Raw genomic sequence first — 56,979 nt, forward strand, 5'->3', positions numbered from 1 at the left:
GCGTTTCAGGCATCGTCTCCTCCGTCACACAATCCTGAATGAGTTTGCACTTTATACGCTTTGGATTGCAATATGATGGCCTTTATCAAATTGCTGTTTCGCTGGCACGCCTGATTGCGTTGAGAATACGGCTCCGTATCATGCCGCTGACAGGCCGGATCAGATACCAGTAAGGTGTGAAACGCCGGTGGCTGGCGCGGTCCGGGCAAAAAATACGCGTCTCGGTGACAAGGCGCGTTTTGCCGTCTTGTTCGGTTACGGTGAAGGCCAGTGCAAGCTTTGCAACGCCGGGTAACTTGAAAGCCAGATAATCGTCAGCGCTTTGCATCTTATAGAGGCCGAAATCCGTTTTCCAGAATTGCCCCACGAGTCCGTAAACCAGTGCTTCGCCGGGCCGATGTTCGAGCAGTGTAAATTCATGCAGGCCAAAAGGTGGCGCAACAGCCTTTTCGCGCCCACGCAATTGTGCAAGCGCGCGCATAGGCATTTCACGCAATGCAATCATGCTGCGGAAAAACGCGTCTGTTTCGGGCTTGTAGCTCATGGCTGCCCGCAAGACGACTTCCGGTGAAGCGCTGACATCACAACCATGCACTTCGCTGAAACCATAATCTGGCAGATATTTGTTGATCAGTTGCATGAGCAGGATTTAAACCGCCGTGCCGCCGACCGTCACCTGATCCATGCGAAGGTGCGGCTGACCAACGCCGACCGGAACCCATTGTCCGCCCTTACCGCAATTGCCGGAGCCGGTATCAAGTTTCATGTCATTGCCAATCATCGAAATACGCTGCATCGCATCCGGGCCATTGCCGATCAGCATTGCGCCCTTGATCGGCGCGCCTATCTTGCCGTCTTCGATCATATAGGCTTCCGTGCAGCCGAACACGAACTTGCCGGAGGTGATGTCGACTTGTCCGCCACCAAAAGAGACGGCATAAATCCCCTTCTTCATGGAAGCGATGATCTCTTCCGGTGATTTGTCACCCGACAGCATATAGGTGTTGGTCATGCGCGGCATAGGGGCGTGTGCATAGGATTCACGCCGCCCGTTGCCGGTAGCACTCATCCCCATCAGGCGCGCGTTTTGACGGTCCTGCATATAATTGACGAGCTTACCATCTTCGATCAGCACCGTGCGATTGGTCGGTGTTCCTTCGTCATCAATGGTCAGCGAGCCGCGACGCTCGGAAATCGTGCCATCATCAACGACCGTGACGCCCTTCGATGCAACCTGCTGACCGAGCAGACCTGCAAAGGCAGATGTTTTCTTGCGGTTGAAGTCGCCTTCAAGTCCGTGACCGACCGCTTCATGCAGCATGACGCCCGGCCAGCCGTTGCCAAGCACAATGTCGTAAGTGCCAGCGGGCGCGGGGATGGCTTCCAGATTGACGAGCGCCTGACGCAGTGCTTCATCGGCAACGCCTTGCCAGCTTTCGGTGGTGATGAAATCGCCAAAGCCTTTGCGTCCGCCGAGTGTGTGCGAGCCGGATTCCTGATGGTCACCATTGCCGGCCACAACCGAAACACTCAGGCGCACCATCGGGCGAATATCGCGCACGAAATGGCCATCGGCACGTAGAATTTCCACCTGCTGCCATGATCCGGCGATGGAAACAGAAACCTGCCGCACTTTGGGGTCTTTGGCGCGCAAATAGGCGTCTATCTTTTGCAAAAGCTGAACCTTTGCATCAAAGGTTGGCGAGCCGATCGGGTTTTCGTCGGTATAAAGATGGCGGTTGGTGCCTGCGGGGGCGGCGGCATAGGCGCCGCTGTGGCCCGTTAAAGTGGCTGAAACGGCCTCGGAAGCGCGCTTGAGCGCTGCAAGTGACAAGTCTCCGGCATGGGCATAGCCAATGGCTTCGCCGGAAACTGCGCGCAGACCAAACCCCTGATCCTGATTGAAAGAGCCAGTTTTGAGGCGTCCATTGTCGAAAACAAGTGCTTCCGCCTCCCGATATTCCATGAACAGCTCGCCATCGTCACTGCCCTTCAGGCTTTGCGAAACAAGGCGTTCTATATCGTCGCGGTTGGCATCGAAACTATCGATCAGGCTCTTCATAAAATAAATCCTGCGGCATGTGTTTGCCACAGGATGTAAGCGTTAAATCGGTCGAGAACAACCTTGAGCTTATGGCAAAGCGTCGAAGCCTTCGCCAAATCCCTTTAAATCTACAGGAATGCCCACACCTTCTTCAGGCGTTTGGAAGACGATGAAGGTTGCAGACTTGCCGTTGCGAAACGTCTTGAGCAGCTCATCTTCAAGGATGACCTCTGCATAGCAGCCATCTTCAAAGCAGCGCACAAAATAAGCGCGACCGATATCCTTGCCATCGACATTGAGGCCAAGGCCGTTTGGCAGCAGCACGCCGAGTGGGGCGAGAACGCGCAGGATGCGCGCTTTGTTGTCGGCTGTCTTCAGAACCACAACCGATAGACCAAGTTCTGGGCGTTTAGCCGCAACCACGTTTTGGATAAGCGCGCATTGTTCGGTCTTGGCACCCGCTGGGGTATCGCAGAGAATTGCCCACGCACCATGCTGAGACTTGAGCGTGCCGCTCTGCTGCGGTGTTGCTGGCGATTGCGGCTGTGCTGCCGGTGCCTGCGTTGGCGCTGGAAGCTGCGCGGGCTTTTCCTGCGCTAGGGATGGCGTTGTTGCGACTGCCACAGCAAGAGCAGCACTCGTTGCAAGGGTGGCAAGACGGGGGAAAATCGAGCAGCGGGCGGATGGACGGAAAAACATGAAATCTCCAGATCGAATCACCGTGACGTTACCGTGCGAAGCAGGCCGTGAAAAGCTATTGTCGCCTCCGGGCCATAATCGCAAAGGCAATGCCGGTTTTGCACCCAGATGCGTCCCAAGATGCGTTTGGGCAGTTATATCCATTTTCGATCGGCACGGTAACGGAAACCTCTTGCTAAATCATGGCTTCATTATGGGTTTCTGTGGGTTTTCCCAAGTTTTCGTCGTGCAAAGAACCTCAAGCAAGCGCGCAGGATGCGGGGCTCTGACGCAGGGCTGCGCGCAAAAATGCCGCACAGGAACATATTCGCCTCGCTTGCGGTGTGCGGTAAGGTGTGGTTTGAACGCTGACGGGGGATACGGCCGTCTTAACGTCCGGCGTCCAAGCCTGCAAGGGCGAAAAGGGAGAGAGTTCTGGTGGATAAATTTGTTGCCACAACGAGGGGCGCCGTCGTTGGTGCTATCGCATTGCTGTGGACAAGCGGTGCCGCTCTGGCGGATCAGCCGCGTCCGTGGGAAATGACATTTCAAGCTGCTGCTACGGGTATTGCCGAGCAGATTCATTGGTTCGAGCGTTATACGCTCTGGTTTATCGTACCCATCACACTGCTTGTGCTGGTTTTGCTGTTCTGGTGCGCTTTCAAGTTTCGCGCGAACGCAAATCCTGAACCATCCAAGACCAGCCACAATACGGCAATTGAGGTCATCTGGACGGTGGGTCCGGTGATTGTACTGCTTTTTCTGGCGGTGCCATCATTCCAGCTCCTGACGGCGCAATATTCGCCCGAAGATCCTTCGCTGACCGTCAAGGCGACGGGGTATCAGTGGTACTGGGGCTATGAGTATCAGACCGAGACGCCGGTCAGTTTTGATTCTCTTATCCTAAAGGATGGAGAGCGGGCTGCGGCTGGCAAAGAAAACCGCGCTATCTATCCGCGTCTTCTGACTGTTGACAATGAAGTTGTCGTGCCGGTTGGAACGACAGTCCGTCTTCTGGTCACCGCCGCCGATGTTATCCATTCATGGACAATTCCGGCTTTTGGCGTGAAGATGGATGCTATTCCGGGTCGCATCAATGAGGCTTGGTTCAAGGCTGACAAAGAAGGCCTTTATTACGGCCAGTGTTCGGAACTATGTGGCAAGGATCACGCTTACATGCCGATTGCCGTGCGTGTTGTCTCGGACGAGCAATATAACACATGGCTCACGGCCGCAGCGTCGGACCTTCAGGGTGCGAACAAGGCGCTTCAGGCTGAGCTTGAAGGCGATACAAATGATAAAGTAGCTGCGGCGGGTCTTTAAGACTTCGATACGCAAGACTGTTGAAAAACGGGAGCGAATTCCATGGCTGGCACAGCAGCTCACGAGCATGGAGCCCACGACGACCATAAGCCAAAGGGCTGGGTACGCTGGGTTTACTCGACCAATCATAAAGACATCGGTACTCTTTACCTGATTTTTGCAATCACGGCGGGCATCATTGGCGGCGCATTGTCGATCGCCATGCGCGCCGAGTTGCAGGAGCCGGGTATTCAGATTTTCCATGGCCTTGCGGCGATGGTTTATGGCGTTGAGGGCGATGCTGCTCTGGATGCCGGCAAGCACATGTTCAATGTGTTCACCTCGATGCATGCGCTGATCATGATCTTCTTCATGGTCATGCCTGCATTGATCGGTGGTTATGCCAACTGGATGATCCCGCTGATGATCGGCGCGCCGGATATGGCGTTCCCACGCATGAACAACATTTCCTTCTGGCTGCTGCCACCTGCATTGCTGCTGCTGTTGATCTCGCTGTTTATGCCTGCTTCACCCGGTACATGGGGTGTTGGCGGTGGCTGGACGCTTTATCCGCCGCTTTCAACCAGTGGCCAGCCGGGACCGGCGATCGATTTCGCCATTCTGGCGCTCCATATCGCGGGCGTGTCTTCGATCCTTGGTGCGATCAACTTCATTACCACCATTCTGAATATGCGTGCTCCGGGCATGACGCTGCACAAGATGCCGCTCTTTGCATGGTCTGTCCTCGTGACTGCGTTCCTGCTTCTGTTGTCGCTGCCGGTTCTTGCAGGCGGTATTACGATGCTGCTGACAGACCGCAATTTTGGTACGACCTTCTTCTCACCGGAAGGTGGCGGTGATCCAATTCTCTACCAGCATCTGTTCTGGTTCTTCGGTCACCCGGAAGTTTACATTCTGATCCTGCCGGGATTTGGTATCGTCAGCCACATCATTTCGACCTTCTCGCGCAAGCCGATTTTCGGTTATCTCGGCATGGCCTATGCGATGGTTGCGATTGGTGTGGTCGGCTTTGTAGTCTGGGCGCATCACATGTATACGGTCGGGTTGTCACTCGATACGCAGCGTTACTTCATGTTCGCAACGATGGTGATTGCGGTGCCAACGGGCATCAAGATTTTCTCATGGATCGCGACGATGTGGGGTGGCTCCATCACCTTCCGCGCGCCGATGCTCTGGGCCGTTGGCTTCATCTTCCTGTTTACCATTGGTGGTGTGACGGGTGTGCAGCTTGCCAATGCTGGTCTCGACCGGGCTTTGCATGACACATATTATGTGGTTGCACATTTCCATTACGTGCTGTCGCTGGGTGCTGTGTTCGCAATCTTTGCAGGCTGGTATTACTGGTTCCCGAAGATGAGCGGCTACATGTACGATGAGTTCACTGCGAAGCTGCACTTCTGGGTGACGTTTGTCGGCGTTAATCTGGTGTTTTTCCCGCAGCATTTCCTTGGTCTTGCTGGTATGCCGCGTCGCTATATCGACTATCCGGATGCCTATGCGGGCTGGAACATGGTGTCGTCTTACGGCTCTTACATTTCCGGCTTTGCCGTGCTGATCTTCCTCTACAATGTGTTTGAAGCATTTGCGAAGAAGCGAGAAGCAGGTGCAAACCCATGGGGTCCGGGTGCGACAACGCTCGAATGGCAGCTTTCATCGCCGCCACCATACCATCAGTGGGAACAGTTGCCGCGTATCAAGTAACGTTTAGGACGGGGGCGAATCTGTGAAATGGGTTCGCCCTTTTGTAAAACTATGATATGTGCGAGCGGCATTCAGCTATGTCAGCCCTTGGCTGGCGTTGCGGTTCGGAAAATCCGATAGGGGTGAATGCATTTCCGGGAGGTAGGGTTTGTTGGAATACCGGTGGGCGTTCAGGGCAGGACGCGGCATCGGTCGGTTGAATTCGAGGTTGTAAAGTCAATGTCTCTGGTGGAAAAAAACACGGTTTCCGACGAAGCATTCGCACTCTCTGAGGCGACGGCGCGGGATTATCTTATCCTGCTGAAGCCGCGTGTAATGTCGCTGGTGGTATTTACCGGCCTTGTCGGTCTGGTGCTCGCACCCGGCCATATGAATCCTGTCTTGGCTGCTATCAGCATTCTTTGCATTGCGGTTGGCGCAGGCGCATCGGGCGCGCTCAATATGTGGTATGATGCCGATATTGATGCCGTGATGAAACGCACGCGCAACCGTCCGGTTCCAGCTGGCATCATCCAGCCCAATCAGGTGCTGGCCTTTGGCCTCACGCTATCAGCCTTCTCAGTGGTTACTCTTGGCCTGATGGTCAATTGGCTGGCGGGAGCGCTCCTCGCTTTCACGATTTTCTTTTATGCCGTTGTTTATACCATGTGGCTCAAGCGCTCGACGCCACAGAATATTGTGATCGGCGGTGCCGCTGGGGCCTTCCCGCCAATGATTGGTTGGGCTGCTGCAACGGGTGAAATCACTTGGGACAGTACCGTTCTGTTCTTGATCATCTTTTTGTGGACCCCGCCGCATTTCTGGGCACTGTCGCTCTTCACATCAAATGATTACGAAGCGGCCCGTGTTCCGATGATGCCCAATGTGAAGGGCGAATTGTCGACCCGCAGACAGGCTCTGTTCTATGCTGTTCTGATGGCGCCGGTTGGTGTGCTGCCATGGATCATGGGCTTTGCGGGCATTTTCTATGGCGTTATTTCTGTTCTGCTCGGACTGGCATTCGTCTATTATGCATGGCGCATGTGGGCGGCTGAAACCGAAACGCAGATGTTGCTTGCAGCGCGTAAGCTTTTCCGCTTTTCGCTGATTTATCTGTCCGTGATTTTTGCGGTGCTGTTGTTTGAAGCTTTGGCGGTCAAGCTTCTGACTGGATTTGGGTTCCTGTGAGGAGCGGGCTGAATTGGAGAGTGTTGTGATTGATAAGCCAGCGCAAGAGCCGGTGAAGGAAGAGCTGGAACTGATTGTGCCGACTGAGCCGCAGAAAAAGGCACAGCGTAATCGTTCTATCGGGCTTGCAATCGCACTTCTGCTTTTTGTGGTGCTTGTCTATATCGGTACGGTCGCAAAACTCGGTGCAAACATGTTTATGCGGCCAATGTAATGACGGCCATTCATGGGATGGGATGATTTAACAACGAACTGACCAGACGTTTTCGGGAGGAGAAGATGGAAGATCAGCAGAACATCGACGAGAAGCAAAAAAAGCTCAACCGTTCCAACCGCACGGTTGCAATCGCTTGTGTTGCCTTTTTCGCCTGCATGGTCGGTGCAGCTTACGCTTCCGTTCCATTGTATCGTCTGTTCTGTCAGGTGACAGGCTACGGTGGTACCACCCAGCGCGTCGAACAATATTCCGACACCATACTCGATAAAACCATGAAGGTCCGCTTTGATGCCAATACGTCAAACGGTCTGCCTTGGGATTTCAAGCCGGTCGAGCGTGAAGTCAGCTTGCGCATTGGGGAAACCTTGATGATCAAGTATGAGGCGCAGAATCTTTTTGATCAGACGACTTACGGTCGTGCGAGCTTCAATGTCGCACCAGCCCGGGCAGGCGCTTATTTCAATAAGGTTGAATGCTTCTGCTTTACCGACACGACCTTGCAGCCCGATGAGAGCATGGAAATGCCGGTGGTGTTCTTCATCGATCCGGAGATCATCAATGATCCTGATCTGAAAGATGTGAAAACAATTACGCTTTCCTATACGTTCTTTCCGATCGAGAAGCCTGCGCCCGTGGCAAATGCGAAGGGCGTCATCGGAAACAGCGGTGGAAGCTGATTGAATACGTGCGGCACATAATGCCGCAAAGACAAACAAGCCGCACAGCTTTATGGTGTGCCGGGAAGGGAACTGCCTGATGCTGCCTTAGGCGCAAGGGCTGAAATGCATGAGAGAGGGCCCTGAGGGGTTGCATGGGGAGAGACATGGCGAACGCTCACGAAAAAAATCACGATTACCACATTATAGCGCCAAGCCCATGGCCATTTCTGAGCTCAGTTGGCGCATTTGTGCTGGCAATCGGCGGTATCGCATGGATGCGCTATATCAATGCGGGTGATCTGCCATTTTTTGGCATCAATCTGGCAACGCCATGGATATTTTTCATTGGCCTCGCGATTGTTCTTTACTGCATGTATGCATGGTGGGCTGATGCGATCAGGGAAGGCCATGAGGGGCATCATACCCGCGTTGTGGCCCTGCATCTGCGCTACGGCATGATCATGTTCATCGCCTCGGAAGTCATGTTCTTTGCTGCATGGTTCTGGGCATTTTTCGATGCAAGCCTGTTTCCGAATGAAGTGCATCAGGTCGCGCGCGCCGAATTCACTGGCGGCCAGTGGCCACCAAAGGGAATTGAGGTTCTCGATCCGCTGCATCTTCCGCTCTACAACACGGTTATCCTTCTGCTTTCAGGCACGACACTGACCTGGGCGCATCATGCGCTGCTGCACAAGGATCGCTCGGGCATGATTATCGGTTTGACGCTGACAGTGGCGCTCGGTGTGCTGTTTTCGTTTGTCCAGTATTACGAATATGTTCATGCACCTTTCGAGTTCAAAGACTCGATTTATGGCGCGACCTTCTTCATGGCGACTGGCTTCCACGGCTTCCACGTCATCATCGGAACGATCTTCCTGCTGGTTATTCTGTTCCGCGCGATGAGCGGTGATTTCACGCCGGAGCGGCATTTCGGTTTTGAAGCGGCTGCATGGTATTGGCACTTCGTGGATGTCGTCTGGCTGTTCCTGTTCTTCACCATCTATGTATGGGGTGGCTGGGGTGCACCCATGCACGGCGGATAATCCGTGTGCTGATTGAATTGCAGGCGGCCTTGGAAACATGGCCGCCTTTTCCTTTTTTCCACTTTTTGTGGGGTTAACATGTCGGACCATAATCCTTACCCACCCGTCGATCCCATAAAGAGCGGCATTCTTGGTCACTGTCCGCGCTGTGATGAGGGCAAGCTGTTTAACGGGTTTTTGGCGGTTGCGCCGCGCTGTCAGGCATGTGGCCTTGATTATTCTTTTGCGGATTCGGGCGACGGTCCGGCCGCCTTTGTGATCCTTATCATCGGCGTTATTGTGGTGGGTCTGGCTCTGTGGCTGGACGTGAATTACGCGCCACCGCTCTGGGTGCATTTCATTTTGTGGGTGCCGCTGGCAATTATTCTCAGCCTTGTTGCCATGCGCGCAATCAAGGGTATTCTGATCAATATGCAATATCACAACAAGGCGTCTCAGGGGCGTCTGGATGATGGTCAATGAACCAGATACAAAAGTCGCGCAGGTTTCCGTGGGCTACGCTGATTGCGTCTTTAATCGCATTTTTGATTCTGGTTGCATTGGGAACGTGGCAGGTTGAGCGGCTGCACTGGAAGGAAGCATTGCTCGCGTCCACAGAGCAGCGTGTTCATGAGGCTCCAATCCCTCTGGCTGAAATGGAAAAAATCTATCGCGATGAGGGATCGGTCGAATATCGTCCGGTTACGGTTTCCGGCACTTTCATGCATCAGGGTGAGCGTCATTTTCTGGCGACCTATGACGGCCAGTCTGGCTTTAATGTCTATACGCCGCTGATGCTTGAGGATGGCCGTTTTGTGCTGGTCAATCGTGGTTTTGTGCCATACGACAGGAAAGATCCTGAAACGCGGCTCGACGGTCAATTGGATGGACCTGTGACGATCACCGGCCTTGCCCGTGATCCGCTCACGTCGAAGCCGGGCTATTTCGTTCCAGACAATGACATTGCAAAGAACATCTTTTATTGGAAGGACTGGGCGGCGATGGCCGAAAGCGCGGATATTCCTTCGCTTGATGATGCCGTGCCGTTCTTTATTGATGCGGATAAGACGCCGAATTTTGGTGGTTTGCCAATCGGCGGCATTACCATCATCGACTTTCCCAACAATCACCTGCAATATGCGTTGACCTGGTATGGGCTTGCATTGGCACTGCTGGGGGTTGTCGGAACGTGGTTCTGGCGATATCGGAAGGGTGTCAGGTCTTGACAAAGACCGTGTTACAGCCCAACTCCGGCCTATGTGATTATCAAGCGAGCATGCTTCATGACCGATAAACGTCCCTCTCTGGAAATTCGCCTCTGCGGCCCGCGCGGCTTTTGCGCAGGTGTTGACCGGGCAATCCAGATCGTCGTGCTGGCCTTGAAGAAATATGGCGCGCCAGTTTATGTGCGCCATGAGATCGTACATAACCGCTATGTTGTTGAAGGCTTGCAATCGCGCGGCGCGATCTTTGTCGAGGAATTAGACGAGATACCGGCAGAGCATCGCGATCAGCCGGTGGTTTTTTCCGCTCATGGTGTGCCGAAATCTGTGCCTGCGGATGCTGAAGCCAAGAACTTGTTTTATCTTGATGCGACCTGTCCCTTGGTTTCCAAGGTTCATAAACAGGCCATGCGTCATCAGCGTCTTGGCCGTCATGTGATCTTGATCGGTCATTCCGGGCATCCTGAAGTCATCGGTACGATGGGGCAATTGCCGGAAGGCACTGTCACGCTGATTGAGACAGTGGAAGACGCACGCACAATCGAGTTTGCCGATTCTGATAATCTGGGTTTTGTAACCCAGACAACGCTTTCGGTGGACGATACGGCGGGCATTATCGTTGAGTTGCAGCGGCGGTTTCCAAATCTGACAGCGCCAGCCGCGGAATCGATCTGCTATGCCACCACCAACCGTCAGGATGCGGTGCGTGCGGCAGCACCTGGCTGCGATCTGTTTCTGATCGTGGGCGCCCCCAACTCGTCCAATTCCAAGCGCCTTGTTGAGGTGGCGGAAAAGGCCGGTGCAGGCATGTCGATGCTGGTGCAGCGCGCATCGGATATTCAATGGGATCAGATTGGTGATATTTCGGTGGTGGGACTTTCTGCCGGTGCATCCGCACCTGAAATTATCGTCGATGAAATTATGGATGCTTTCAAGGACCGCTTCACCGTCAAAATTGAACTCGCCGAGACCACGATTGAAACCGAAAATTTCCTCGTCAATCGTGAAATACGCGACGTGGAACTGACTGTGCGGGATATGGCCTTCGTCAACGGCGAAAACCGCGTCGTCGGAATACCAAAGTTCATGCAAGGGAAATAAGCGGCATGGCCGTCTATACAGATATAAACGAAATCGAGCTTGGCGCTTTTCTAGAACAATATGATATCGGTGCACTGACATCCTATAAGGGCATTGCGGAAGGGGTGGAGAACACCAATTATCTTCTGCATACCACGACAGGCTCTTTCATTCTCACACTTTACGAAAAGCGCGTGAACCGTGATGAGCTTCCGTTTTTCCTGAATTTGATGGAGCATCTTTCAAGGCGCGGTCTGGAATGCCCGCAGCCTGTTGTCCGCCGTGATGGTGTGACGATTGGTGAGCTTGCAGGGCGTCCGGCAGCCATCGTCACCTTCCTTGAAGGCATGTGGATGCGTAAACCCACGGCTGCACATTGCGAAGAGGTTGGTCGCGGACTGGCTGAAATGCATCTGGCGGGGGAAGATTTTCCCATGCGCCGACGCAACGGCCTGACGCTGCAGGACTGGCCTCCGTTGTGGGATCTGTCAAAAGCCCGTGCTGACAGCGTGGAAGAGGGGCTGGTGGCCGAAGCTGAAGGTGATCTCGATTATCTGGAAAAGAACTGGCCACAAGGGCTTCCGCAAGGCGTTATCCATGCAGATCTGTTCCCGGATAATGTATTCTTTCTTGGCGACAGGCTTTCGGGCTTCATCGATTTCTATTTCGCCTGTACCGATATTCTCGCTTACGATGTGGCCGTTTGTCTGAATGCCTGGTGCTTTGAGAAGGATTTCTCCTTCAATCTCACCAAGGGCGCTGCTTTGCTGCGCGGCTATAACGCAGTTCGTCCACTTTCGACGGCTGAAATCGATGCGCTGCCGGTGTTGGCACGCGGTGCTGCCGTGCGTTTCATGCTGACCCGTCTTTATGACTGGTTGAATGTGCCCGATGGCAGCTTCGTGATGAAAAAAGATCCGATGGAATACGTGCGCCGGATGCGCTTCCATCGCCAGGTTACATCAGCAACGGAATATGGTCTTGAACTGTCGGGAGCTGCCGCGTGAAGCATATTGAAGCTTTCACCGATGGCGCGTGTTCCGGCAATCCCGGTCCCGGGGGCTGGGGTGCGATTGTACGTTGGAATGACCATGTGAAAGAATTAAAGGGTGGCGAGGCTGATACCACTAACAATCGCATGGAGCTTATGGCCGCAATTTCAGCGCTATCCGCACTGAAAGAACCCTGTGAAGTCGATCTTTATACCGATAGCGTTTATGTTCGTGATGGTATTTCCGGCTGGATTGAGGGCTGGAAGCGCAATGGCTGGAAGACAGCCGCCAAGAAGCCGGTCAAGAATGCTGAGCTTTGGCAGGCGCTGGATGAAGCGCGCAAACCGCACAAAGTGACGTGGCATTGGGTCAAAGGCCATGCCGGACACCCGGAGAATGAACGTGCCGATGAGCTTGCCCGTGCAGGCATGGAGCCGTTCAAATATAACGGCCATAAGTCTCTTCAGGTCAAATAAGAACGTCGTGGTTCCGGACGTGAAAAAGCCGCGCTGAATTTCAGCGCGGCTTTTTGGTTTTGTGCAGATTACTTACCCTGCTGCATTTCGGATGGGTCTTTGAGACGACCAGTCAGCGAGAAGGCGAGCAGCGAAGACGCGAGCATCACCGCACCGACGATAAACATCGGCATTTCGTAAAGACCGGTCCAATCCTTGACGAGTCCCGTGATGTAAGGTGCTGCAAAGCCTGCAATATTGCCGATGGTGTTGATCAATGCGATACCTGCTGCTGCTGCCGGACCGCTCAGGAAGCGCGATGGAATGGCCCAGAAGTTTGGCAATGCGGAGAAGATCGCACAGGCTGTGATGGTGATCATCAGGATCGTGGTTGCAGGCGAGGGCATGAAAAGGGCGGCTGGAATAGCAAAAGCGCCAACCAGTGCCGGAATGCCGATATGCCATGGACGCACACCGCGCTTTGCTGCATCGCGGCTCCAGAAATAGAGAGCGATGGCGGCTGGCAGATAAGGAATTGCAGTGATCAAGCCCTTATCGAACACGTCAAACTTCGTGTTGAACTCCTGCTCGAACCCGTTGATGATCGATGGCAGGAAGAAAGCCAGTGCATAAAGACCATACACAAGGCCGAAATACACAATCGACAGAAGCCATACGCGCTTGTCGAACAGTGCCAGACCACTCATACGGCCATGGGCGCTTTCCTTGACTTTTTCTTCCTGAGCCAGTGCGCCATTCAGCCAGTCGCGTTCTTCCTTGTTCAGCCACTTGGCGTCATTTGGCGTATCCGGCAGGTAGAAAAAGGTGACAATACCAATGATGATTGCCGGAACCGCAACACCGAAGAACATGATGCGCCAGCCTTCAAGGCCGAAAGCGCCATGCATATCGATCAGCATTGCAGCGATTGGCGCACCGATAACAATTGTCAGTGGCTGCGCGATGTAGAACAGCGCAAGAATCTTGTTGCGGTGACGCGAAGGTACCCACATCGACAGGAACAGAATGGCGCCCGGGAAGAAGCCAGCTTCCGCAACACCCAGCAGGAAGCGCAGGATGTAAAGCTCTGTAGAGCTTGAAACCCATGTGAACAGAAGCGCCACAATGCCCCATGTCACCATGATGCGGGCAAGCCATTTGCGCGCGCCAAATTTGTGCAACGCAAGATTGCTTGGAACTTCAAGGATGATATAGCCAACAAAGAAGATACCGGCGGCGAAGCCGAACTGTGCTGCTGTCAGCGCAAGATCGGTTGTCATCCCGTTTGGACCAGCAAACGAAATTGCGGTCCGATCCAGGAAGTTGATGAAGAACATCAGCGCGATGAACGGGACCAGCCGGATCGAAATTTTCGATATGGCCGACTTTTCAGCGGGCGTCATTTCGTGAGATTTTTGCTGCATGGCAGTTCCTCCCTGCTTGCATATTTAACGTAAGCGTAAGAAACAGTATGAAGGCAAATCAAATGAATTGCCTATTCATGCGGCACTTGCGCTTTTAAATAGGCGGATTGCTAATGAATGCGACATGCCGCCGCAAGCGATTTATTTGCGCCAAACTGTGATATTACCTCACAGGTATACTCATAATCGAATGGAGTCTTACATGCGTCCATTGCCATCTTTGAATGCGCTTAAAGCCTTTGAAGCTGTTGCACGCCATCGTTCGATGACGCGTGCTGCCGAAGAGCTCTGCGTGACGCATGGTGCAGTCAGCCGTCAGATCCGTGCACTCGAAGATACGCTTGGTGTTCTTCTTGTCACGCGCACGGCGCGCGTAAGCGATCCGACACCTGAGGGTGTACGGTTAGCGGAAGCGCTCGCCAGCGCATTTTCAATCATTGAAGCGAGCATTGAGCGGGTAAAACCGGGGCCTCTGACGCTTTCCTGTTCATCGTCGATTATGATGGAGTGGATCATTCCGCGCATAGGCCGCTTTCATGAGCGCTATCCGCATATCGAACTGCAATTTAACATGAATTATGATCGCATCGATTTCATGCGTGACAAGATTGGTATTGCGATCCGTTCAAGCATCATCGAGCCGCCGGCGGATGCTGTAATTCGCGATATGGGACGCGAGGAGATCGGTTTGGTTTGCGCGCCGTCTTATCTGCAGCATTGCCCGTTAAGCGGCCCAACTGATCTGGTGAATGCGACAGTGCTTGCAACACAGACACGTCTTGAGGCATTCGAGGACTGGCAGAAGGCAGCAAACGTAGATTTCCAGATGCCGGAGTTTAAATCGACATTCCATCATTTCTACCTGCTGATACAGGCCGTCTTGTGTGGATTGGGTGTGGCGGTGGTGCCGCGCATGCTGGTGGCGGAACACATTGCATCGGGCCGTCTTGTTGCGCCATTTGGATTTTGTCCGGGGCCGCGCCGCATGCTGCTATGGATCGCGCCACACAGGGCAGGGCAGCCGGATACGCTGGCGCTTGAAAAATGGCTGACCCGCGAAATGCGCGCCCTGCCTGAAAAGCAGGGCGCGTGATTGGCTTATCTTAAAGCTGTTCGATCAGCGTCGCCGCACTTGAAGTTACAGCCTGTCCAGCCTGTTCTTCAATGTTTAGCGTCTTGACGACGCCGTCTTCAACGATAGCCGAATAACGCTTCGAGCGAATGCCAAGACCGCCCGCAGTTGCATCCAGTTCGAGGCCAATGGCCTTTGTAAACAGGGCTGAGCCGTCAGCAAGATACAGGATCTTGCCTTCGCCGCCGGTGCTCTGTGCCCAAGCGCCCATTACGAATGGATCATTGACGGAAACAACAACGATCTGATCTACGCCCTTGGCAAGGATCACGTCACGGTTTTCAAGATAGCCCGGCAGGTGGTTGAGGCTGCAAGTGGGTGTGAATGCACCGGGCACTGCAAAAAGAACGACCTTTTTGCCTGCAAAGACTTCGTCCGTCGTCACTTCCTTCACACCATCCGCAGTCTTTACCTTGAAGGTAGCTGCTGGCAGCTTGTCACCAACTTTGATCGTCATTGTTTTCTCCTGAAAGTGAGCGTTTGCCGTTGGTGCTCACCTGTGTGAATGGCTGTTTTTCAATTTTCCGTATGCAAGGCATCGGAACGCCACTTAAGCCGATAAAGGCGCGTTGGACAATTTCAAATTGCTGATGGTTGAAGTTAGTCGAGCCGCACCTGTCCTGAGACTGCTTTGCCGTTCTGCACCAGTGTATAATCGATCATGGCACCTTCGCTGGCTTTTCCCTGCAATGTTGCAATGAAACGCTTTTGGTCAGAGGCCTCATCGGGTGTTGTTTCAGACAAGTTGAACTGCTCGCTGCCGACAAAAAGCTCTGCGGGTGCTTGGCTATCCGGCACTGAAATATCGAAAATGGCTTTGTTCTCTTCGCGCCTTGCGGCGGCGACACCAAATTCTGGCGTGGCAGGGGATGGCAATCGGTCAAAGGCCGTTTCAACAATCGTGCTCGCAGCGATGGCTTGCGGTGATTGTTCTGCCGCTTTTGTGGAAAGCGGGAAGTCAAACTCTGCCTGCACAGGAATGCAGATGTTATGGCAGACGCCAAGAAAGACATTTCCCTTGAGCTGCTTTTCACCGGGTTTTACGGTGAATGTCAGCGGTAAAGATACAGGATTCTTATAGCCGATACCGCCTTCATCACCAGCGCCAAAGCTCACAGGTGCAGGGAATTCGATGCGCGCGCGCGCGTCGCCGTCAACATTGAGCTGCGGCGGCACACCGGCATCGCCCGGATTGCGCCAATAGGTTTTCCAGCCCGGATTAAGATCAATCTGCAAAGCCCCGCGCAGCCCATCTGCTGTGTTGGTTTCGTCGAGGATAACCCGAACCCTGCCGCCCGGCGTTTCCGTCCATGCGGACGTAGCACTGTGCGCTGGTGCGCCTGCGGCCAGAACCACGGCGATGATCAGAAAACGACATAATTTCATATGGTGAGATTGATAGAAAATCGTGTCGTTATCAAGGCTTAAGATGTTGTTCGCAAGAATTGATGTCCGAAATTCAGATTTTGAATATCAGGTTTTTGAAAACAGACAATATGATGAGAACGCCCAGGGCCATATGCAACAGGAGGGCAATATTGGAGATGGCTCGAAATTTATTGTAATCAGCAAATTTTGCATTGATCTCAGCATCCGGCACCGGATTACGCCAAAGATAGAGCGCAAAGCCATAATTGCCGCGTGTCATTGTGACGATATAATAGAGGTCAGATACGTCGCCAATAATCTGCGTCATCGCTGGACTTTGTCTGATGAAGTCGATCAGTGGAGAGAGTTTTATTTGTGCATAAATGGCATAAAGAACGAAGACTATTACCGAGCTTATTATGATGTATGCCAGCATGCCAGAATTTTTCTTAATTTCCAGATTGGGCAAATCCGGTTGAAATCGACCCAAGAGGGCTTTTGATAAACTTTGTACGAAATTCGTTGTCATTTCGTATAGTCTTGCTACCTTCTCAGCTATGAACATTCTCAGGAAGCCAAATCAGGAGCAGGGTTTCTTGAATGGGCAATTCCTGCTCGCCATGCCCGGAATGAGCGACGAGCGCTTTGCGCGCTCGGTTGTTTATATCTGTGCGCATTCGGAAGAGGGGGCTATGGGATTGATTATCAATCAGCTTCAGCCCGTTGGTTTTCCTGATCTTCTTCGACAGATTGGTGTGATTGACGATGATGATCTGATCGTGCTGCCCGAACGCGCGCAAAATATGATCGTCCGCAATGGTGGCCCTGTGGATCAAACACGCGGCTTCGTTTTGCACACCGATGATTTTATGGTGGATTCGACAATGCCGGTCGCCGAAGATGTGTGTCTTACAGCAACCGTTGACATTTTGCGTGCCATTTATGGCGGCAAAGGTCCCGCACAGGCTTTGATGACGCTTGGCTATTCGGGTTGGGCACCGGGGCAACTTGATGCAGAATTTGCGGGGAATGGCTGGCTGGCATGCCCTGCGCCAATGGACATGCTTTTTGACAGCGATATTACCGGCAAATACGACCGGCTGATGACCCATATGGGCATCGACATGACACGGCTCGTTTCCGAAGCCGGTCACGCCTGAACATTCTCCGTACAGCTTACGCCGCTGTTGCTTCCTGCTGATCTTTGATCATGCGCGTTGCATCTTCGCGGCTTGATGGTTCTCCGAACATGAAGCTTTGCACATATTCACACCCCATCTGGCGCAGTTGCAACGCGTCACTCTCGCTGTCGACGCCTTCAGTTACGACTGCAAGTCCGAGATCATGCGCCATGCTGACGATAGAGCGCAGCAGCGTGGTCTTTTGCGGCTGATCACCTTTGACGAATGAACGGTCGATCTTGATGATGTCGAACGGGAAGCGGGTGAGATAGGCAAGCGATGAATAGCCGGTGCCAAAATCATCAAGCGAAAGACCGACGCCCATCGTCTTGAGGCGTGCAAGCACATGGGCCGACTGTTCCGGGTTTTCCATCAGCACGGATTCGGTCAGTTCCAGCTTGAGACTGCCCGGTGTGAGGTGAATGCGCGAGAGGACCGAACGCATATCATTGATCAGGTCCTGCCGGATAAGCTGGGTGCTCGACAGGTTCACGGAGACGAACAGATCGAGTTTTGGAAACTGTTCCTGCCAGGCAAACAGATCTTCCGCAGCGCGTTCAATTGCAAACAGGCCAAGCTGCACGATAAGGCCTGAATTTTCGGCAATCGGAATGAATTCCGATGGAGAGATGGAACCGCGGCGCGGGTGTTCCCAGCGCATCAGCGCTTCAAAACCTGCAATTGTACCTTCGTCCAGACGCACGATTGGCTGGTACACGATATTGATTTCATCGCGTTCAAGCGCACGGCGCAAATCGGATTCCAGTTGCAGCTTGTCGCTGCCGATTGCACGGAATGCCGGGCGGAATGGCTCAATACGGTCGCCGCCAAAACGCTTGGCCTGATGCATCGCCAGTTCGGCGTCTTTCACAAAATCTTCTGCGGAAGCAGCCGTTTTGGTCCATGTGATCAGGCCGACTGAGGCTGTGAGCACGATTTCGCGTTTTGCATAGGCAATGGGTGAGCGCACGGCCTGACGCAATGCTTCTGCAAAGGCAGCAATATGGCCCGGATCGCTTTCAGAGGCCAAAAGCAGACCAAACTGATCGGAAGAAAGACGTGAAAGTGTGTCCTGTGGCTTCATAATGCGCGACAGGCGGCGCGAGATCGTAAGCAGAATCGTGTCGCCGGCCGACATGCCGAGGCTGTCATTGACCTGCTTGAAACGGTCTATGTCGATGATGAAGACGGTCGGGTGCAGGTTGCTTTCGCCGCGTGCCATGTTCATCACATTGCTGAGACGATCAAGGAAGAGTTCGCGATTGGGCAGTCCCGTCAGATTGTCATGCACGGCATCATGCAAAAGGCGTTCTTCGGCCTTTTTCTGTTCAGTTACATTGATGAGCGTACCGACACAGCGAACGATTTCGCCGTCTGAGCCGATGACGGGGCGTGCGCGCAGCGCATACCAGTGATAGTGGCCGTCATTGGCGCGCAGTCGGAAAATCTGGCCGATGCGGCCGCGCCGGTTTTCAAGAATGGCATCAAGCGTGGAACGGAACCGATCACGATCATCAGCGTGCATGGCTGGCAACCAGTTGCGCACTGGGCCTTGCAGAGAGCTGGCCGTGTTTCCGAGATAGTTGGCAATATCGGGCGTGGTGACAACGCGGTCGCGCGGCACGTCCCAGTCCCAGACGATGTCGCCCGCACCGATGACGGCCAGTGCCTGACGCTCCATATCAGAGAGCAGCCCCTGATGAAGCGCACCACCGGAAAAGGCGTGTTGCATGACGGTAAAGCCAATAAGCAGCACAATCAGCACCAGACCGCCACCAAGCGCGGGCTGAATAATATCATTGTCGAGCTGGCCGGATACCGTCATCCACGCGCCAAGCAGCCATATCAGTATGAGCAGCCATGCCGGAATGAGCATCACCGCTCGATCATAGCCTTTGACCGCAAGATAACCGATGATACAGATGCCCGAGGCCACAGTGAGCGCCAAAGATATGCGTGCAATGCCAGAAGCCACCGGCGGATCGAAGACCGCAACCCCTGCCAGCGCGATCAGGCCAAGCACCCATGTCACAGCGCCATAGCTGAAATGGTCGTGCCATCGGTTAAGATTGAGATAGGTAAACAGGAAGATCACCAAAGAGGCGGCAAGGGCGACTTCCGTACCCGCTCGCCAGACCTGCTCGTTTCCGGGCGAGATCTCCATCAGCTTGTTCCAGAAGCCGAAATCCACGCAGATATAGGCAAGTACAGCCCATGCAAGGGCAGCTGTTGCAGGAAACAGCGATGTTCCTTTGACAACAAACAGGATTGTGAGAAACAGAGCCAGAAGACCGGAAATTCCAAGCAGAATGCCGCGGTAAAGCGTGTAGGAATTAACCGCATCCTTGTAAGCTTCCGGCTCCCACAGATAGAGCTGGGGCAGATTATGGGACGACAATTCGGCAACAAAGGTTACAACAGTGCCGGGATTGAGTGTGATGCGGAAAACATCAGCATCGGCACTGGGTTGCCGGTCAAGCGCAAAGCCTTCGCTGGGCGTAATCGACGCAATACGTGGCGAACCAAGATCCGGCCAGATGACACCCGAACCAACCAGTCGGAAATGCGGCGCAACAATCAGCCGGTCGATCTGTTCATCGGTTGGATTGGCAATCGAAAATGCCGCCCAGTCGCCTGACGCATTGGAATTGGGGTCGGCCTGCACCTCGATGCGGCGAACAATGCCATCAGCACCCGGTGCGGTTGAAACCTGCACGCTCTCACCCTGATTGCGCAGCAGTTCCACAGCGCGCGAAAGGTCAAGGGCGGTATCTTCCTTGGAAATCTTGATCGGTTCAACCGCAAAAGCATGAACCGCAGAACAGGTTACAATGACGATCAGCGCTGCAAAACGTGTGAGAGCTGAAAAAAACCTGTCTGTAAAACCATTCACGAGCGTTCAACCTTGCCATTGATCATGCGTAAATCGCTTTCTATCAGAGCAAATAACAGGTGATCCTGCCAGAAGCCGTTTATCTTGAGATAGGAGCGCAACAGTCCTTCTCTCTGAAATCCGGCTTTTTCGAGAAGCCGTATCGAACGAACATTATGGGGAATACAGGCAGCTTCAATCCGGTGCAACCTTAGTTCCCCGAATGCGAAGGGGATAACCAAAGATAGCGCTTCGGCCATATAGCCTTTACCCGCTGATGAAACGCCGCTCCAATACCCGATCATGCCGCTTTGCCCAACGCCGCGCCGGATATTGCCAAGGGTTATACCGCCAAGCAGCTGGTTGTCTTTGTTATGAAAAATAAAAAATGGAAAGCCGGTGCCATCTGACATTTCTTCCTGGACTCGCCGCAACCGATAGCGAAATGCACCTTTCGTGAGATCATCATCAGCCCAGGTCGGCTCCCATGGCGTGAGAAAAGCACGGCTCTGCTCACGCACACTGGCCCAACTGGCAAAATCGCTCATCAACGGCTCGCGCAGATAAATCCGCGGCCCACGAAGAATTGACGGATTGCTGCGCCGGAATGGCAGGCCGATCATGCGGGTTCCTGTGTTTATAAAGCAGCTGGTGAACAGGGCAAAAGGGCTTTCCGTAGAATGAGTTCACAAAACCCTGCTGCCTTATCGCTTAAACTGCAATCTTTCGCGTATGTGCGCTGGTCGAAAGCGCATCGGTGAGTCCTTCAAAGCTCATCAGACGCCCAACCGGACCAACGCCTGCAATCGTCGGCTTGTTATCAAGGAACAGGCGTCCTGCAAGATCGCTCAGCCGCTCAGGCGTGATGAGCGACAAACGATCCATCAGCTCGCTGTTTGGCACGGGACGGCCATAGAGCAAAAACTGACGAGCGATCTGACCGGCACGGCTCGCCGCACTTTCCTGCGACATCAAAAGGCTTGCGCTGTATTGCGCGCGTGCGCGGTTCACTTCTTCAATGCTTATGGAATCGGCTGCTTTGTGCAGCTCATCAATGATAACCGGAAGCAGTTCAACCAGTTCATCACGGCCCGTCGCGGCATGAATGCCGAACAGGCCTGTGTCGGAGAAGCCCCAATGAAAAGCATAAACAGAATAGCACAGGCCACGCTTTTCGCGCACTTCCTGAAACAGACGTGAGGACATTCCACCGCCAAGGATCATGGAAAGGAGCTGGGAGGCATAAAAATCGCGCACATGATAGGCGCGGCCTTCAAAGCCGATCAAAACCTGCGCATCCATCAATTCGCGATTTTCGCGGAAATCGCCGCCAACATAAGTCGCAAGGTCAAGCGTTGGCGCAGTGTTATGCGCACGAAAACCTCCAAGGCGCTTTTCAACTTCTTTTACAAACGCATCATGGTCGACGCCGCCTGCAGCCGTTACCACCATGCGGTCTGCGCTGTATTGCTCATCGATATATTGGCGCAAGTTGTCGGATGTGAATGACATGACCGTCTCCGGTTCGCCCAAAATAGCGCGCCCGATCGGCTGGTGGCGATAAGCGGTTTCAGAAAAGCGGTCGAAGACGATGTCATCAGGTGTATCATGTGCCGCGCCGATCTCCTGCAGGATCACCTGCTTCTCGCGCTCAAGTTCCGCCTCATCAAATTTGGAAGCGGTCAGAATATCAGCGAGAATATCGATGGCCAAAGGCATGTCTTTGCGAAGAACACGCGCGTAATAGGATGTGGTCTCCACGCTTGTCGCGGCATTGATTTCGCCGCCGACATTTTCAATGTCTGAGGCGATCTGCCAGGCAGAACGCTTTTCTGTGCCTTTGAAGGCCATATGCTCAAGCAAATGGGCGATGCCATGCCGATCCGGAGCTTCGTTTCTTGCGCCCGCCTTAACCCACATACCCAGTGCAACACTTTCGATATGCGGCATGTTATCCGTTACAATGGTCAGACCATTGGAAAGACGCGTTACTTCAACACCCATTAGCAAAATGCTCCCTAATTCCCGTTCTTATTCTCTTCAAAGAGCCTTCACACTTATGCTCGAGAATGACGGCGAACATATTCTTCCACGATTTTCAAGTCGTTGTGAAGAACTGTGAAGCTTTCTTTTCGATCCATAAGGTCTGAAAGCCACCCAGGCAGTGCTGGCGTAATACCGCTTGCAGCCTTTACAGCATCGGGGAATTTGGCCGGATGCGCGGTGGCCAATACCACCATTGGTGCAGTGCCGGACACTTTTTCGCGAGCGACCTTAACGGCAATCGCCGAATGCGGATCAAGCAGATAGCCATCGTCGTTGAGAACGGACTTGATGATTTTTGCGGTTTCCTCGACGGTTGAACGCCCTGCAGAAAATGCGCTGCGAATTGCGGCAAGTGGCTTTTCAGAGATCGTGAAGCCACCTGATTGCTTCAGACTTTCCATCAGGCCGCGAACAGCACTTGCATCACGATCATGTGCTTCGAACAGCAAACGCTCAAAATTAGACGAAATTTGGATGTCCATTGATGGCGATGTCGTCTGTTCGACGCCACGCATTTCATATGCGCCGTTTTCCAGCGTACGCGCAAGAATGTCATTATCATTGGTGGCAATGATGAGCTGATCAATGGGCAAACCCATTTTCTTTGCAACAAAGCCTGCGAAAATATCGCCGAAATTGCCGGTTGGCACGGTAAACGAAACAGCACGATCCGGCGCGCCAAGACTCAGTGCTGCGGTGAAGTAATAGACAATCTGGGGCATGATGCGTGCCCAGTTGATTGAATTCACCCCGGAAAGCGAAATGGCATCGCGAAATTGCAAATCATTGAACATGCCCTTGACCAAATTTTGGCAGTCATCGAAGTTGCCTTCGATGGAAAGGGCATGAACATTGGAAAACCCGGAACTCGTCATCTGGCGCTGCTGCACCGGCGATACGCGGCCATTGGGGAAGAGAATGAATATATCGGTGTTGTCACGGCCGCCAAATGCTTCGATGGCGGCACCGCCGGTATCGCCGGAAGTCGCTCCCACGATTGTCGCACGTTCGCCGCGCTGTGCCAGAACATAATCCATCATACGAGCCAGCAGCTGCATGGCGACGTCTTTGAAAGCCAGCGTCGGGCCGTGAAACAGTTCAAGAATGAATTCGTTCGCCCCTGTCTGAACCAGCGGGCAGACTGCGTCATGACGGAAAGAACCATAGGCCTCGCGCACCATGTGTTCAAAATCGGCCTGCGGAATTTCACCATTGATGAAGGGAGTGAGCACGGCCAGCGCGATATCCACATAGGATTTTCCACGCAGATCACGAATTTGATCGGGCGTGAATTGCGGATAGTTCTGCGGAAGATAGAGACCACCATCACGGGCAAGTCCGGCGAGCAAAGCATCGCTGAACCCCAGAACAGGTGCTTCGCCGCGTGTGCTGATATATTTCATCTTAAGGGCCTTCATTTCGGATCGAGGCGGATTTTAACCGTTGAATGCAATAGAGCCTCCCTAAAAAAGCCGCAAGAATTAAAGTATCCTTTGAAGGGTGGGGTTGCTCTTGACGATAAAAAACGGGAAAACACCCTCACACTGTGCATTGCATAGTGGTATAGAACAGGTCGATCAGTGCAGGGAAGCCCGGTTTATGCAGAAACCAATACAGAATCGTTCATCGTTGTTACCAGTCTTTGCAACGATTTTGCTCGCAGCACTTGCAGGCTGCACAACGAGCGGCACGCAGAAAACAGCCGACGGATCGCTTACCGAAGCTGGTCAGCCGCGCATCAAGGAATCGGAGCTGCGCGCTTTTTGCCCCACCGTTTCGCTGCGTGAAGGCACGGCCTATTTCAATACCTATGAAAAGGGTGGCGACAAGGATGCAAGCCGCGTCATCTATCAGGCAGCTTTGACTGACACCACGCGCGCCTGCCAATATGCTGACGGAACCATCAATCTTGATGTTGCCGCTGCCGGCAAGGTCGTCCCCGGCCCGAAATACAAGAGCGGCAATATCACTATGCCGATTCGTGTTGCCGTGGTTGAGGGTGGCAAGGTTATCTATTCCAAGCTGCACAAGCAGACTGTGAATGTTTCGAGTGGCGGTGCGACGCAATTCGTCTTCAACGACAAGGCGATTTCGATCCCAACGGCAAGCGCACAAAGCGTGCAGATTTTTGTCGGCTTCGATGAAGGTCCTTACAATACGAAGTAAGCCGGATTGGAATTTAATAGATTGAATTTTGACAAACGGCTTATGATTTTACCATAAGCCGTTTGTATTATAGAAGCAGCTTTTAGACGTTGTTCTATTCTTAAGCATGTTTCACTTTTCTTTTTGTAGTTTCGGCGTTTAGTCGATTTATTAATTTTGATGAACGGTAATACAATCATTCTGTATTGCTTCCGGCGTCAGGTAATATGCGCTGGAACTATGAAAGTGCATTACAGAACGATGGTAATATTTTACGGCTTGTTCATTTTTTAAGTTTGGTAAGGCGGTTTTAATGAGGTTTCCGCGCAGTTCATTTCTTTCGCCGGTCCCATTCGTTATCTGCATCATGTTGCTGCTTGGTGCTTTTGCGGGCAAGTGGGCAGGTGAGAGGTTCAGCCTGCTTGATGAAGAAGGCGACATGAACACCTATATGACGGTGCTTATGACGCAGGCGAACCGCATTGTCGGTTCTGCCCGTGATGTGTTGGATAAAATGAACCGTTCAACCAACCCGATATGTGGCGCTGATGATAAGCAGTATATGCGCGAGCTTCTTTTCTCCGGTTATCATATCAAGGATATTGGTCGGCTTGAAAATGAAAAACTGCAATGTTCGACACTCCTCAATGAACTCAAGGATTCACGTCCGAGAAGCAAGGAGGATGTTCTTCTCAAGGATCACACATACATTTATCGTGACGAGCAGCTGATTACACCGGGTAGCCACGGACCCATTATAGGCCGAGATAAAGCAAATGTGGTGCTAAGCGCTGTTGCCTTTGATGCGCTCCATATTCCTCAATATCATTTTGCTGTTTTCATGGTGAACGAGGACCGGACACAATTCGCCCGGTTATTTAGCAATCCAATTGATTTTCCGGGAGATGTCGTAAGCGGTCTCTTTCCCGTCAGTGGGGGACGGGTTTTCGAGATAACGGATGGTATCCTGCAGCAGAAATCCTGCGACGAAACGACGGGCATCTGTATTTTTATTGCAACGTCTCCAGGCTGGAGCGGCAATTCTGGTGGGCTGTTGAAGCTGGTCTTTATCAGCCTTGGAATGCTTGTGGGAGGCGGGCTGGCAATTGGCTGGAGCAATTACCGCAACCGTGATCGTTCGTTGATGTCACTTTTGAGAAAAGCGCTTGCAGCAAAACAGTTAACCCTTGTTTATCAGCCGGTCGTGAATATTAGCAGCCGCAAAATCGTTGGTTTTGAAGCGCTGATCCGCTGGGAAATAACCAAGGATGATTTTGTTCCTCCTGACCTATTCATCGCTAAAGCAGAAGCTCATGGTATTGCGGATAAAGTCACACTTTACGTTCTTGACCGCGTTATCCTTGAAATGGGAGGATTGCTTAAAAAGCAACGCGCGCTGCATATTAATATCAATATTACGGCCAGCGATCTGCAGAGCGTTGAATTTATGAAGGCCATTGATGAGCGCTTGACCACAGCCGACATCAGGCCGGAACAGATCGGGCTGGAGCTAACAGAGCGCACACCGGTCGATTTTGCAAAGGCCAGCGAGGGTATCAAATTGCTGCGCGAAAGAGGCCATAAGGTCTATATTGACGATTTTGGAACGGGCTATTCCAGCCTTGCATATCTGGATGAGTTGAAGGTCGACGCCATCAAGATCGACAAGGCTTTTACGCGCACGGTCGGCAATGAGGTTGATACGGTTTCTATCGTTCCGCAGATCATTTCGATGGCGCATCAGCATGGTTTGGGCATCGTGGTCGAAGGTGTCGAAACGGAGTCTCAGGCCGAATATTTCCGCGGCATTTGCTCTGAACTTTTTGGACAAGGCTGGTTCTTTGGAAAACCTGTCGACGCAGCTGCGGTGCAGGTGCTTGTCGGGAATGTTTCCTCTGTAAAGAAACGTGGCCGACCCAAGTCTGCATCCGGTTCGTAATTTTGGCGGATCCCACAGGAGACCGTTGCCTTAGAGCGCGCCTTTTTGATTTGAGCCAATCAGATCAGCGCTTTTGTCAATGTGCCATTACGAAACAAAAATTAACTATAGAAGTAATATTCTGGGCTTTTGTTAAATTCGACTGCTTCTGTGAAATGAATCGCAAGATGTTTGGTGTAAAACAGTAACGAATAAGACAGCTCTGCCTTAGAATGGGCAGCGGCCGCTTCTTATGAAAAACTGTAACGAAACATTAGGGGCAGGGCGGCAATGAACGTTCTGAGCTTAGACCCATGAAACCGAAATATGAACGTGTTCTTGAGCCGACAGATACTTGGGCAATTTTCGACGCTGCGACCGACGAGCCTGCCTCTATTGGTGACAGGCTGATGATTGGTCTAAGTGAAAGCGAGTCGAAGGAATTGCTTGCCGCGCTCAATGCCGCAGCGAAAAACAAAAGCAAGCGTAGCGCTGCTTAATCAACTTTGCGCGCCCAACATGGCGCGCAACGAAATTTTCCGGGATGTGTCTGAATAAGATCAGGCGTCAGTCCAGATCGACAAAGCATCGATCACGCTTGCTAAATCCTTGTGGCGATGGATGACGGTTTCGGCGCCTGCATCTGTCAATTTGTCAGCGTGCCCCGGATAGGTATGCGCACCGCCGGTGAAGCCGATGACGCGCATTCCCGCCGCGCGTGCTGCATGAATGCCGTGCGCTGAATCTTCAATTACAATTATATCAGCCGGATCGGCACCAAAATGCTTGGCGGCATGAAGGAAGACATCGGGTGCAGGCTTTGGCTTTTTCGAGCCAATTTCCCGCGCCGAGAAAATATTTGGCGCAAAAAGATCGTAAAGCTCGACCCGCTTGAGCATAAGCTCAAGGCGTTTACTGGTCGAATTTGAGCAGATGCATTTTGGCAGATCAAGCGCAGAAACAACCTCGACAATGTCATCAATCGCCTGAACTTCGTTTTTCAGACGCTCATCCAGCAGCTTTTCTGCCTTGTCGAGAAGGGAAGCGGAAATGGGAATGCCTGCCTCGCGCTCAACCGTCAGAAGAATGTCCTGCCAGGTGAGGCCAGCGAAGCGTTCGCCAACTTCTGTAGCCTCAATCGGGTAGCCTGCTTCTGTCAGAAGTGCTGCGTCGACTTCCGCTGCGATGATTTCGGAATCCACCAATACACCGTCACAATCAAAAATAATCAGGGCCGGAGCTGCCATGTCAAAAGCCTTTACTTGGGAGATGATGGGGTAAGATCACCCACAAAACATTGTCGATGAGCTACATCTTTATGCTCACTAGGTCAAACTTCCGCGTATCGGCTGCCGGAATTTTAGGGAACGATGTCGGTGTGAAGCCGTTTCTTTCTTCAGTGAAGGAGAAATTGATGCGAAAATCCGTTGTGCTGTTCATTCTCGCAATTGCAGTTGTGTTGGCGTTCGTTCTTGCAACACCATATTATTACAGCGCTACACCGGAAAATCGCGGAGTGGAGCCCGTCACCGATACTTCTCAGTAACTTAAACCTCGCCTGAAATTTCCCGTCTGCGCCGGTCGAGTTCTTCGCTATAGCGGCGCAGCGTATGTGCTTCGCTCAAAAGCCCGAGAACTTTACGCTCCTGCGCATTGTTAATAACTGCGAGCGCTTCGGCCTCCGCCCTGTCAAAGCGCACCACAGCTTCTCTCGCGTTCATCTGCGGCAGCAGGAATTCATCCTGATAGCGAAGCAGATCAATGATGCCCTTCTGGGTGTCTGTGCTGTCAAAACTTTCCGAATAAGCCTCAGGCACAGGTATCATTCCGACATAACGGCCTTCGCCATCCACTGCAATGACGCGCTGCGTTGAGCCAAGCGGGAAGTCGTTGCGGAAGGTTTCAATATCTGTGTCGATGGAAACGGTACGAACATCATGGCGCATCATGCGAAGGACTGTGAGGTTGCGCACCCAGCCAATATCATGCGCAGAGCGGATTGCTTCGCCGCGCAGGTGAAAACGCCACGTTGCAAACGAGTAACCGAAAGTCTTTCTGACCATGAGCGATGAAGAAACGACAGCCCCCAGGACAAGCATCGCTATTGGAAAATCCCCGGTAAGTTCCAACGCCAGAAATGTCATCGTCAATGGACCGCCGATGATTGCGACCGCCATTGAGCTCATGCCGATGACCGCATAAACTTCCGGTTCAAGGGTAAGTGGCAGGACGTAGCCCGTCAGCGCAGCAAAAAGCTTACCGGTCAATGCGCCGAGAAAGAGCGAGGCGAAAAACAGACCACCGCGAAAGCCTGAGCCAATGGAGACGGCGGATGCCAGAGATTTGGCGAAAATCAGAAGCAGCAGCACCGGAATTGTCAGATTTGCATTGAGATCGAGATGCAATGCACCGTGACCTGAAGCCAGAACCTGAGGGGCGACGAAAGCGATCATGCCGATAATCGCGCCACCAAATGCCGGAGCCAGCACCGTGGGAACAACGCTTTTGCGGGCAACCCGTTCGACTGTCGTCACGCCGCGCATGATCAAAATGGCAATACCTGCCGCAATTAAACCCAGCACAAGGGCTGGCACATAATCTCGTGCAGCAATGCCATCAAGCTGACCGACGTGAATAACCAGGGGTGCTCCGCCGATGGCTTGCGTGACCAGCATGCCGACAATTGCTGCGACCACCACAGGCGCCAGTGTGGCGATGGAATAAACACCGATAATCAGCTCGAAAGCGTAAAATGCGCCTGTAAGTGGCGCGTTGAAAGCACTTGCAATGGCTGCCGCGGCTCCGCAACCCACAAGGGTGCGCAGGTCGGCCCGGCGCAGCTTGAGCGCGCGGCCAATGCGCGATGCAAATCCGCTTGAAAGCTGCGTATAGGCTGCTTCAAGCCCAACTGAAGCACCAAAGCCGTTGGAAACAAGGTTTTGCCCGACAAGAATAAAACTGTCTGTCAGCGACAAACGCCCGCCATGCAACGCATTGGCTTCGATAGGGTCGACAATCGGCTTTTTTCGCCAGCGTGCCAGCACCCAGATCAGGACGCCCATCAAAATACCGCCTGCAAGCGGGGCGAAGTAGGCTGTCCACTCAAGCTGCGAGGCGGAGCTTAGTCGTTCGCCGTCAGCAAGCCCGAAGAGCGCCTGATGCATCCTCTGGGAAATGCCCGCAATGGCTGCAACTGCCAGCGCGGAGATGATACCAACCAGCGCGCCTGCGATCACAAGCCCTATTTCGCTGCCGCGCACAACTGCGCGCATGCGAAAGGGTACGAAAAGAATACGTAAATATCGGTTGTGACGCAGTTCATTAATATTCATGAAGACACATGGAACAGTTACGCAAATCAGTTTTAATCCCAGGCGCAATTATAGGGGGAAACGAATAATCAAGCCTTATTGAATGAGCCATTTTTCCTGACTGCACTGCAATTGGTTGAAGGCTTTAATATGGCTGGAACAAAACTGTCAAAGACAGATGGTTGTGCGAAGCCCAGCAAATGCGGGCCTTTGCAGAGAAGTTAAGAAAAGATTTACAATTTCAATCACTTGGCGTTAACCCCATATTTACCCTGTTCAGTAACCATAGGGACAAGTTTTTCGCGTTCACAAGTAATTGAGTATCCCATGTCCCTAGTACGTCTTGCACATGAGTTGCCTGTAGAGGCCCCACGTACCGCTTGGCTCGACTCTATCATTAAGGGTGATTGCGTTTCCGCTCTGGAGCGCCTTCCGGATCACTCGGTGGACGTCATTTTCGCCGATCCTCCCTACAATCTTCAGCTTGGCGGTGATCTTCATCGCCCGGATCAGTCGATGGTCAGTGCCGTTGACGATCATTGGGACCAGTTTGAAAGCTTTCAGGCTTATGATGCTTTCACGCGTGCATGGTTGATGGCTTGCCGCCGCGTGCTAAAGCCAAATGGCACAATCTGGGTTATCGGCTCCTATCACAATATTTTCCGCGTTGGCACGCAGCTTCAGGATATTGGTTTCTGGCTGCTCAATGATGTCATCTGGCGCAAGACCAATCCGATGCCGAACTTCCGTGGCCGCCGCTTTCAGAACGCGCATGAAACGCTGATCTGGGCATCGCGAGATTCGAAAGGGAAGGGCTACACCTTCAATTATGACGCCATGAAAGCGGCGAATGACGATGTTCAGATGCGCTCTGACTGGCTGTTCCCGATTTGCACAGGCTCGGAGCGTCTGAAAGACGAAAACGGCGATAAGGTGCATCCGACGCAAAAACCGGAAGCACTGCTTGCACGCATTCTGATGTCTTCGAGCAAGCCGGGCGATGTGATCCTTGACCCGTTCTTTGGCTCGGGCACTACCGGTGCTGTTGCCAAGCGCCTTGGTCGCCATTTCGTCGGTATTGAGCGCGAGCAGGACTATATCGATGCTGCAACGGCACGGATTAATGCGGTTGAGCCACTGGGCAAGGCTGAGCTGAAAGTGATGACTGGTAAGCGTGCTGAACCACGCGTCGCTTTTACGTCGATCATGGAAGCAGGTCTTTTGCGTCCGGGCACCGTGCTTTCCGATGCACGCCGCCGTCACGCTGCGATCATCCGGGCGGACGGAACACTCACCGCCAATGGCGAAGCTGGCTCCATTCACCGCATCGGTGCCAAAGTGCAGGGTTTTGATGCCTGTAATGGCTGGACTTTCTGGCATTATGAAGAAGCAGGCGTGCTGAAACCTATTGATGATCTGCGCAAAATTATCCGCGATCAGATGGCGGCAGCAGGTGCATAACTGAGATCAGAGTTTACTATCGGACGACCTCCAACAAAGTCTGATAAAAAGACACCCGAAGCAATTTGCTTCGGGTGTCTTTTTGTTATCAGAAGGAGAGACCATAGCCTCTGAGATCATCGGCAAGCTTGGGTGCGCTGGTAAAATGTACGGCCTGCCATCCGGCGGCTTTGGCGCCTTCAACATTGGCCGGACTATCATCGATGAAAAGCGTTGCCACCGGATCAAGATTAAAGCTTGTAACGTGGTGTTCGTAAATTTCGCGGTTTGGTTTCAATGTGCGGATGTCGCCTGAAACTGTGATGCCACGGCTTTCGTTGAGAAACGGAAAGCGACCCTGTGCTTCGCGCAGCGTGTCGGAAGCGAAGTTCGTCAGCATTGTCACATCATGGCCCTGGGCAATCAGCCCGCGCAGGATCGCAACACTGTCGTCATAAGAGTGCGGAACCATAAGGTTCCAGTTCCGACGAAACATCCGTATATTGTCGGTATGCTCAGGATGTTCTTCAATGAGAAGTGCTTCGGCGTCTTGCCAGCTTCGACCACGATCCTGTTCAATATTCCATTCACCGGTGCAGATATTGTCCAGAAACCAGCGACGCTCCGTTGGATCAGGAATCGCTTCGAGATAAGCGAGTTCCGGATCATAATGCAGCAGCACTTTGCCAATATCGAAAACAACGTGTTTAACCTGAGTGGTCAACGGTTTTTCCTCCCCCGTTTAAATGCCGTCGGAATTGCAGCACTGATCGCTTTTTTCATGACGGTTGGCAGTGCTTCGTCTTCAAGGTCTGAAGGAGCAGACCACCAGCCGTCCGTATCATTGCGTTTGGGTATATCGCTGACCGCATAGACGGAAAGGCGCAGCTCAAAATGTGTGAAAACATGGGTAATGCTGCCCGAGGACACCCAATCAGCTTCAAATGGTGCGGCATTGATCGTGACAGCGCCATCAATGCGTGCGGTCCAATCACTGCCGGGGACTTCGGTCATCCCGGCAAGCAGGCCTTGGCCCTTGCGTTTGCGCAGCAAAATGGAGCCATCTCCCGCAATGGCAATGAATGCAGCTCCGACACGGATTGGTTTTTGAGCTTTTGGTGCTTTGACCGGAAATGTTTCAGGGTCGTGGGCCGCCAAGGCCTTGCAACCATCATTAACCGGGCAAATTGCGCAAGCTGGGCGACGTGGGGTGCAGATTGTTGCGCCCAAATCCATCACGGCCTGCGCGAAATCCCCGGGCCTGTCGTCTGGTGTCAGTTCTCCCATCAATACACGAATTTGGGTTTTTGCCGCGGGCAACGGCGTGTCGATGGCAAAGAGTCGAGAGACAACGCGCTCAACATTGCCATCAACCACGGCTGCCTGCTCTCCAAAGGCGATAGCCGCAATTGCTGCTGATGTGTATTCGCCTATACCTGGAAGTTCTTTCAATCCGGCTGCGGTCGACGGAAAATTCCCATTATATTTTGTTGCGATAATATCTGCGCATTTTTTGAGATTGCGTGCGCGCGAATAGTAACCCAGGCCCGCCCATGCGCGAAGAATATCGTCTTCGCTGGCATTGGCCATTGCCATAATATCCGGCCAACGCTCCACAAATTTCGTGAAATAAGATTTCACTGCTTCAACGGTTGTTTGTTGCAGCATGATTTCGGACAGCCAGACACGGTAAGGATCTGCTGTCACGCCCCGTGCGTTCTGCACTGGTGTTACGCGCCATGGCAGAATACGGTGATGGCGATCATACCAGTTGAGAATTGCCTTGGTACGGTCAGATTTGAGTGTTTTTAGCATAAATCCTGTTTGATCGTGTCTTAAAGTTAGCTCTGTGATTTATGATTAACGTTGAATTTGGGGAATTGATATAAAATTGAAGTGCATAGGATGCGGTGCTTTATAATCAACACGCCAATAGTGGTACAGGGCAGATGAATGTCAAAGAAAGATAACGCGTGAGCAGTTCAGTCCCGGTCTACGTCATTAATCTCGCGCGCTCTTCACAGCGCTGGGATGACGTGAAGCAAAGTGCCGATCAGTTTGGAATTGAACTGCGCCGGGTAGAGGCCGTAGAAGGCAAGCAGTTGAAAGCTGATGAACTCGGTAATTTTGATGAGGCTGGTTTCCGCCGCCGCCACGGAAAAATTGCTCTGCCGGCAGAAATCGGTTGTTATTTTAGCCATATCAAGGCTTTGGAAACAATTGCCGCAGCCCCGGAAGCCTACGCCGTCATTGCCGAAGACGATGTTCTTTTCACGCCGGATTTTTTACCGTTCATCTCCAGCGTATCAAAATTGCAAGGCTGGGATGTGATTAAACTCGTCAATCATCGCACAGCTGCCTATCGCCGTTTCAATCAGGTTGAAGGTGGTAATTCGATTGGGCGCTGCTTGCACGGCCCGTTGGGCAGTTCTGCCGCTTATCTTGTAACGCGAAAGGGAGCAATCAAATTGCTGGAAGCGATTAAACCAATGTCGCTGCCATATGATGTTGCCCTGGAGCGCGGCTGGGCAGGAGATTATGAGTTCTTTTTAACGGAGCAGCCTTTGGTTGCGCTTCGTCAAGTGGGGCTGTCAACGATTGCGGACGGCCGGAATACTTACGCCAAAGCGCGCTTGCCGGCCTATAAAAGGCTGAGCACACTCCTCTTTAGAACAACTGACTATATCAGGCGAATCGCCTACGCTTTGCGCATTAAGCGATTGGGAGTAGTGGATAGTTGAAGTTTTTTAAGAAGTCATTTCTGGTGAGGCGAAGAGTGGATGGCTGGGTTTTAGCGCTCGCGTCTGCGGCAATGCCGGTCCGTCTGGGCCTTGGGCCAATTCTCCTTTTTGTTTTTTCATGTCTGGGCATTTATCTGGCTGCCGCCCGCCATAATACGACGCGGTTATTTGCGAAAAAATTCTATATTTTCATTCTTCTATACGCGGCTTGGTCGCTCGGACTTATTCTTTATAGGGGGGAGCCTTTTTCTGGCAATCGGCAGATTGGATACACGCTGCTTATAACCGTTTTTGCCTTTGCAGGCGCGGGCATGGTGCTGGTCAGAAACCCTTTGCGATCCTACGTGCTTGGTTCACGCGCCGGTATTATTCTGGCGGTGTTGGCGGTTATTTACCTTGTTCTGACCAAAGGCGGACGGATTGGCGTTGGAGGCAATGAAGCCGTATTTGCTTTTGTTGCAGGTGTTGCGGCGATTTCTGCCGCCATTCCGATTTCGCGGGCGCCACGCTATCTGCCAAATGGACCGCATTGGCTGGTACTTGGGCTTGCGGCGGTCCTCACATCGGAAACGCGCGCTGTCATTGTTGTTCTGCCGATATGCGCATTGGTCGAAATCGTGCTTTTCTTAAGAAAATACAGTCTCAGGCAGCAAGGTGCGGTCTATGTTGCACTGGCTGCGGCACTCGCAGCACTTATTGTTGTCGGGCCGGTTGGAGACACGCTTTCCAAGCGTTTTGCCGGAATGGTTGAATATTACGACAGCGGTGACAGCTCAAAATGGGAAGACAAACTCTCCGCCGATATTCGTGAAGTCATGTGGAAAAGTGCAGCCACAATAATCGGGCAACATCCGATAGCAGGCGTCGGCTCTTATTCCAAAATGGATATTGTCAGGCAGCAGGCTGGCGAACAAGCTCCCCTGCTTGCCGGCTTCCGTCATGTGCATAACACCGTGCTTGATGAGCTGCTGAATGACGGCATTGTTGGCTTGTTTTTCATGTTTGCGGCCTTTATCGCGATTTTTGTCTATCTCTGGAAAACCGCGGACAGCTGGGCGATGCGGCGCGCACTCATTTATTTCAGTTTCGTGTGCGCGAGTTATGGGATGTTGCATAATCCATTGTTGCATGAGGTCACGATCTCATCGGTCATGTTCTTCATTGCAGCTCTGAATGCGGCTGCGTCTCGCCGTGTCATGGCACTCCGCCGGGCAGGCCTCACAGATTATATTTGCGGGAAATGAAAACCATGAAAGCGATTGTGACGGGGGCGGCTGGGTTCATCGGCTATCACACCGCAGCGCGGCTTCTTAATGAAGGCTGGGAAGTTATTGGTATCGATAATCTCAATGATTATTATCAGGTCGATCTCAAGGAAACCCGTCTTACCAAGCTGCGTGCGCTTAGTGGCTTCCGCTTTGCGCAAGCTGATATTTCCGATGCAGAAGCTTTCAATGCTGCTATCGGAGCTGATCGTGATGTCGATGCGATCGTGCATCTCGCAGCGCAGGCTGGTGTGCGTTATTCCATTGAAAACCCTGCTGCTTATGTTTCCGCCAATGTCATGGGACAGGTGACAGTATTTGAAGCCGCCCTCAAGCTCGATAAGCGTCCGCCGATTGTTTATGCCAGTTCGTCCTCGGTCTATGGCGCGAATGAAAAAATCCCATTTTCAGAAAGTGATGCTGTCGATCACCCGGTTTCGGTCTATGCAGCAACCAAGCGTTCGGGTGAGCTTCTGGCCTTTTCCTATAAGCATGTACATGGACTTGCCTCGACGGGCTTACGCTTTTTTACGGTTTATGGTCCATTCGGACGCCCCGACATGGCGCCATGGCTGTTTACATCGGCGATCCTTAAAGGCGAACCGATCCGTGTTTTTAACAACGGCGAAATGCAGCGCGACTTCACTTTCGTCGATGATATCGTCAGTGGTGTGTTGGGCGCTGTAAAGCGGATCATCAAGCAACCTGAACAAACCGCACCGGTCTATAATCTTGGCAATAACCGGCCTGTTATGCTTAGCAATTTCATTGCGGCGATTGAAAAAGCATGCGGCAGAGAAGCGATCCGCAAGCTTGAACCAATGCCTGCAGCCGACGTTCCGCGCACCTATGCAGATATTACGCTTGCGGCGCGGGATCTTGGTTTCAACCCGCAAACCACGCTCGAGGAAGGCATTCCTCTGTTTGTCGATTGGTTTCGCGGCTATAATGGATTGCGATGAGAGAACCGAAATCAAAACGGGGCTTTCGCCCATTGGCTGATATGACGTCTGGTCTGATGGACCCGATGTTGCAGAAGCGTGCGGGGATTAATCTTTCACTGCTGCAATCCTGGGAAGATATTGTTGGGCCTGCAATCGGTGCTTCCTCCCGGCCTTTGCGAATTATCTGGCCGCGCCGTCTGCATGATGACGATCCGTTTAGTCCTGCAACGCTGGTTATTGCTTGCGAAGGCTTTTCTGCGTTGCAGATCCAGCATGAGACAGGCGAAATCATCAGCCGCGTAAATGGTTTCCTTGGCTTCTCAGCCATTGGCCGCATCAAGATCGAGCAGAAGCCGCCTGCGCTTGATTTCAGGCGCAAGCCAAGGCGGCTGGTGCCTCTGGCACCTTCGGAAGAGCGCCGTATCGACAAGGCAACAGACGGGATTGAAGACGATGCCCTGCGCGCAGCATTGGCGCGTCTAGGCAAGAATATCCTCGCCGAAAAGCGCGCTACAAAGAAATGAGCGCCCTGCCATAAAATTGATGCATGGCTGGCGCTGAATTTCATTTGATTGCAACGGGGCTGGTGATTAATCGTTGGCCACCTTAAATTGTTCTCGAATATTAACATTGAAACAGGAATGGATGATTCGTATGCCTGCAACGCTTAATCGCAGACATGTTATTTCCCTTGCGGGGGCCGCTGCCGCGGGTATTGCTTTTGCTGGCAATGCGAGCGCGCAGTCACGCAGCGCTGATGCAAGTGTTGATGCTGCCAAGGTCGCTGAAGCCGGCAAGTTGAAGGACATGGTCTATGGCAAGGCCGATGCGCCTGTTACGATTGTTGAATATGCCTCGCTGACCTGCTCACATTGCGCAGATTTTGCTATCAACACCTTTCCCAAGATCAAAGAAAAATACATTGATACGGGCAAAGTGCGTTTGATTTTCCGCGAATTCCCGTTCGATCCGCGCGCAACAGCTGCTTTTATGCTTGCTCGCTGCGCGCCTGAAGATCGTTATTTCCCGATGATCGAAGTCTTCTTCAAGCAGCAGCAACAATGGGCTGGTGCGGCTGATGGCGAAGCTGCACTGCTTCAGATCGCGAAACTTGCAGGTTTTACACAGGAGTCGTTCAAGGCTTGCTTGACGAACCAGCAACTTCTCGATGATGTGAGAGCAACCATGGAACGCGGATCGCAGGAATTTGGTGTGAATGCCACCCCAACTTTCTTCATCAACGGACAAAAATACGCTGGAGCCCTTTCGGTTGACGAGATGTCGGCAATCATTGACAAGCTGCTCTAAGCCGCCTTTCGGCATGAAAAGCGGACGCTTCATTGCGTCCGCTTTTTGCGTTTTTAAGCGGGGAGGATGCTGATGCGCTTCTCCAAGCTGCGTCTTGTCGGATTTAAATCCTTTGTCGAGCCGATGGAATTCGTCATTGAAGGCGGACTGACGGGCGTTGTCGGGCCCAATGGCTGCGGCAAATCCAATCTTGTTGAAGCGCTGCGCTGGGTGATGGGTGAAAACTCGTACAAGAATATGCGCGCTTCGGGCATGGACGACGTAATTTTTTCAGGCTCTGGCACGCGACCTGCGCGTAACACGGCGGAAGTCACCCTTTTCCTCGATAATTCCGACCGCACAGCGCCCGCAGCCTATAATGATCAGGATGAATTGCAGGTTTCACGCCGTATCGAGCGGGAGGCTGGTTCTCTTTATCGTATTAATGGCAAAGAAGCCCGCGCCAAGGATGTGCAGCTGCTCTTCGCTGATCAATCGACCGGCGCACGTTCGCCCTCTATGGTCGGCCAGGGCCGTATCGGTGAACTTATCCAAGCCAAGCCACAGGCGCGTCGCGCATTGCTGGAAGAGGCGGCGGGCATTTCCGGCCTCCATACCCGCCGTCACGAGGCTGAGTTGCGCCTTCGTGCAGCCGAAACCAATCTTGAGCGTCTCGAAGATGTGGTTGGTGAACTTGGCAGCCAGATTGAAAGCCTGAAACGTCAGGCGCGTCAGGCCAATCGCTTCAAAGCTTTGTCTGCTGATATTCGCCGCGCAGAGGCATCGTTGCTTCATTTGCGTTGGTCGCACGCCAAAACGCAGGAAGGTGAAGCACAAAGCGCGCTTGCACAGGCAACTTCGATTGTTGGCGATATGGCGCAGGCACAGATGAACGCTGCGCGTGATCAGGCCGTTGGCGCGCATAAATTGCCCGAACTGCGTGAGGCGGAAGCCAAAGCCGCGGCTGCTGTGCAGCGACTTTCCATTGCCCGTACACAGCTCGACGAAGAAGATGCTCGTATTCGCGCCCGCCGTGCCGAGCTTATGAAGCGGCTTGAACAGTTGACCGCCGATATTGCGCGCGAAGAACAATTGGTGCGCGAGAATGCTGATATACTGGCGCGTCTTGACGAAGAAGAGCAGGAGCTGATCGCCTCCAACGAGGCATCTGGTGAGCGTGATGAAGAATTGCGCGCGATCTTTGAAGAAGCAGAAATCCGCCTGCAGGACAGCGAAAACGCCTTGGCGCGGGTAACCTCGGAACGCGCGGAAGCTGCTGCCGAACGTAGCCAAATCGAGCGCGCGTTGCAGGAAACACAAAGCCGCCGTGACCGCCTGATCAGCCAGATTGATAATATTGAGCGTGATATTGCAGCGGTCGTCGAGCAGATCGGTGGATTGTTTGATCCTGCTGAAAAACGTCTTGCCGTTGAGACCGCCGTTGAAGCACTGGCGGCTTCAGAGGAGGCGGTGATTGCCGCTGAAGAACGTGTTGGCAGTGCGCGCGAACAGGAGATGACGAGCCGTCAGCCTTTGCATGAGGCGCGCACCGAGTTGAGCCGGATAGAGACCGAAGCGCAGACACTGGCGCGTATTCTCAATGCCGGTGAGACTGGCCAGTTTCCGCCCGTTGTTGAAGAATTGCAGGTTGAGAAAGGCTATGAAATAGCCCTTGGTGCGGCATTGGGTGAAGACCTTGATGCAGCAAGCGATAATGCTGCACCCGTCTATTGGGCCTATAATCCGGCACAGGAAGCCGATCCGTCTTTACCTTCCGGTTCAACGCCGCTTGATCAGATCGTAAAAGGGCCGCAGCAATTGCGCCGAAGACTGGCACAGGTTGGGGTCGTTTCCGAGAATGATGGACCGCGTTTGCAGGCATCGTTGCGCCCCGGTCAGCGGCTTGTCAGCAAGGCTGGTGCTCTTTGGCGCTGGGATGGCTATACGGCGAGCGCCGATGCGCCGACACCTGCCGCGCAACGGCTTGCACAAAAGAACCGTCTCGCTGAACTTGAGCAGGAAGCAATTCGCGCCGCCAGTCGCTTGTCTGATGCGGAGCAAGTGTTGCAGCGTTTTGAAACGGCCGTTCGTGAAGCCGTGGAGCATGAACGTGTTGCGCGCGATGCATGGCGCGCAAACCAGCGCAAGCTTGATGATGCACGCGAAGCGCTTTCTGCGGTTGAGCGGGCTGCGGGGCAACTGGCAACCAAGCGTGCCGGTTTGGAAGATACCAAAGCCCGTCTTGAGGAAAGCCTTGAGGAAGCACAGGTTCTGGTGGTTGAGGCCGAAGATCGGCTGAATGAAATGCCGGATATTGGCGTCATCAGCGAACGGCATTCTGTTTTTGCAGCACAGGTGCAGTCGGATCGTGCGAGGCTTGCGGAAGCCCGCGCTGCTTATGAAGGTCAGCGCCGTGAGGCGGATAATCGTTTGCGGCGTCTCTCCATGATCGGGCTTGAGCGCCGCAACTGGGCCGCGCGCGCGCAGAGTGCGCAGAGCCAAATTTCGGCCTTAAATGATCGCCGTGCGGAAACTACGGACGAAGCGGAAGTCTTGGCTGAAGCGCCGGAAGAGATCGAAAGCCGCCGTCGTGCCTTGCTTAATGAGCTTTCGGAAGCTGATGAGCGCCGCAAGCAGGCTGCGGATATTCTCATTGAAGCTGAGGCCGCCCAGGCAGAACTTGATAAGGCTGCGACCCTTGCCATCCAGCAGCTTGCAACCAGTCGCGAACAGCGTGCGCGTGCGGAAGAGCGACTGACGGCAGCCGAGGAACGCCGCAGGGATGCAGAAGCGCGTATTGCGGAGGCGCTCAACTGTGCGCCGCATGAGGCCATCAAACAGACCGGCCTCAAGCCAGAAGATCGCATGCCCGACCCCGATCAGATCGAACGCCAGCTTGAGCGACTGCGTATCGAACGCGAACGCCTTGGTGCTGTGAACTTGCGCGCGGAAGAGGAGAGCCAAGAACTCTCCGGGCGTCTTGATGCGATTGTTTCAGAACGTGAAGATGTGATCGAAGCGATCAAAAAACTGCGCCAGGCGATTCAGAGCCTCAACCGAGAAGGGCGTGAGCGGCTTCTGGCGGCTTTTGATGTTGTGAATGCGCAGTTCCAGCGCCTGTTCACCCATCTTTTTGGCGGCGGCACTGCGGAATTACAGCTCATTGAAAGTGATGATCCGCTGGATGCGGGGCTGGAAATTCTTGCACGTCCTCCCGGAAAGAAGCCACAAACGATGACGTTGCTTTCAGGTGGTGAACAGGCATTGACGGCCATGGCATTGATCTTTGCTGTCTTCCTGACCAATCCGGCTCCGATCTGCGTGCTGGACGAAGTGGACGCGCCGCTCGACGACCATAATGTCGAGCGCTACTGCAACTTGATGGACGAAATGGCGTCATCGACCGAAACACGGTTTGTCATCATTACGCATAATCCGATCACCATGGCGCGTATGAATCGCCTCTTCGGCGTGACAATGGGCGAGCAGGGCGTGAGCCAGCTTGTTTCGGTTGATCTGCAAACCGCAGAGCAATTGCGCGAAGCAAGCTGATATTACGTCATTTTAAGATCAGCGAGCCTTGTAGGTTACGCTGATTTTTGCACCTGTCAGCGCGTGTTGCGCAAGTGTGTCCGGTTCCAGATCGTTGAGACTGATCGGCAAAGGCTTGTCGAAATCCACATCCATCGTGAAGAAGCCGGTTGGATGGGGCATGTCCCCAACAAAGCGCAGCAGCGCTTTTCGGGAATCCGCATTGATTTGACTGTCGGGCAACATTTCAATGCCTTTGCTTGCCACATCGCGCAGACGCGCAATATCGGCTTCCGGGTCGCTTTCACCCGTTTCGGAGGGCAATGCAGCGTAATTGGCAAGAACAGGCAGAGCGATGCTCTCCCATAGTCCTTGATTATCAAGGCGCAAGCGCAGATGAGAGAGCGTTGCGGTTGGATTAACGGTGAGCGAAGCAACCGACGAATCAACCGGCAGATTGATTTGCGCAGAAACTGAAGCCTTGCCAATCTTTAAACTGCTGATTTCCGCATTCTGAATGTGCAGATAACCACTCTGTGGGTTGAAGCGGTAAGACGCCGTAAAGTCCATCGGCCACTGCTGAATTGAGGTGATGTAATCGGAAACCTTGTTGCCGCTTTGCAGTGTCATGCGCACACCGTCCACTGCGATGCGTCCCCATTGTGGTGCGGCTTTGCTCAAGTCAGGTGCTTCTGACAGATAATCCTGCAAGCGATCAGCTTCGAGGATTGCCCTGTCGATCGTCCAGCCCATAATGCGCATCGTGTGATAAACGCTGTTCGATACAATGCAGCCATCGGGGATATCTCTGACGGCATAATCCTTGCCAGGTGTGAGAAGGCTCATACCATTGAGGAATTCTTCACACCGGTTAAGCGGTGCATTCTTGGGTGCAGGCGCCGCTTTTTGCGCAAATGCTGATGTGGATGCAAGGGAGAGCAGAACGGCAGGGAGAATGAAGCGCATATCACCGAATTCTAATTTGAACGAAATAAGATGCGCTGCATCATTTCCATATGGGCGCCGCTGTCAACCAGCGACCATGATGTTGTTATGTCTCGCTCCAAACAGCAAGTTCATTACCCGCAGGGTCGGTGAAATGAAAACGACGACCGCCCGGAAATGCAAAAATCGGCTTCACAACTGTGCCACCAGCTTCTGTCACAGCCTTCAAAGTTTCTTCGAGTTGCGCTGAATAAAGGACAGGCAGGGGTTTGGGGGTTGCTTCCGGGTCGGCATCAAAACCACCATCCAATCCCTCCGCAAAAGCAGAATAGGTCGGGCCATAATCAACAAAGGACCAACCAAAAGCACGCGCATAAAAACTCTTTGCACTATCCAGTGATCCCTTGGCCGCAGGCATTTCAAGATAATCAAGTTTACCGGTGATACGCATAGTCAACTCCAAATGTTCTATTTTTGTTCTTATTTCTGATCTAATCCGCCATCAGAGTCAAGCTGATGAGCTGGCTTTATCGTTGTCTAATCGATTCTATTACGATGCTTTGTCTTTTTTGATTGGCAGACAACGACTTGATCGCATAAGCACGAAGGTAATTTCTGCAGTTCTGTGGAAAAACACAGACATTGCGGACCGTTACCTGCGCAAGGGAGGCCAGCATGGCAAAGTGGGTGTACGCATTCGGTGATGGCAAGGCAGAGGGTGCTGCGAGTGATCGCAACCTTCTCGGCGGCAAGGGGGCGAACTTGGCTGAAATGAGCAGCCTTGGTTTGCCTGTGCCGCCCGGCTTTACGATTACAACCGAAGTCTGCACCTCCTATTATGACAATGAGCGCTCCTATCCTGAGGAACTTGATCAGCAGGTGCAAAACGCGCTTGATCAGGTGGCTGCCTTGACCGGGCGCGTGTTCGGTGGCTCAGAAAAACCTTTGCTTGTATCGGTGCGTTCGGGTGCGCGAGCATCCATGCCGGGCATGATGGATACGGTTCTCAACCTCGGTCTCAATGATGAGACGGTGCAGGCGATTGCACGCGAAGCTGATGATGAGCGTTTCGCCTATGACAGCTATCGCCGTTTTATCCAGATGTATTCGGATGTCGTGCTTGGTGTTGATCACGGTTTCTTCGAAGAAATTCTTGAAGACAAAAAGGCAGATCTCGGTGTTGAAGTCGATACAGCTTTGAGCGCTGCCGACTGGAAAGACGTGATTGCACTTTATAAGGCGAAAGTTGAGGAAGAACTCGGCGCGCCTTTTCCGCAAGACCCGCGTGAACAGCTTTGGGGCGCGATCAGTGCCGTTTTCTCAAGTTGGATGAATGCACGCGCCATCACCTATCGTCGCCTGCATAGCATCCCGGCCCAATGGGGTACGGCGGTGAATGTTCAGGCCATGGTGTTTGGCAATATGGGTGAAACCTCTGCAACGGGCGTTGCCTTCACACGTAACCCTTCGACCGGCGAAAAGAAGCTCTATGGCGAGTTTCTGGTCAATGCGCAGGGCGAAGATGTTGTTGCAGGCATTCGCACGCCGCAGAACATCACTGAAGAAGCGCGCATTGCTGCCGGTTCCGACAAGCCTTCGCTTGAAAAAGTTATGCCGGAAGCCTTTGGCGAATTTTTGAAAGTCGCAGATCGGCTTGAACAGCATTATCGCGATATGCAGGATTTGGAATTCACCATCGAGCGCGGCAAGCTCTGGATGTTGCAAACCCGCTCCGGCAAGCGCACGGCAAAAGCAGCACTCAAAATGGCTGTTGAAATGGTCGCAGAAGAGCTGATTACCGAAGAAGAAGCTGTGTTGCGTATTGATCCGGCGGCACTTGATCAGCTTTTGCATCCGACCATTGACCCGCGTGCCGAGCGCATCGTCATAGGCCAGGGCTTGCCCGCTTCTCCCGGGGCTGCCACGGGCGAAATTGTGTTCTCGCCCGAAGATGCGGAGCAGGCAAAAGTTGAAGGCCGCAATGTCATTCTGGTGCGTGTTGAGACAAGCCCGGAAGACATTCACGGAATGCACGCTGCTGAAGGTATTCTCACCACACGCGGTGGCATGACCAGCCACGCGGCTGTGGTCGCGCGCGGCATGGGCAAGCCATGTGTCTCGGGCGCGGGTTCGTTGCGAGTTGATTATCGCAACGGCACGATGCTTGCTGCCGGGCAAATCTTTAAAAAAGGTGACATCATCACCGTCGATGGTGGTAGTGGTCAGGTGCTGAAAGGCGCTGTTGCCATGTTGCAGCCCGAACTGTCTGGTGATTTTGGCAAGCTCATGGAATGGGCCGACAAGACTCGCCGCATGAAGGTGCGCGCCAATGCGGAAACGCCTGCCGATGCCCGCACAGCACGCTCGTTTGGCGCCGAAGGCATCGGGCTTTGCCGCACCGAACACATGTTCTTTGAGGGCGAACGCATTATCGCGATGCGCGAAATGATTCTTGCTGACAAAGAGGATGGCCGCCGCACTGCTTTGGCCAAACTTCTGCCAATGCAGCGCTCGGATTTTGTTGAACTGTTTGAGATCATGAAGGGGTTGCCTGTCACAATCCGCTTGCTCGATCCGCCATTGCATGAGTTTCTTCCGCGCACCGATGAGGAAGTTGCGGAAGTGGCAAGCGCCATGGGTGTTGACGCGGATAAACTGCGTGAACGTGCGGATAGTCTTCACGAGTTCAATCCGATGCTTGGCCATCGCGGTTGCCGTCTGGCTATCTCCTATCCGGAAATCGCTGAAATGCAGGCGCGTGCAATCTTTGAAGCCGCCGTTGAAGCGGGCAAGAAAACCGGCGAGCCGGTGGTGCCGGAGATCATGGTGCCGCTGGTCGGTCTCAAGGCAGAGCTCGATTTCGTCAAGGCCCGCATCGATGCGGTGGCAAAAGAAGTGATTGGCGAGTCCGGCGTGCAGATCGACTATATGGTCGGCACGATGATCGAATTGCCGCGCGCAGCCCTTCGGGCAGCTGAAATTGCCGAAACCGCAGAGTTCTTTTCTTTTGGCACCAACGATCTCACGCAGACCACTTTTGGCATTTCACGTGATGATGCAGCGCCGTTCCTTTCGACCTATCAGAGCCGAGGCGTGATCGAACAGGACCCGTTTGTTTCATTGGATTTCGATGGTGTGGGCGAGCTGATTCAGATTGCAGCCGAGCGTGGTCGCAAAACACGCGACAAACTCAAGCTGGGGATTTGTGGCGAACATGGCGGCGATCCGGCATCAATCAGTTTCTGCGAGCAAACAGGTCTTGATTACGTGTCCTGTTCGCCATTCCGCGTGCCGATTGCACGGCTTGCAGCCGCCCAAGCCGCAATTCGCAATAAATAGTTACCACACTTCGGCTATGATTCTGGCATTTAAGCGGGCAGCTTATTGCCAGAATTCTATGTGCCGGGGTGGCTATGTTTCGTTTTTTGTTAGCGGCGGGGGCCGCGCTCGTTTTTTCTTGCTCTGTGGCCAGCGCTTCTGATGCATCGCCAAAGACGGATAAACATGAGAAAATCAGCATCGTTGAGCCGCAATTGCATATCGCAAAAGGCGGTTCGGCTGCGCCGCAGGTTGCACTGACCCTTGATGCTTGCATGGGGAAGACGGATCACCGTATTCTTGATGTGCTGGTGCGGAACCGCATTCCGGCAACAATTTTTGTAACCGCGCGCTGGTTTAAACAAAATGCGGAAGCTTTTGCGGTGATGAAAGCCCATCCTGATCTTTTCGATATTGAGAACCACGGCAACATGCATGTGCCAGCCATCACCAATGTGCCGACCATGTACAATATTAAAACGGCAGGCTCACTGGATGCCGTTCGCTCTGAAATTGACGGTGGTGCCGATGCGATCGTGCAATCAGGTGCATCGAAACCGCTCTGGTATCGCGATGCAACGGCCCGTTATTCGACAGATGCGATTAAATTTGCACAAAGCAGGGGCTATAAAATCGGTGGTTACTCGCTCAATGGCGATCAGGGCGCATCGCTGCTTGCGCCCGTCGTTGCCCGGCGCATTTCAGCCGCACGCGATGGTGATGTGATTATTTCACATATCAATCAGCCCACGCGTTCGGCAGGCGAAGGCGTTGCCAAAGGCATTCTTGCACTTCAAGCCAAAGGCATGAAGTTTGTAAAGCTAAGAGATGTCGAGACAACCATGACACTCAATCCGGTGCCCGCACATCATCTTCATGTGGACGCAGTTCCGCAACCGGACAATTGATAGACAAGGTTCATTCGCCGTTGATTGGACCTTGAGGCGTCAGGCTTTTCATGACCTCTGCATAATTGCGGCCAAGACTGACGAAAAGAGCATTTTCGCCGGTGGGCGGCGCAACGGAAAGCGTTGTCCCATCATTTCCCAAAGTCACAAAAACAACCTGATCCTGTGGCTGGCCGGCAATCGCGATGGCACCGATGCGCTGAGCCGTACTCGTATCGAGCGCAGGCATGTTGAAAAGCACTTCGCCACCCACCCGCTCTGCGGCTTTGGCAAGAGCTGTGTCAAATCCTTCAATCAAAACGTCGATGGCTCCGAGCGCAAATTCCAGCTCGACGGCCTCCAGGGTCATGACTTCCTGCTCGGAGGCAGCAATGCTGGATGTGGCTGATGAATGGCCATTATGAAGGTTTCGATCCATGTCGTCCTTTCCGACGAATCCGATAAACGCCCCATATACGCGATCATGCCCTCCATTAGGAGTTGCTACAATGATTTTTATATTGATTTAGCTATATTTTTTAAGCGCATTTTTTATAACTGGACGAATTGCCAGTGTGACGCCCGCCTTTTTCTTTTGCGCCAAGGCAGTCTCTGTTATGCATGAGACCGCGGTTTTCAAATCATTCTGGGGCGTTGCATGAGGAAACTTCGTTATCAACGCAGGCAGTCACGTTCCGCAATATGGGCATTGCGGTTCGGTATATTTGCCTTTGTGCTCTCCGTGCTTGGCCTCTTACTGCACAGGTTTGGCAAGCTTGAAACACCACACTTCGTTCTCATTGCTGCTCTTGGTGCAGTGATTGCAATATTGGCTTTGCTATGCGCAGCCAAAGGACTGCGCAATCTCTGGGTCAATGGAGATAAAGGCGGCGCGCGCTCCTTTTGGGCGGGGTTTCTGGCGTTTTCAGTTCTTTTGCCGGTCTGCTTTGTGGGTAATCTTTGGTATGGCTCGGCACGCATTTTTGATGTGACAACCGATTTTGAGATGCCGCCACAATTTCCATCAACGATGCCGCAGCGTTTGGCCGGGATGAACCCGCTCTCAGAGGCCGTTCAGGGGGACATGCTGGGACAGATGGCGGCTTATCCCGATGTGATCGGACGCCGCTATGAAGCTGCGCCTGATCGTGTGGCGCAAGCTGTTGTCAATACGCTCAAAGCTTTTAGCTGGACGCAAATTGACCGTGATATTCCCTTGTCACAACAAAACGCGATCCGTTTTGCTGTGATTGCGCATAGTCCAATTCTTGGCCTGAAAAGCGATGTGGTGATCCGGCTGCTTGACAAAGGCGAAACCACCTATGTTGATATGCGGTCTTTATCACATTATGGCGATCGCGACATGGGGCTGAACGCAGCTTTCATTACGCAGTTTTTGAGCGCACTTGAGGGAGAGGTCAACAAAGCGCCTGCTGATGCTGAATAATTACTTTGGCTGATAAATACCGTTAAGCGAGGGATTGCCGTCGGTGGTGATTTCATTGCGCCCCACAAGGTCTTCAAGGTGCGCGAGCACCGACAAGGCGGCCGCACCATGCAGACGCGGATCGGTATCGCGATAAATGGCCTTGACCATATCGGGAATGGTGCGGTCGCCTTGCACGATCCGCTCCAGTATTGCGCGCTCCCGCATTTTGCGATGTGTGCGAAGACCACGCACAAAAGCTGCGGGTTTGGTAACAGCGCCACCATGCCCGGGCAGATAGATACGATCATCACGCTCCAGCAGCTTTTCAAGTGACGCCATATAGTCGCTCATGGAGCCATCCGGCGGTGCTACAATCGAGGTCGCCCACGCCATGACATGATCGGCAGAAAACAGAACATCCGAGTCCTTAAGGGCAAAGGCCATGTGATTGGCGGCATGGCCGGGCGTGTGTATGCCACGCAAAACCCAGCCGTCGCCATCGACTTTTTCGCCATCCGCCAAGGCCAGATCAGGAGCAAAATCAGTATCCGCACTGGCTTCGAGCAGATTCACTTCGCCGTTGTGATAAGGTCGGGCCGGGCGATGCGGACCTTCAGCAACGATAAGCGCGCCGGTCTGCTCTTTTAAGCGCTTTGCGAGCGGCGAGTGGTCGCGATGTGTGTGGCTCACAAAAATATGGCTCACCGGACGGTTACCAATTGCTGCCAGAAGGGCCTGAAAATGCGCCTCATCTTTCGGGCCCGGATCGATGATGGCAAGGGTATCCGTTCCGATGAGGTAGCTGTTGGTGCCATGAAATGTGAAAGCGCTCGGATTATTTGCGGTCAGGCGTAAAATATCTTTACTCAAGGCAATCGGAGTTCCATATTCAGGAGAGAAACGACCGTCGAAATCCAGCGCCATTGAATGGTCCAATGCTTCTTTGGTTTTATTGCCTGAATTGATTAGAATTTATAATGTCAGGTTTCAAATGGATTATCTGGTTTTGCAAACCGGAACGCCCAGTCTAAGGAGTGAGATAAAAATGCAGAACAGATCTCGGGCCAAAGCCGCCACCGCATCACTCGCCGCCAGCTATCTGCCCACAGGGCAATTGGCACGGGCTTTCTATTTTGTCTCGCTTGCCCTGATCGGCACCGCTGTGCTGACCATATCGGCAAATATCAAGGTCGATCTTCTTTATGTGAATGTGACGATGCAGACCTTTGCGCTTTTTGCGCTTTCGGCGGTCTATGGATCGCGTCTTGCTGTCGCAACGGTAGCGCTTTATCTGCTTGAAGGCGCACTCGGTATGCCGGTTTTCACCGGAACGCCTGAAAAGGGTATTGGCCTTGCCTATATGGTCGGCCCGACTGGCGGCTATCTTCTTTCCTATCTTGTTGCTGCATGGATGATCGGTCGCGCTGCCGACAAGGGATTGGCCCGTAATCCTTTGGCGCTGGGTGGTGTGATGCTGCTTGCCGAACTCGTTGTGCTTGTCATGGGTGCCGGTTGGATGGCTTATCTCTTTGGTCTTGAAAAAGGCATTGCCTTTGGCTTCGGCGTTTTCATTGTCGGTGATCTGATCAAGCTCGCACTTGCGGCCTGTGGCGTTCCAGCTGTGAGCGCCTTGTTCAAGCGCTGACAGATCCAGACCGCTGTAAATTTGAAAGGCCGGGTGACAATCCCGGCCTTTTTCATCTGTCTGTTGAAACTGCTTCGCGATTGACAATGCTTTGGATGCGACGCTTTGCTATGCAAGATGCGTTCAGTGACTGGGGGAGGGCTGAGTGAAGTTTGAAGTGCTTGAGGTTGAGCGGCTGACAAAGGCCGCTTTCGCGCCTTTTGGGGATGTGATTGAAGTGGAGGGGGCCGAGCGCCGTCTTATCAACAATGGCACAACGGAGCGCTTTCACGATCTGGCCCGCGTTGAGGCGGCGGGCACCAATGCGCGTGTTCTGATCAATATATTTCGCGGTCAGTTTTTTAAGCTACCCATCGATATTGTCATGCTGGAGCGGCATCCATTTGGTTCGCAGGCTTTTGTTCCGCTCAATAGCAGGCCGTTTCTCGTGGTTGTCGCCGAAGATAACGATGGCAAGCCTGACCGACCACGCGCATTTCTGGTGCGGGGTGATCAGGGTGTCAATTACTGGCGCAATGTCTGGCATCATCCGTTGGTGTCTCTCGAAGAGACATCGGATTTTCTTATTGTTGACCGCGCGGGCAGTGAAGATAATCTGGAGGAATATTTCCTGTCGGATGTTACCTACCGCATAGAGACAATTCCGGCTCCTGAAAAGCAAATCTGAGGTGAACCATGGGCAAGCTATCCACACATGTTCTAGATACGGCCCATGGCAGCCCGGCGGCGGCAATGCGTTTAGAGCTTTACAGGCTTGGTGCTTTGGGAAGCACTGAGCTGATTAAGCGCACGGTCACCAATCTGGATGGTCGTACGGATGAGCCATTACTCAGTGGCAGTGAGATGCAGGAAGGCACTTACGAATTGCAGTTTCACGTCGCTGAATATTTCGAGGGGCGTGGCGCCGATGTTGCCAATCCTCCTTTTCTTGATCTGATCCCGATCCGCTTCGCAATCGCAGATGAAGACGGCAATTATCACGTGCCTCTGCTGGTGAGCCCCTGGTCTTATTCCACATATCGTGGGAGCTGACTTATCCCCATCATCAGGCAAGCGATTAAACTCCTCGCATTGTTACCGCGAGGAGTTTTTCATGGATCAGACACCCAATCTCAAACTTCCCTATATTGCGCCCAGTCAGGCACAGAAACACGTGACCCTTAATGAGGCGCTGCGATTGCTGGATGCAGTTGTACATCTGAGCGTGAAATCACGCACGCAAACCGATGCGCCTGCAACACCTTTATCCGGTGAACGATATATCGTTGCAGCACCTGCTGCAGGGCTGTGGGCAGGCAAGGCCGGTATGATCGCCGTCTTCGTTGATGGCAGCTGGTCTTTTATTGCTGTGGCAAAAGGCTGGCTGGCTTATGTTGAAGATGAAAGCAACCTGCTGGTGTTTAACGGCACGCAGTGGGAAGGCGCAAGTTCCATCCCGGAACGTCTTTCTCTGTCCATGCTGGGCATTCAAGCGACGGCTGATGCGACCAACCGTTTTGCACTCTCTTCAGAGGCAAGTCTGTTTAACAATGCCGGCGCAGGGCATCAGGTAAAAGTCAATAAAAACACCTCCGCTGACACCGCAAGCCTGTTGTTTCAGTCAGGCTGGACTGGGCATGCCGAGATGGGCCTGAGTGGTGACGATAATTTCAGCATCAAGGTTGGCAATGATGCCGGCAATTGGCGCGTCGCGGTGAAGGTTGACCGGGAAACCGGCAATGTTGCAGTGGGGGCAATGTTGCCGACAACCCGCCTGCATGTTGATGGGCCCGTTCGCCCGGCGTCCTATCCGGTGTTCGGATTGCCATCTGCCTCTCAACACGGTGCCGGAGCCATTGTTTTTGTGAACAACGCGAGCGGCGGTGCGCAAATGGCTTATTCAGATGGAACAGTCTGGCGCAGTATTCGTACCGGCAATATGATCATATAAGTTTCTGCTTCATGGGCGGCGCGGTGGTTTTACCGCCCCTTTTTCCTCTTCGATATTGTATTGGTCATTCTGTGCAATCAAATGCTTTTGAAATATGGAAATATCACTGTATTCACTTATCAGCGAGTTGGTTTTTCGGGCCTCTTTGGGTGAGATGCTGTAAAGGCTCTTAAATGCTTTGGTAAACTGGCTTGTATTCTGAAAACCACAACGATAGGCGATTTCTTTAAACGAAAGCTGCTTGCCCTGTATTTCAATCAATAGTTGATAAGCAAGATCAAGCCGTTTGTCTCGAATGACTTTTGCCACGCCGCCATCTGCCTCGAAAGCTCGATAAAGATGTGAGCGCGAGACGTGAAAATGCTGCTGGATAGACCTTGGCTTTAGGGCAGAATTGGTAAGGTTATCATCAATATATGCCAGAATCCGATGTCGCATGGTCAGTTTCATGGCTACGCTGTTTGTTAATTCTTGTTGCGTGCCGTTAATGCAGGAAGCCAAAAGTGTTAGCATTGCCTCTCTGGCAGCCGTTGCTTCGGTTGCATTGAGCTGTGAACTGATATCGACCATATCCTTCACATAGTTAAACAGTAAAATCGTTGTTGGGGATTGCGCTTTAAGGACGGAACCATCCAACTTTCTCCATCCGGTGCGCTTTTCCAGCTCATGTTTTGGGATGAGAACTGTGATCCGCCCATCTGTTTCAGTGCTGCTTGATACCACCTGCGATAAATTGAGAAGAATAATATCACCCGGATGAGCGAAAACCTCTATGCCGTTAAAATTTCCGTGCAGCGTTCCCGCCAGAATGATGTGAAGAATATAATGGTCAAGTCCATTATTCGTGATCAGTCTTTCGGCGCATTGATCGCTTTGCTTGTTAAAATTTGTGCTGCCCAACAGCAGCGATTCCATCGTTTTTTCGCGTAAAACTCCGCGAAAGCCTTTCAAATGAGGGCCGGTGTTTTTAGGCGCCTCATAATTGGCTTTAAATGCATCAACCCCAAACTTATCTCGGCCTTGGGAATACTCCATGTTCATCGATAAAAAGAGTTCAATATCCATCTCAATCCCATCTAAACTTAATTAGAAAATGTGGATAAGCAAAAATTTAAGATTTCGAAGCAAGTATATGGATGCTGATTTGAGTATATATAAAAAAATAAAAGATTCGCTAGTGTGAATAAAATATTTTATATGAAGTATTCATTTATTCTAAATAATAATATTTTAATTAACTTATATTTACGCGCTTAAAATTAAGGTTTATTGATCGTTTTAAATAAAAAATGATCGCATCAAATCAAGCGCCTGCATTTCTGGCTGGGTTTTGTTCTGATGCGATCAAGAAAAGCGACGGAAATATAGAATTCGTCACGTCAGATTCAATAAGGGCTTTCGACCTTGCCCATTTCCACATAGACGGTCTTGATCTGGCTATAATGGGTCAATGCTGCAATGCCGTTTTCACGGCCAAAACCCGATTGTTTATAGCCGCCAAAAGGCACTTCGACCGGCGTAAGATTATAGGCATTGATCCAGCAGGTGCCTGCTTTGATCTGGCCAATCACGCGATGACCGCGGGCGTTGTCAGCGGTGAAAACACCTGCCGCCAGGCCAAATTCGCTATTATTGGCACGCGCGATCACCTCTTCTTCGTCAGAGAATTCCAGAACACTCATGACTGGACCAAAAATTTCCTCACGCGCAATGGTCATCATGTCGGTAACACCCGTGAAGACCGTTGGCTCAATAAAATAGCCTTTATCAAAGCCCTGAATTTTTGGAATGCCGCCGCCACAGGCGAGCGTGGCACCTTCGGCTTTGCCCTTTTCAATGTAGGACAGAACCTTGTCGCGTTGCGTGCCATTGACGAGCGGACCCATCTGGGTTGCTTCATTCAGAGGGTCGCCAATGCGGATTTTGCGGGTGCGCTCAACAAGACGTTCGATAAAGACGTCCTGAATGTTTTTATGTACGAAAACACGTGTGCCGTTGGAGCAGACCTGTCCTGTCGAATAGAAATTACCCAGCATCGCGCCGCCAATGGCACTCTCAATATCGGCGTCATCAAAAACGATGATCGGCGATTTCCCGCCAAGCTCCATCGTGACATGTTTGAGCTGTTCGCCAGCCTGCGACATGATTTTTTTGCCGGTCGGAACCGAACCAGTCAGCGAAACCTTTGCTGTCAGACGGTGATTGACAAGTGCGGCACCGACATCGCCAAAACCTTGCACCACATTGAACAGGCCGTCGGGGAGGCCAGCCTCCTTATAGGCTTCCGCCAGCGCGAGGGCAGAAAGAGGGGTGTTTTCCGATGGCTTGAAGATGAAGGCATTGCCCATGGCGAGTGCTGGCGCGGATTTCCATGCGGCGATCTGGATTGGATAATTCCATGCGCCGATCCCAACGCAGATACCGAGCGCTTCGCGACGTGTATAGGCAAACGAGCCACCAAGCTCCACGAATTCACCATTGAACCCGGAAATGACACCGCCAAAAAACTCCAGCGCATCGGCGGCTGACGCAGCGTCCGCTACCAGTGTTTCCTGTAGCGCTTTGCCGGTATCAAGTGTCTCAAGCTTGGAGAGTTTTTTGTTTTTTTCGCGCAGAATTTCAGCCGTGCGGCGCAAAATGCGGCCTCGCTCTACGGGCTTGAGTGCCGCCCATTCGCCCTGCGCTTTCAATGCTGCTGCATAGGCGCTCTCGATGACGTCCGGTGTTGCTGAATAAAGCTTTGCAATTTCTTCGCCCGTTGCCGGATATATGACTGAAAGCGGCTTGCCAGCTTTATCGTCCACGAATGCACCGCCGATGAAATGCGAGGCTTTGGGTTGAACTTTCATACTATTCTCCTCGAAGTTCATTAGCGATCAGATACTTCCCAGCGTGGGTTAATCCATGGCTCTTGGTTGGACCTTGCCAAAGGCGTGCGACCCAGAATGTGATCTGCCGCTTTTTCGCCGGTCATGATCGACGGGCCGTTGAGATTGCCGTTGGTTATACGCGGGAAAATGGACGAATCCGCGACCCGTAATCCCTCAACGCCAATAACCCGGCATTCAGGATCAACCACGGCCATTGGATCGTCAACTGATCCCATTTTGCAGGTTCCGCAAGGGTGAAATGCACTTTCCACATGCTCGCGAATGAAATTGTCGATCTCATCATCCGATTGAACATGCGCGCCGGGTTGGATTTCTGCACCACGATAGGATGCAAACGCATCCTGCCCAAAAATCTCTCGGGTTAACCGCACGCAATGACGGAAATCGGCCCAGTCATCCTCGTGCGACATATAATTGAACTGAATGCGTGGCTTTTCGCGTGGATTGGCAGAGCGAAGCGTCACACTACCACGCGATTTTGAGCGCATTGGTCCGACATGTGCCTGAAAGCCATGGGATTCTGCTGCTGCCTTGCCGTCATAGCGGATAGCGACCGGCAGGAAGTGATATTGAATATCCGGATATTCGACACCCGCTTTCGAACGCACAAAGGCGGCAGATTCAAAGTGGTTTGTCGCGCCGTCACCAGTTTTGAAGAACAACCATTGTGCGCCGATCATGGCTTTGGAAAACAGGTTGAGTTTCGAGTAGAGCGTGATCGGCTGCGTGCATTCCTGCTGGATATAGACTTCCAGATGATCCTGCAGGTTTTGGCCAACACCGGGCCGGTCAGCCAGCACTTCAATGCCGTGTTCTTTAAGCTGCGCAGCTGGGCCAATGCCCGAAAGCATCAGCAGCTTAGGCGAATTAATAGACGATGCGGCGATGATGACTTCGCGCCGCGCGCGGATGGTCGAGAAGCTTCGGCCTGCTTCGATCTCAACACCCACGGCGCGCTTGCCTTCCATCACGATTTTGCGCGCCAGTCCTTTGACGAGCTTTACATTAGGGCGTTTGAGCGCAGGTTTGAGATAGGCATTTGCAGCAGACCAGCGACGTCCATTATGAATCGTCTGCTCCATCGGACCGAAGCCTTCTTGCTTCTCGCCATTATAGTCGTCTGTGACTTCAAAGCCTGCCTGTTTTCCTGCATCAACAAAGGCCTTAAACAGCGGGTTGTCGCGACGTCCACGCTGAATATGCAACGGGCCATGGGTGCCGCGCCAGCCTTCTTGCCCACCGTGGGAGTTTTCCATCCGTTTGAAGTAAGGCAGTACGTCCGCAAAGGACCAGCCGCGTGCGCCGCTTTCCGACCAATGATCATAATCGCGTGCATGGCCGCGCACATAGACCATACCGTTGATGGATGATGAGCCGCCTACCACCTTACCACGTGGTGTCACCAGATGACGCCCACCGATATGTGGCTCAGCTTCAGTTGAAAAGCCCCAGTCATAGGTTTCCATATTCATGGGGAAGGAGAGGGCGGCAGGCATTTGGATCAGCGGACCAATGTCCGGGCCACCGAACTCGATGACGATGACCGAATGCTGGCCGTCTTCCGACAGGCGATAGGCAAGGGCCGAGCCAGCGGAACCTGAGCCGATGATAACGAAATCCGCTTCCATTTTTATTTCTCCGCCGCAAGCTGAACAGCGATGTAATCTTCGACAAGCGCAATCGCTGAATCTGCATTGGGCGCATCGGCGCCGAGGGCGTGGCGGATATAAAGCCCATCGATCAGTGCACCGGCACCTTCCGCAATACGGTTTGCACGCTCGCGGCTGGTGAGTTGCTCCAGCGCGAAGACAAAATTGGAATGCAGACGACGCGCATAGATGCGCAAAAGCCGTCTTGTGTCTTCGGACTGCTGCGCATGGACGTAGAAAGTCAGCCAGGCTGCAATGGTCTCCTGCGCAAACTGTGACGCCGAAAAATTGACGGCAATGATTGCTGCTAAACGCTGATGCGGGGTTTCCGCAAGTTTCACAGCCGCATTCAGATCGCTACCCAGCTCACGCAGCAAATGGCGCATGGTAGCGAGAATAAGCTTGTCCTTTCCGCCAAAATAATGATGCGCGAGCGCAGGCGAAACGCCAGCTTCATGCGCAATCTGCGCAACCGTCACGTCCAGCGAACCACGCTGGCCGATTGTACGAATGGCAGCGTCGATCAGTTCGCGCCGCCGTAAAGGCTCCATCCCGATTTTGGGCATAATCGTCATCCGGGTTGAGGGTGAGTTTGAATGCATTTTATATTTGATTGACTGATCAATCAATAAAAACTCTTGATGCAGGGAAATGCGAATTAATTTCGCCGCGTATGAGGCCAAATCTGTGGGCTTGCGGGAAATAGCGGCTCTGGATACATTCAGACGATGAGCAGAGCTTTCACCAAAGAACAGGATGACGCGCCGACGGATCTCGGCGAACGTCCCATTAGTCCGCATCGCAATCTCGTCACGGCCAATGGCCTGAAGATGATTGAAGACGAGCTTGCGCGTCTTCATCGCGAACTGGCAGAGGCGAATATTGCAGGAGAGCGTTCGGCAATTGCCCGTCTTTCGCGTGATCTCCGCTACTGGACGTCACGTCGCGAAACAGCAGAACTATCCGTGCCCGAGCCGGATAGCGATGTTGTGCGCTTTGGCATGACGGTGGAGCTGGAAAACCTCGATGATGGTGGCACGCGGGTATGGACCATTGTTGGCGAAGACGAGGCCGACCCCGCCAGCGGCAAAATTTCCCACGTTTCGCCTGTGGCCATCA

Annotated in this window: 56 protein-coding genes (2 of these 56 running past the window's edge); 32 read left to right on the top strand and 24 right to left on the bottom strand. The window is 52.8% G+C overall.

What is annotated here, in order from left to right; translation table 11 throughout:
- The 4 genes from ABE527_RS03660 to ABE527_RS03675 all read right to left on the bottom strand — a co-directional run.
- Positions 1–13 carry the beginning of a hypothetical protein gene (locus ABE527_RS03660; protein ID WP_499693496.1) on the bottom strand. Its footprint begins 134 nt before the window's first position, so only the first 13 of its 147 coding nucleotides appear in the window; the start codon lies at positions 11–13; its stop codon lies off the left edge, out of view.
- Positions 14–85: 72 nt separating this feature from the next.
- Complete coding sequence (locus tag ABE527_RS03665) at positions 86–640, bottom strand: hypothetical protein (RefSeq protein WP_499696160.1); 555 nt, start codon at positions 638–640, stop codon at positions 86–88.
- 9 nt (positions 641–649) lie between these two features.
- Positions 650–2,062 (bottom strand): metalloprotease TldD, encoded by a 1,413-nt coding sequence (gene tldD / locus ABE527_RS03670; RefSeq protein WP_499696161.1) that lies wholly within the window; start codon positions 2,060–2,062, stop codon positions 650–652.
- Positions 2,063–2,131: 69 nt separating this feature from the next.
- Positions 2,132–2,743 carry an invasion associated locus B family protein gene (locus tag ABE527_RS03675; protein ID WP_499696162.1) on the bottom strand — a complete coding sequence of 204 codons (612 nt, stop codon included), beginning with the start codon at positions 2,741–2,743 and terminating at the stop codon, positions 2,132–2,134.
- A gap of 417 nt (positions 2,744–3,160) precedes the next feature.
- Between ABE527_RS03675 and coxB the strand changes: the two genes are divergently transcribed.
- The 11 genes from coxB (at position 3,161) to rnhA (ending at position 12,582) form a co-directional block, all read left to right on the top strand.
- Positions 3,161–4,045 (top strand): cytochrome c oxidase subunit II, encoded by an 885-nt coding sequence (gene coxB, locus ABE527_RS03680; RefSeq protein ID WP_265983106.1) that lies wholly within the window; start codon positions 3,161–3,163, stop codon positions 4,043–4,045.
- 42 nt (positions 4,046–4,087) lie between these two features.
- On the top strand, positions 4,088–5,746 hold the full coding sequence (gene ctaD / locus ABE527_RS03685; protein ID WP_265983107.1) for a cytochrome c oxidase subunit I: 1,659 nt from the start codon (positions 4,088–4,090) through the stop codon (positions 5,744–5,746).
- 219 nt (positions 5,747–5,965) lie between these two features.
- The gene (locus ABE527_RS03690) at positions 5,966–6,913 is read left to right on the top strand and encodes a heme o synthase (RefSeq protein WP_499696163.1); all 948 of its coding nucleotides are present in this window, start codon (positions 5,966–5,968) and stop codon (positions 6,911–6,913) included.
- Positions 6,914–6,941: 28 nt separating this feature from the next.
- The gene (locus ABE527_RS03695; RefSeq protein ID WP_265983851.1) at positions 6,942–7,127 is read left to right on the top strand and encodes a cytochrome c oxidase system small membrane protein; all 186 of its coding nucleotides are present in this window, start codon (positions 6,942–6,944) and stop codon (positions 7,125–7,127) included.
- A gap of 65 nt (positions 7,128–7,192) precedes the next feature.
- Positions 7,193–7,807: a cytochrome c oxidase assembly protein gene (locus ABE527_RS03700; RefSeq protein ID WP_265983109.1), complete on the top strand. Its 615-nt coding sequence runs from the start codon at positions 7,193–7,195 to the stop codon at positions 7,805–7,807.
- 146 nt (positions 7,808–7,953) lie between these two features.
- Entirely contained in the window at positions 7,954–8,832 is an 879-nt protein-coding gene (locus ABE527_RS03705; RefSeq protein ID WP_265983110.1) for a cytochrome c oxidase subunit 3, read from the top strand.
- Between the two features lie 78 nt (positions 8,833–8,910).
- Positions 8,911–9,294, top strand: a complete 384-nt coding sequence (locus ABE527_RS03710; protein ID WP_499696164.1) for a DUF983 domain-containing protein — start codon at positions 8,911–8,913, stop codon at positions 9,292–9,294.
- Positions 9,291–10,037, top strand: a complete 747-nt coding sequence (locus tag ABE527_RS03715; protein ID WP_396996470.1) for an SURF1 family protein — start codon at positions 9,291–9,293, stop codon at positions 10,035–10,037. Before ABE527_RS03710 ends, ABE527_RS03715 begins: the two co-directional genes overlap by 4 nt.
- Positions 10,038–10,094: 57 nt before the next feature.
- Complete coding sequence (ispH, locus tag ABE527_RS03720; RefSeq protein ID WP_499696165.1) at positions 10,095–11,135, top strand: 4-hydroxy-3-methylbut-2-enyl diphosphate reductase; 1,041 nt, start codon at positions 10,095–10,097, stop codon at positions 11,133–11,135.
- A gap of 5 nt (positions 11,136–11,140) precedes the next feature.
- Positions 11,141–12,121, top strand: coding sequence for a homoserine kinase (locus tag ABE527_RS03725; protein ID WP_499696166.1), 981 nt, complete (start codon positions 11,141–11,143; stop codon positions 12,119–12,121).
- Positions 12,118–12,582: a ribonuclease HI gene (gene rnhA / locus ABE527_RS03730; RefSeq protein WP_396996464.1), complete on the top strand. Its 465-nt coding sequence runs from the start codon at positions 12,118–12,120 to the stop codon at positions 12,580–12,582. Before ABE527_RS03725 ends, rnhA begins: the two co-directional genes overlap by 4 nt.
- A gap of 68 nt (positions 12,583–12,650) precedes the next feature.
- Here the strand turns inward: rnhA and ABE527_RS03735 are convergent, their stop codons facing one another.
- On the bottom strand, positions 12,651–13,985 hold the full coding sequence (locus ABE527_RS03735) for an MFS transporter (RefSeq protein ID WP_265983116.1): 1,335 nt from the start codon (positions 13,983–13,985) through the stop codon (positions 12,651–12,653).
- A gap of 202 nt (positions 13,986–14,187) precedes the next feature.
- On the opposite strand from ABE527_RS03735, the gene ABE527_RS03740 reads away from it, so the two are divergent.
- On the top strand, positions 14,188–15,078 hold the full coding sequence (locus ABE527_RS03740; protein ID WP_265983117.1) for a LysR substrate-binding domain-containing protein: 891 nt from the start codon (positions 14,188–14,190) through the stop codon (positions 15,076–15,078).
- Between the two features lie 10 nt (positions 15,079–15,088).
- On the opposite strand, the gene ABE527_RS03745 is transcribed toward ABE527_RS03740, so the two are convergent.
- From ABE527_RS03745 to ABE527_RS03755, 3 genes are all read right to left on the bottom strand, one after another.
- Entirely contained in the window at positions 15,089–15,574 is a 486-nt protein-coding gene (locus ABE527_RS03745; protein ID WP_265983118.1) for a peroxiredoxin, read from the bottom strand.
- A gap of 143 nt (positions 15,575–15,717) precedes the next feature.
- Complete coding sequence (locus ABE527_RS03750) at positions 15,718–16,503, bottom strand: protein-disulfide reductase DsbD domain-containing protein (protein WP_499696167.1); 786 nt, start codon at positions 16,501–16,503, stop codon at positions 15,718–15,720.
- Positions 16,504–16,576: 73 nt separating this feature from the next.
- The gene (locus tag ABE527_RS03755) at positions 16,577–17,014 is read right to left on the bottom strand and encodes a hypothetical protein (RefSeq protein ID WP_499696168.1); all 438 of its coding nucleotides are present in this window, start codon (positions 17,012–17,014) and stop codon (positions 16,577–16,579) included.
- Between the two features lie 28 nt (positions 17,015–17,042).
- Between ABE527_RS03755 and ABE527_RS03760 the strand changes: the two genes are divergently transcribed.
- Positions 17,043–17,645 (top strand): YqgE/AlgH family protein, encoded by a 603-nt coding sequence (locus tag ABE527_RS03760; RefSeq protein WP_265983121.1) that lies wholly within the window; start codon positions 17,043–17,045, stop codon positions 17,643–17,645.
- Positions 17,646–17,661: 16 nt separating this feature from the next.
- Here the strand turns inward: ABE527_RS03760 and ABE527_RS03765 are convergent, their stop codons facing one another.
- The 4 genes from ABE527_RS03765 to thrC form a co-directional block, all read right to left on the bottom strand.
- Positions 17,662–20,559 carry an EAL domain-containing protein gene (locus tag ABE527_RS03765; protein ID WP_265983122.1) on the bottom strand — a complete coding sequence of 966 codons (2,898 nt, stop codon included), beginning with the start codon at positions 20,557–20,559 and terminating at the stop codon, positions 17,662–17,664.
- The gene (locus tag ABE527_RS03770; protein WP_265983123.1) at positions 20,556–21,161 is read right to left on the bottom strand and encodes a GNAT family N-acetyltransferase; all 606 of its coding nucleotides are present in this window, start codon (positions 21,159–21,161) and stop codon (positions 20,556–20,558) included. Before ABE527_RS03770 ends, ABE527_RS03765 begins: the two co-directional genes overlap by 4 nt.
- A gap of 88 nt (positions 21,162–21,249) precedes the next feature.
- Entirely contained in the window at positions 21,250–22,542 is a 1,293-nt protein-coding gene (locus ABE527_RS03775) for a M16 family metallopeptidase (protein ID WP_499696169.1), read from the bottom strand.
- A 53-nt stretch (positions 22,543–22,595) separates the two neighbouring features.
- Positions 22,596–23,987 (bottom strand): threonine synthase, encoded by a 1,392-nt coding sequence (gene thrC, locus ABE527_RS03780; RefSeq protein ID WP_499696170.1) that lies wholly within the window; start codon positions 23,985–23,987, stop codon positions 22,596–22,598.
- Positions 23,988–24,183: 196 nt separating this feature from the next.
- Here thrC and ABE527_RS03785 point away from each other — a divergent pair, with 196 nt between their 5' ends.
- From ABE527_RS03785 to ABE527_RS03795, 3 genes are all read left to right on the top strand, one after another.
- Entirely contained in the window at positions 24,184–24,750 is a 567-nt protein-coding gene (locus ABE527_RS03785; protein WP_265983126.1) for a hypothetical protein, read from the top strand.
- A 292-nt stretch (positions 24,751–25,042) separates the two neighbouring features.
- Positions 25,043–26,668, top strand: coding sequence for an EAL domain-containing protein (locus tag ABE527_RS03790; RefSeq protein WP_265983127.1), 1,626 nt, complete (start codon positions 25,043–25,045; stop codon positions 26,666–26,668).
- Positions 26,669–26,961: 293 nt separating this feature from the next.
- A complete protein-coding gene (locus tag ABE527_RS03795; RefSeq protein WP_265983128.1) occupies positions 26,962–27,147 on the top strand; it encodes a hypothetical protein in 186 nt (61 codons plus the stop codon).
- Positions 27,148–27,207: 60 nt separating this feature from the next.
- Here ABE527_RS03795 and ABE527_RS03800 read toward each other — a convergent pair whose 3' ends face one another.
- On the bottom strand, positions 27,208–27,894 hold the full coding sequence (locus ABE527_RS03800; protein ID WP_265983129.1) for an HAD family hydrolase: 687 nt from the start codon (positions 27,892–27,894) through the stop codon (positions 27,208–27,210).
- 167 nt (positions 27,895–28,061) lie between these two features.
- Between ABE527_RS03800 and ABE527_RS03805 the strand changes: the two genes are divergently transcribed.
- A complete protein-coding gene (locus tag ABE527_RS03805) occupies positions 28,062–28,193 on the top strand; it encodes a hypothetical protein (protein ID WP_265983130.1) in 132 nt (43 codons plus the stop codon).
- A 1-nt stretch (position 28,194) separates the two neighbouring features.
- On the opposite strand, the gene ABE527_RS03810 is transcribed toward ABE527_RS03805, so the two are convergent.
- The gene (locus tag ABE527_RS03810; RefSeq protein WP_499696171.1) at positions 28,195–29,979 is read right to left on the bottom strand and encodes a chloride channel protein; all 1,785 of its coding nucleotides are present in this window, start codon (positions 29,977–29,979) and stop codon (positions 28,195–28,197) included.
- Between the two features lie 306 nt (positions 29,980–30,285).
- Here ABE527_RS03810 and ABE527_RS03815 point away from each other — a divergent pair, with 306 nt between their 5' ends.
- Positions 30,286–31,419, top strand: a complete 1,134-nt coding sequence (locus ABE527_RS03815; RefSeq protein ID WP_265983132.1) for a site-specific DNA-methyltransferase — start codon at positions 30,286–30,288, stop codon at positions 31,417–31,419.
- 88 nt (positions 31,420–31,507) lie between these two features.
- On the opposite strand, the gene ABE527_RS03820 is transcribed toward ABE527_RS03815, so the two are convergent.
- On the bottom strand, positions 31,508–32,122 hold the full coding sequence (locus tag ABE527_RS03820) for an HAD family hydrolase (RefSeq protein WP_265983133.1): 615 nt from the start codon (positions 32,120–32,122) through the stop codon (positions 31,508–31,510).
- Positions 32,119–33,213, bottom strand: a complete 1,095-nt coding sequence (gene mutY / locus ABE527_RS03825) for an A/G-specific adenine glycosylase (RefSeq protein ID WP_499696172.1) — start codon at positions 33,211–33,213, stop codon at positions 32,119–32,121. Before mutY ends, ABE527_RS03820 begins: the two co-directional genes overlap by 4 nt.
- A gap of 158 nt (positions 33,214–33,371) precedes the next feature.
- On the opposite strand from mutY, the gene ABE527_RS03830 reads away from it, so the two are divergent.
- The 6 genes from ABE527_RS03830 (at position 33,372) to smc (ending at position 41,187) form a co-directional block, all read left to right on the top strand.
- Positions 33,372–34,139 carry a glycosyltransferase family 25 protein gene (locus ABE527_RS03830; RefSeq protein WP_499693514.1) on the top strand — a complete coding sequence of 256 codons (768 nt, stop codon included), beginning with the start codon at positions 33,372–33,374 and terminating at the stop codon, positions 34,137–34,139.
- Complete coding sequence (locus ABE527_RS03835) at positions 34,136–35,383, top strand: O-antigen ligase family protein (RefSeq protein WP_499696173.1); 1,248 nt, start codon at positions 34,136–34,138, stop codon at positions 35,381–35,383. The genes ABE527_RS03830 and ABE527_RS03835 overlap by 4 nt, the downstream gene beginning before the upstream one ends.
- Positions 35,384–35,388: 5 nt before the next feature.
- Complete coding sequence (locus ABE527_RS03840; protein WP_499696174.1) at positions 35,389–36,366, top strand: SDR family NAD(P)-dependent oxidoreductase; 978 nt, start codon at positions 35,389–35,391, stop codon at positions 36,364–36,366.
- Positions 36,363–36,872 (top strand): DUF721 domain-containing protein, encoded by a 510-nt coding sequence (locus ABE527_RS03845; RefSeq protein ID WP_499696175.1) that lies wholly within the window; start codon positions 36,363–36,365, stop codon positions 36,870–36,872. The genes ABE527_RS03840 and ABE527_RS03845 overlap by 4 nt, the downstream gene beginning before the upstream one ends.
- 130 nt (positions 36,873–37,002) lie before the next feature.
- Complete coding sequence (locus ABE527_RS03850) at positions 37,003–37,656, top strand: DsbA family protein (protein ID WP_265983139.1); 654 nt, start codon at positions 37,003–37,005, stop codon at positions 37,654–37,656.
- 72 nt (positions 37,657–37,728) lie between these two features.
- Positions 37,729–41,187 carry a chromosome segregation protein SMC gene (smc, locus tag ABE527_RS03855; RefSeq protein WP_499696176.1) on the top strand — a complete coding sequence of 1,153 codons (3,459 nt, stop codon included), beginning with the start codon at positions 37,729–37,731 and terminating at the stop codon, positions 41,185–41,187.
- 18 nt (positions 41,188–41,205) lie between these two features.
- Here the strand turns inward: smc and ABE527_RS03860 are convergent, their stop codons facing one another.
- Both ABE527_RS03860 and ABE527_RS03865 read right to left on the bottom strand, forming a co-directional pair.
- A complete protein-coding gene (locus ABE527_RS03860) occupies positions 41,206–42,132 on the bottom strand; it encodes a hypothetical protein (protein WP_499696177.1) in 927 nt (308 codons plus the stop codon).
- Between the two features lie 85 nt (positions 42,133–42,217).
- Positions 42,218–42,562 (bottom strand): VOC family protein, encoded by a 345-nt coding sequence (locus ABE527_RS03865; protein WP_265983142.1) that lies wholly within the window; start codon positions 42,560–42,562, stop codon positions 42,218–42,220.
- Positions 42,563–42,786: 224 nt separating this feature from the next.
- On the opposite strand from ABE527_RS03865, the gene ppdK reads away from it, so the two are divergent.
- Both ppdK and ABE527_RS03875 read left to right on the top strand, forming a co-directional pair.
- The gene (ppdK, locus tag ABE527_RS03870) at positions 42,787–45,450 is read left to right on the top strand and encodes a pyruvate, phosphate dikinase (RefSeq protein WP_499696178.1); all 2,664 of its coding nucleotides are present in this window, start codon (positions 42,787–42,789) and stop codon (positions 45,448–45,450) included.
- 74 nt (positions 45,451–45,524) lie between these two features.
- A complete protein-coding gene (locus ABE527_RS03875; protein WP_499696179.1) occupies positions 45,525–46,337 on the top strand; it encodes a polysaccharide deacetylase family protein in 813 nt (270 codons plus the stop codon).
- Positions 46,338–46,347: 10 nt separating this feature from the next.
- On the opposite strand, the gene ABE527_RS03880 is transcribed toward ABE527_RS03875, so the two are convergent.
- Positions 46,348–46,755 carry a hypothetical protein gene (locus ABE527_RS03880; protein ID WP_265983145.1) on the bottom strand — a complete coding sequence of 136 codons (408 nt, stop codon included), beginning with the start codon at positions 46,753–46,755 and terminating at the stop codon, positions 46,348–46,350.
- 219 nt (positions 46,756–46,974) lie between these two features.
- On the opposite strand from ABE527_RS03880, the gene ABE527_RS03885 reads away from it, so the two are divergent.
- Positions 46,975–47,763 carry a DUF1499 domain-containing protein gene (locus ABE527_RS03885; RefSeq protein ID WP_499696180.1) on the top strand — a complete coding sequence of 263 codons (789 nt, stop codon included), beginning with the start codon at positions 46,975–46,977 and terminating at the stop codon, positions 47,761–47,763.
- On the opposite strand, the gene ABE527_RS03890 is transcribed toward ABE527_RS03885, so the two are convergent.
- Complete coding sequence (locus ABE527_RS03890; protein WP_499696181.1) at positions 47,764–48,669, bottom strand: MBL fold metallo-hydrolase; 906 nt, start codon at positions 48,667–48,669, stop codon at positions 47,764–47,766.
- Positions 48,670–48,790: 121 nt separating this feature from the next.
- Here ABE527_RS03890 and ABE527_RS03895 point away from each other — a divergent pair, with 121 nt between their 5' ends.
- From ABE527_RS03895 to ABE527_RS03910, 4 genes are all read left to right on the top strand, one after another.
- Positions 48,791–49,390 (top strand): biotin transporter BioY, encoded by a 600-nt coding sequence (locus ABE527_RS03895; protein ID WP_265983148.1) that lies wholly within the window; start codon positions 48,791–48,793, stop codon positions 49,388–49,390.
- A gap of 145 nt (positions 49,391–49,535) precedes the next feature.
- Complete coding sequence (locus tag ABE527_RS03900; RefSeq protein WP_499696182.1) at positions 49,536–50,057, top strand: ureidoglycolate lyase; 522 nt, start codon at positions 49,536–49,538, stop codon at positions 50,055–50,057.
- Positions 50,058–50,065: 8 nt separating this feature from the next.
- Positions 50,066–50,422, top strand: coding sequence for a hydroxyisourate hydrolase (uraH, locus tag ABE527_RS03905; RefSeq protein WP_265983150.1), 357 nt, complete (start codon positions 50,066–50,068; stop codon positions 50,420–50,422).
- Positions 50,423–50,483: 61 nt separating this feature from the next.
- Positions 50,484–51,320, top strand: a complete 837-nt coding sequence (locus ABE527_RS03910) for a DUF2793 domain-containing protein (protein WP_499696183.1) — start codon at positions 50,484–50,486, stop codon at positions 51,318–51,320.
- Between the two features lie 9 nt (positions 51,321–51,329).
- On the opposite strand, the gene ABE527_RS03915 is transcribed toward ABE527_RS03910, so the two are convergent.
- From ABE527_RS03915 to betI, 4 genes are all read right to left on the bottom strand, one after another.
- Positions 51,330–52,385, bottom strand: a complete 1,056-nt coding sequence (locus ABE527_RS03915) for a helix-turn-helix domain-containing protein (protein WP_499696184.1) — start codon at positions 52,383–52,385, stop codon at positions 51,330–51,332.
- Positions 52,386–52,705: 320 nt separating this feature from the next.
- The gene (gene betB, locus ABE527_RS03920) at positions 52,706–54,169 is read right to left on the bottom strand and encodes a betaine-aldehyde dehydrogenase (protein ID WP_499696185.1); all 1,464 of its coding nucleotides are present in this window, start codon (positions 54,167–54,169) and stop codon (positions 52,706–52,708) included.
- Between the two features lie 20 nt (positions 54,170–54,189).
- Positions 54,190–55,839 (bottom strand): choline dehydrogenase, encoded by a 1,650-nt coding sequence (betA, locus tag ABE527_RS03925; RefSeq protein ID WP_499696186.1) that lies wholly within the window; start codon positions 55,837–55,839, stop codon positions 54,190–54,192.
- 2 nt (positions 55,840–55,841) lie between these two features.
- A complete protein-coding gene (betI, locus tag ABE527_RS03930; protein ID WP_265983155.1) occupies positions 55,842–56,426 on the bottom strand; it encodes a transcriptional regulator BetI in 585 nt (194 codons plus the stop codon).
- 162 nt (positions 56,427–56,588) lie between these two features.
- Between betI and ABE527_RS03935 the strand changes: the two genes are divergently transcribed.
- Positions 56,589–56,979 carry the 5' portion of a GreA/GreB family elongation factor gene (locus ABE527_RS03935; RefSeq protein WP_265983156.1) on the top strand. It continues 77 nt past the right edge of the window, so the window shows 391 of its 468 coding nt (coding positions 1–391); the start codon lies at positions 56,589–56,591; its stop codon lies beyond the right edge, outside the window.

Source organism: Brucella sp. TWI432, from assembly GCF_039674445.1.
GTDB classification, from domain to species: Bacteria; Pseudomonadota; Alphaproteobacteria; order Rhizobiales; family Rhizobiaceae; genus Brucella; species Brucella chromiisoli.

What these genes read in the sequence shown, in the direction of transcription:
- ABE527_RS03810 (WP_499696171.1), bottom strand. Translation starts at nt 29,979, where the DNA reads ATGAATATTAATGAACTGCGTCACAACCGATATTTACGTATTCTTTTC.
- ABE527_RS03715 (WP_396996470.1), top strand. Translation starts at nt 9,291, where the DNA reads ATGAACCAGATACAAAAGTCGCGCAGGTTTCCGTGGGCTACGCTGATT.
- betB (WP_499696185.1), bottom strand. Translation starts at nt 54,169, where the DNA reads ATGAAAGTTCAACCCAAAGCCTCGCATTTCATCGGCGGTGCATTCGTG.
- ABE527_RS03690 (WP_499696163.1), top strand. Translation starts at nt 5,966, where the DNA reads ATGTCTCTGGTGGAAAAAAACACGGTTTCCGACGAAGCATTCGCACTC.
- mutY (WP_499696172.1), bottom strand. Translation starts at nt 33,213, where the DNA reads ATGCTAAAAACACTCAAATCTGACCGTACCAAGGCAATTCTCAACTGG.
- uraH (WP_265983150.1), top strand. Translation starts at nt 50,066, where the DNA reads ATGGGCAAGCTATCCACACATGTTCTAGATACGGCCCATGGCAGCCCG.
- ABE527_RS03860 (WP_499696177.1), bottom strand. Translation starts at nt 42,132, where the DNA reads ATGCGCTTCATTCTCCCTGCCGTTCTGCTCTCCCTTGCATCCACATCA.
- tldD (WP_499696161.1), bottom strand. Translation starts at nt 2,062, where the DNA reads ATGAAGAGCCTGATCGATAGTTTCGATGCCAACCGCGACGATATAGAA.
- ABE527_RS03815 (WP_265983132.1), top strand. Translation starts at nt 30,286, where the DNA reads ATGTCCCTAGTACGTCTTGCACATGAGTTGCCTGTAGAGGCCCCACGT.
- ABE527_RS03845 (WP_499696175.1), top strand. Translation starts at nt 36,363, where the DNA reads ATGAGAGAACCGAAATCAAAACGGGGCTTTCGCCCATTGGCTGATATG.
- ABE527_RS03800 (WP_265983129.1), bottom strand. Translation starts at nt 27,894, where the DNA reads ATGGCAGCTCCGGCCCTGATTATTTTTGATTGTGACGGTGTATTGGTG.
- ABE527_RS03915 (WP_499696184.1), bottom strand. Translation starts at nt 52,385, where the DNA reads ATGGATATTGAACTCTTTTTATCGATGAACATGGAGTATTCCCAAGGC.
- ABE527_RS03705 (WP_265983110.1), top strand. Translation starts at nt 7,954, where the DNA reads ATGGCGAACGCTCACGAAAAAAATCACGATTACCACATTATAGCGCCA.
- ABE527_RS03700 (WP_265983109.1), top strand. Translation starts at nt 7,193, where the DNA reads ATGGAAGATCAGCAGAACATCGACGAGAAGCAAAAAAAGCTCAACCGT.
- ABE527_RS03760 (WP_265983121.1), top strand. Translation starts at nt 17,043, where the DNA reads ATGAACATTCTCAGGAAGCCAAATCAGGAGCAGGGTTTCTTGAATGGG.
- ABE527_RS03865 (WP_265983142.1), bottom strand. Translation starts at nt 42,562, where the DNA reads ATGCGTATCACCGGTAAACTTGATTATCTTGAAATGCCTGCGGCCAAG.
- ABE527_RS03770 (WP_265983123.1), bottom strand. Translation starts at nt 21,161, where the DNA reads ATGATCGGCCTGCCATTCCGGCGCAGCAATCCGTCAATTCTTCGTGGG.
- ABE527_RS03880 (WP_265983145.1), bottom strand. Translation starts at nt 46,755, where the DNA reads ATGGATCGAAACCTTCATAATGGCCATTCATCAGCCACATCCAGCATT.
- ABE527_RS03735 (WP_265983116.1), bottom strand. Translation starts at nt 13,985, where the DNA reads ATGCAGCAAAAATCTCACGAAATGACGCCCGCTGAAAAGTCGGCCATA.
- ABE527_RS03725 (WP_499696166.1), top strand. Translation starts at nt 11,141, where the DNA reads ATGGCCGTCTATACAGATATAAACGAAATCGAGCTTGGCGCTTTTCTA.
- ispH (WP_499696165.1), top strand. Translation starts at nt 10,095, where the DNA reads ATGACCGATAAACGTCCCTCTCTGGAAATTCGCCTCTGCGGCCCGCGC.
- ABE527_RS03895 (WP_265983148.1), top strand. Translation starts at nt 48,791, where the DNA reads ATGCAGAACAGATCTCGGGCCAAAGCCGCCACCGCATCACTCGCCGCC.
- ctaD (WP_265983107.1), top strand. Translation starts at nt 4,088, where the DNA reads ATGGCTGGCACAGCAGCTCACGAGCATGGAGCCCACGACGACCATAAG.
- ABE527_RS03875 (WP_499696179.1), top strand. Translation starts at nt 45,525, where the DNA reads ATGTTTCGTTTTTTGTTAGCGGCGGGGGCCGCGCTCGTTTTTTCTTGC.
- ABE527_RS03750 (WP_499696167.1), bottom strand. Translation starts at nt 16,503, where the DNA reads ATGAAATTATGTCGTTTTCTGATCATCGCCGTGGTTCTGGCCGCAGGC.
- ABE527_RS03885 (WP_499696180.1), top strand. Translation starts at nt 46,975, where the DNA reads ATGAGGAAACTTCGTTATCAACGCAGGCAGTCACGTTCCGCAATATGG.
- ABE527_RS03710 (WP_499696164.1), top strand. Translation starts at nt 8,911, where the DNA reads ATGTCGGACCATAATCCTTACCCACCCGTCGATCCCATAAAGAGCGGC.
- ABE527_RS03740 (WP_265983117.1), top strand. Translation starts at nt 14,188, where the DNA reads ATGCGTCCATTGCCATCTTTGAATGCGCTTAAAGCCTTTGAAGCTGTT.
- ABE527_RS03775 (WP_499696169.1), bottom strand. Translation starts at nt 22,542, where the DNA reads ATGGGTGTTGAAGTAACGCGTCTTTCCAATGGTCTGACCATTGTAACG.
- betI (WP_265983155.1), bottom strand. Translation starts at nt 56,426, where the DNA reads ATGCCCAAAATCGGGATGGAGCCTTTACGGCGGCGCGAACTGATCGAC.
- ABE527_RS03890 (WP_499696181.1), bottom strand. Translation starts at nt 48,669, where the DNA reads ATGGCGCTGGATTTCGACGGTCGTTTCTCTCCTGAATATGGAACTCCG.
- ABE527_RS03840 (WP_499696174.1), top strand. Translation starts at nt 35,389, where the DNA reads ATGAAAGCGATTGTGACGGGGGCGGCTGGGTTCATCGGCTATCACACC.
- ABE527_RS03805 (WP_265983130.1), top strand. Translation starts at nt 28,062, where the DNA reads ATGCGAAAATCCGTTGTGCTGTTCATTCTCGCAATTGCAGTTGTGTTG.
- ABE527_RS03795 (WP_265983128.1), top strand. Translation starts at nt 26,962, where the DNA reads ATGAAACCGAAATATGAACGTGTTCTTGAGCCGACAGATACTTGGGCA.
- ABE527_RS03665 (WP_499696160.1), bottom strand. Translation starts at nt 640, where the DNA reads ATGCAACTGATCAACAAATATCTGCCAGATTATGGTTTCAGCGAAGTG.
- ppdK (WP_499696178.1), top strand. Translation starts at nt 42,787, where the DNA reads ATGGCAAAGTGGGTGTACGCATTCGGTGATGGCAAGGCAGAGGGTGCT.
- ABE527_RS03675 (WP_499696162.1), bottom strand. Translation starts at nt 2,743, where the DNA reads ATGTTTTTCCGTCCATCCGCCCGCTGCTCGATTTTCCCCCGTCTTGCC.
- smc (WP_499696176.1), top strand. Translation starts at nt 37,729, where the DNA reads ATGCGCTTCTCCAAGCTGCGTCTTGTCGGATTTAAATCCTTTGTCGAG.
- thrC (WP_499696170.1), bottom strand. Translation starts at nt 23,987, where the DNA reads ATGAAATATATCAGCACACGCGGCGAAGCACCTGTTCTGGGGTTCAGC.
- betA (WP_499696186.1), bottom strand. Translation starts at nt 55,839, where the DNA reads ATGGAAGCGGATTTCGTTATCATCGGCTCAGGTTCCGCTGGCTCGGCC.
- ABE527_RS03790 (WP_265983127.1), top strand. Translation starts at nt 25,043, where the DNA reads ATGAGGTTTCCGCGCAGTTCATTTCTTTCGCCGGTCCCATTCGTTATC.
- ABE527_RS03745 (WP_265983118.1), bottom strand. Translation starts at nt 15,574, where the DNA reads ATGACGATCAAAGTTGGTGACAAGCTGCCAGCAGCTACCTTCAAGGTA.
- ABE527_RS03910 (WP_499696183.1), top strand. Translation starts at nt 50,484, where the DNA reads ATGGATCAGACACCCAATCTCAAACTTCCCTATATTGCGCCCAGTCAG.
- ABE527_RS03785 (WP_265983126.1), top strand. Translation starts at nt 24,184, where the DNA reads ATGCAGAAACCAATACAGAATCGTTCATCGTTGTTACCAGTCTTTGCA.
- ABE527_RS03850 (WP_265983139.1), top strand. Translation starts at nt 37,003, where the DNA reads ATGCCTGCAACGCTTAATCGCAGACATGTTATTTCCCTTGCGGGGGCC.
- ABE527_RS03755 (WP_499696168.1), bottom strand. Translation starts at nt 17,014, where the DNA reads ATGACAACGAATTTCGTACAAAGTTTATCAAAAGCCCTCTTGGGTCGA.